This is a genomic window from Sinomonas mesophila (assembly GCF_001999765.1).
Lineage (GTDB): Bacteria > Actinomycetota > Actinomycetes > Actinomycetales > Micrococcaceae > Sinomonas > Sinomonas mesophila.
On the sequence record NZ_KV908332.1, the window covers coordinates 35,828 to 93,498 of the forward strand.

The 57,671-nt window shown below is 72.5% G+C and carries 47 protein-coding genes (1 of these 47 cut by a window edge); 31 read left to right on the forward strand and 16 right to left on the reverse strand.

Annotation, left to right across the window (positions count from 1 at the left end):
- From BV907_RS10785 to BV907_RS10820, 8 genes are all read right to left on the reverse strand, one after another.
- A partial coding sequence (locus BV907_RS10785; RefSeq protein WP_217697917.1) for an RDD family protein occupies positions 1-905 on the reverse strand: 905 nt, incomplete at its 3' end.
- Between the two features lie 35 nt (positions 906-940).
- Positions 941-3,508 carry a transglutaminase TgpA family protein gene (locus BV907_RS10790; protein WP_077489735.1) on the reverse strand — a complete coding sequence of 856 codons (2,568 nt, stop codon included), beginning with the start codon at positions 3,506-3,508 and terminating at the stop codon, positions 941-943.
- Complete coding sequence (locus BV907_RS10795; protein WP_077489736.1) at positions 3,505-4,836, reverse strand: DUF58 domain-containing protein; 1,332 nt, start codon at positions 4,834-4,836, stop codon at positions 3,505-3,507. The genes BV907_RS10790 and BV907_RS10795 overlap by 4 nt, the downstream gene beginning before the upstream one ends.
- Before the next feature lie 13 nt (positions 4,837-4,849).
- The gene (locus BV907_RS10800) at positions 4,850-5,821 is read right to left on the reverse strand and encodes an AAA family ATPase (RefSeq protein ID WP_077489737.1); all 972 of its coding nucleotides are present in this window, start codon (positions 5,819-5,821) and stop codon (positions 4,850-4,852) included.
- 166 nt (positions 5,822-5,987) lie between these two features.
- Positions 5,988-7,115: an adenylate/guanylate cyclase domain-containing protein gene (locus BV907_RS10805; protein ID WP_077489738.1), complete on the reverse strand. Its 1,128-nt coding sequence runs from the start codon at positions 7,113-7,115 to the stop codon at positions 5,988-5,990.
- Positions 7,115-7,753 carry a PH domain-containing protein gene (locus BV907_RS10810; RefSeq protein ID WP_077489739.1) on the reverse strand — a complete coding sequence of 213 codons (639 nt, stop codon included), beginning with the start codon at positions 7,751-7,753 and terminating at the stop codon, positions 7,115-7,117. Before BV907_RS10810 ends, BV907_RS10805 begins: the two co-directional genes overlap by 1 nt.
- Positions 7,746-8,645: a biotin--[acetyl-CoA-carboxylase] ligase gene (locus BV907_RS10815; RefSeq protein WP_077489740.1), complete on the reverse strand. Its 900-nt coding sequence runs from the start codon at positions 8,643-8,645 to the stop codon at positions 7,746-7,748. The genes BV907_RS10810 and BV907_RS10815 overlap by 8 nt, the downstream gene beginning before the upstream one ends.
- Before the next feature lie 107 nt (positions 8,646-8,752).
- On the reverse strand, positions 8,753-9,607 hold the full coding sequence (locus tag BV907_RS10820; protein ID WP_077489741.1) for an SDR family oxidoreductase: 855 nt from the start codon (positions 9,605-9,607) through the stop codon (positions 8,753-8,755).
- A 232-nt stretch (positions 9,608-9,839) separates the two neighbouring features.
- Between BV907_RS10820 and BV907_RS10825 the strand changes: the two genes are divergently transcribed.
- On the forward strand, positions 9,840-11,423 hold the full coding sequence (locus tag BV907_RS10825; protein ID WP_077489742.1) for an acyl-CoA carboxylase subunit beta: 1,584 nt from the start codon (positions 9,840-9,842) through the stop codon (positions 11,421-11,423).
- The gene (locus BV907_RS10830) at positions 11,420-11,674 is read left to right on the forward strand and encodes an acyl-CoA carboxylase epsilon subunit (RefSeq protein WP_077489743.1); all 255 of its coding nucleotides are present in this window, start codon (positions 11,420-11,422) and stop codon (positions 11,672-11,674) included. Before BV907_RS10825 ends, BV907_RS10830 begins: the two co-directional genes overlap by 4 nt.
- Positions 11,675-12,004: 330 nt before the next feature.
- Here the strand turns inward: BV907_RS10830 and BV907_RS18855 are convergent, their stop codons facing one another.
- The gene (locus BV907_RS18855; RefSeq protein ID WP_175637439.1) at positions 12,005-12,154 is read right to left on the reverse strand and encodes a hypothetical protein; all 150 of its coding nucleotides are present in this window, start codon (positions 12,152-12,154) and stop codon (positions 12,005-12,007) included.
- A 43-nt stretch (positions 12,155-12,197) separates the two neighbouring features.
- Here BV907_RS18855 and BV907_RS10835 point away from each other — a divergent pair, with 43 nt between their 5' ends.
- The 11 genes from BV907_RS10835 (at position 12,198) to BV907_RS10885 (ending at position 26,515) form a co-directional block, all read left to right on the forward strand.
- Complete coding sequence (locus tag BV907_RS10835) at positions 12,198-13,952, forward strand: DUF885 domain-containing protein (RefSeq protein WP_077489744.1); 1,755 nt, start codon at positions 12,198-12,200, stop codon at positions 13,950-13,952.
- Positions 13,953-14,116: 164 nt separating this feature from the next.
- The gene (locus tag BV907_RS10840) at positions 14,117-15,538 is read left to right on the forward strand and encodes a dicarboxylate/amino acid:cation symporter (RefSeq protein ID WP_077489745.1); all 1,422 of its coding nucleotides are present in this window, start codon (positions 14,117-14,119) and stop codon (positions 15,536-15,538) included.
- Between the two features lie 88 nt (positions 15,539-15,626).
- Positions 15,627-16,037 (forward strand): YbjQ family protein, encoded by a 411-nt coding sequence (locus BV907_RS10845; protein ID WP_077489746.1) that lies wholly within the window; start codon positions 15,627-15,629, stop codon positions 16,035-16,037.
- Between the two features lie 191 nt (positions 16,038-16,228).
- The gene (locus BV907_RS10850) at positions 16,229-16,714 is read left to right on the forward strand and encodes a nuclear transport factor 2 family protein (RefSeq protein WP_077489747.1); all 486 of its coding nucleotides are present in this window, start codon (positions 16,229-16,231) and stop codon (positions 16,712-16,714) included.
- A gap of 22 nt (positions 16,715-16,736) precedes the next feature.
- A complete protein-coding gene (locus tag BV907_RS10855; protein WP_077489748.1) occupies positions 16,737-17,288 on the forward strand; it encodes a TetR/AcrR family transcriptional regulator in 552 nt (183 codons plus the stop codon).
- A gap of 170 nt (positions 17,289-17,458) precedes the next feature.
- Positions 17,459-18,070, forward strand: a complete 612-nt coding sequence (locus BV907_RS10860; RefSeq protein WP_077489749.1) for a TetR/AcrR family transcriptional regulator — start codon at positions 17,459-17,461, stop codon at positions 18,068-18,070.
- A gap of 20 nt (positions 18,071-18,090) precedes the next feature.
- Entirely contained in the window at positions 18,091-20,709 is a 2,619-nt protein-coding gene (locus BV907_RS10865; RefSeq protein WP_077489750.1) for an MMPL family transporter, read from the forward strand.
- Between the two features lie 123 nt (positions 20,710-20,832).
- Positions 20,833-22,503: a helix-turn-helix transcriptional regulator gene (locus BV907_RS10870; protein ID WP_077489751.1), complete on the forward strand. Its 1,671-nt coding sequence runs from the start codon at positions 20,833-20,835 to the stop codon at positions 22,501-22,503.
- A gap of 198 nt (positions 22,504-22,701) precedes the next feature.
- Entirely contained in the window at positions 22,702-23,805 is a 1,104-nt protein-coding gene (locus tag BV907_RS10875; RefSeq protein WP_077489752.1) for a flavin-containing monooxygenase, read from the forward strand.
- Between the two features lie 112 nt (positions 23,806-23,917).
- Entirely contained in the window at positions 23,918-24,598 is a 681-nt protein-coding gene (locus tag BV907_RS10880) for a Maf family protein (protein ID WP_077489780.1), read from the forward strand.
- 117 nt (positions 24,599-24,715) lie between these two features.
- Positions 24,716-26,515: an acetyl/propionyl/methylcrotonyl-CoA carboxylase subunit alpha gene (locus BV907_RS10885; RefSeq protein ID WP_077489753.1), complete on the forward strand. Its 1,800-nt coding sequence runs from the start codon at positions 24,716-24,718 to the stop codon at positions 26,513-26,515.
- A gap of 140 nt (positions 26,516-26,655) precedes the next feature.
- On the opposite strand, the gene BV907_RS10890 is transcribed toward BV907_RS10885, so the two are convergent.
- Together BV907_RS10890 and BV907_RS10895 are read right to left on the reverse strand one after the other, a co-directional pair.
- On the reverse strand, positions 26,656-27,807 hold the full coding sequence (locus BV907_RS10890; RefSeq protein WP_139346724.1) for a choice-of-anchor L domain-containing protein: 1,152 nt from the start codon (positions 27,805-27,807) through the stop codon (positions 26,656-26,658).
- A 302-nt stretch (positions 27,808-28,109) separates the two neighbouring features.
- Positions 28,110-29,507 (reverse strand): MFS transporter, encoded by a 1,398-nt coding sequence (locus BV907_RS10895; protein WP_077489755.1) that lies wholly within the window; start codon positions 29,505-29,507, stop codon positions 28,110-28,112.
- A gap of 281 nt (positions 29,508-29,788) precedes the next feature.
- On the opposite strand from BV907_RS10895, the gene BV907_RS10900 reads away from it, so the two are divergent.
- Genes BV907_RS10900 through BV907_RS10910 form a run of 3 tightly spaced genes read left to right on the forward strand, consistent with a single transcriptional unit; the run spans position 29,789 to position 35,092 of the window.
- Positions 29,789-31,207: an MFS transporter gene (locus BV907_RS10900; protein WP_077489756.1), complete on the forward strand. Its 1,419-nt coding sequence runs from the start codon at positions 29,789-29,791 to the stop codon at positions 31,205-31,207.
- A gap of 4 nt (positions 31,208-31,211) precedes the next feature.
- Positions 31,212-33,485: a molybdopterin oxidoreductase family protein gene (locus BV907_RS10905; protein WP_077489757.1), complete on the forward strand. Its 2,274-nt coding sequence runs from the start codon at positions 31,212-31,214 to the stop codon at positions 33,483-33,485.
- The gene (locus BV907_RS10910) at positions 33,482-35,092 is read left to right on the forward strand and encodes an FAD-dependent oxidoreductase (RefSeq protein ID WP_077489758.1); all 1,611 of its coding nucleotides are present in this window, start codon (positions 33,482-33,484) and stop codon (positions 35,090-35,092) included. Before BV907_RS10905 ends, BV907_RS10910 begins: the two co-directional genes overlap by 4 nt.
- Before the next feature lie 88 nt (positions 35,093-35,180).
- Here the strand turns inward: BV907_RS10910 and BV907_RS10915 are convergent, their stop codons facing one another.
- Complete coding sequence (locus BV907_RS10915; RefSeq protein ID WP_245827918.1) at positions 35,181-35,681, reverse strand: hemerythrin domain-containing protein; 501 nt, start codon at positions 35,679-35,681, stop codon at positions 35,181-35,183.
- A gap of 162 nt (positions 35,682-35,843) precedes the next feature.
- Entirely contained in the window at positions 35,844-37,268 is a 1,425-nt protein-coding gene (locus tag BV907_RS10920; RefSeq protein ID WP_077489759.1) for an NAD(P)H-quinone dehydrogenase, read from the reverse strand.
- 82 nt (positions 37,269-37,350) lie between these two features.
- Here BV907_RS10920 and BV907_RS10925 point away from each other — a divergent pair, with 82 nt between their 5' ends.
- Together BV907_RS10925 and BV907_RS10930 are read left to right on the forward strand one after the other, a co-directional pair.
- Entirely contained in the window at positions 37,351-38,154 is an 804-nt protein-coding gene (locus BV907_RS10925; protein ID WP_425441628.1) for a purine-nucleoside phosphorylase, read from the forward strand.
- Positions 38,155-38,168: 14 nt separating this feature from the next.
- Complete coding sequence (locus tag BV907_RS10930; RefSeq protein ID WP_077489761.1) at positions 38,169-39,986, forward strand: phospho-sugar mutase; 1,818 nt, start codon at positions 38,169-38,171, stop codon at positions 39,984-39,986.
- A gap of 41 nt (positions 39,987-40,027) precedes the next feature.
- Here BV907_RS10930 and nirD read toward each other — a convergent pair whose 3' ends face one another.
- The gene (gene nirD / locus BV907_RS10935; protein WP_077489762.1) at positions 40,028-40,414 is read right to left on the reverse strand and encodes a nitrite reductase small subunit NirD; all 387 of its coding nucleotides are present in this window, start codon (positions 40,412-40,414) and stop codon (positions 40,028-40,030) included.
- A gap of 344 nt (positions 40,415-40,758) precedes the next feature.
- Here nirD and nirB point away from each other — a divergent pair, with 344 nt between their 5' ends.
- The 7 genes from nirB (at position 40,759) to BV907_RS10970 (ending at position 47,785) form a co-directional block, all read left to right on the forward strand.
- Positions 40,759-43,338, forward strand: coding sequence for a nitrite reductase large subunit NirB (gene nirB, locus BV907_RS10940; RefSeq protein ID WP_245827924.1), 2,580 nt, complete (start codon positions 40,759-40,761; stop codon positions 43,336-43,338).
- Between the two features lies 1 nt (position 43,339).
- Entirely contained in the window at positions 43,340-44,413 is a 1,074-nt protein-coding gene (cobA, locus tag BV907_RS10945) for a uroporphyrinogen-III C-methyltransferase (protein ID WP_077489763.1), read from the forward strand.
- Between the two features lie 23 nt (positions 44,414-44,436).
- On the forward strand, positions 44,437-45,573 hold the full coding sequence (locus BV907_RS10950; RefSeq protein WP_077489783.1) for a uroporphyrinogen-III synthase: 1,137 nt from the start codon (positions 44,437-44,439) through the stop codon (positions 45,571-45,573).
- A 90-nt stretch (positions 45,574-45,663) separates the two neighbouring features.
- On the forward strand, positions 45,664-46,362 hold the full coding sequence (deoC, locus tag BV907_RS10955) for a deoxyribose-phosphate aldolase (protein ID WP_077489764.1): 699 nt from the start codon (positions 45,664-45,666) through the stop codon (positions 46,360-46,362).
- Between the two features lie 22 nt (positions 46,363-46,384).
- Positions 46,385-46,615: a hypothetical protein gene (locus tag BV907_RS10960; protein ID WP_077489765.1), complete on the forward strand. Its 231-nt coding sequence runs from the start codon at positions 46,385-46,387 to the stop codon at positions 46,613-46,615.
- Between the two features lie 232 nt (positions 46,616-46,847).
- Entirely contained in the window at positions 46,848-47,054 is a 207-nt protein-coding gene (locus BV907_RS10965) for a hypothetical protein (protein ID WP_077489766.1), read from the forward strand.
- Complete coding sequence (locus BV907_RS10970; RefSeq protein ID WP_245827919.1) at positions 47,051-47,785, forward strand: endonuclease domain-containing protein; 735 nt, start codon at positions 47,051-47,053, stop codon at positions 47,783-47,785. Before BV907_RS10965 ends, BV907_RS10970 begins: the two co-directional genes overlap by 4 nt.
- A 78-nt stretch (positions 47,786-47,863) precedes the next feature.
- On the opposite strand, the gene mfd is transcribed toward BV907_RS10970, so the two are convergent.
- A complete protein-coding gene (mfd, locus tag BV907_RS10975; RefSeq protein ID WP_245827920.1) occupies positions 47,864-51,559 on the reverse strand; it encodes a transcription-repair coupling factor in 3,696 nt (1,231 codons plus the stop codon).
- 95 nt (positions 51,560-51,654) lie between these two features.
- Between mfd and BV907_RS10980 the strand changes: the two genes are divergently transcribed.
- From BV907_RS10980 to BV907_RS10990, 3 genes are all read left to right on the forward strand, one after another.
- Complete coding sequence (locus BV907_RS10980) at positions 51,655-52,107, forward strand: VanZ family protein (RefSeq protein WP_245827921.1); 453 nt, start codon at positions 51,655-51,657, stop codon at positions 52,105-52,107.
- Positions 52,108-52,192: 85 nt separating this feature from the next.
- Positions 52,193-52,696, forward strand: a complete 504-nt coding sequence (locus BV907_RS10985; RefSeq protein ID WP_077489769.1) for a DUF2505 domain-containing protein — start codon at positions 52,193-52,195, stop codon at positions 52,694-52,696.
- Complete coding sequence (locus BV907_RS10990) at positions 52,696-52,917, forward strand: SCO4848 family membrane protein (RefSeq protein WP_077489770.1); 222 nt, start codon at positions 52,696-52,698, stop codon at positions 52,915-52,917. The genes BV907_RS10985 and BV907_RS10990 overlap by 1 nt, the downstream gene beginning before the upstream one ends.
- On the opposite strand, the gene BV907_RS10995 is transcribed toward BV907_RS10990, so the two are convergent.
- Positions 52,910-54,190: an acyltransferase family protein gene (locus BV907_RS10995; protein WP_077489771.1), complete on the reverse strand. Its 1,281-nt coding sequence runs from the start codon at positions 54,188-54,190 to the stop codon at positions 52,910-52,912. The genes BV907_RS10990 and BV907_RS10995 overlap by 8 nt on opposite strands.
- Positions 54,191-54,331: 141 nt before the next feature.
- Here BV907_RS10995 and nhaA point away from each other — a divergent pair, with 141 nt between their 5' ends.
- From nhaA to BV907_RS11010, 3 genes are all read left to right on the forward strand, one after another.
- Positions 54,332-55,666: a Na+/H+ antiporter NhaA gene (gene nhaA / locus BV907_RS11000; RefSeq protein ID WP_077489772.1), complete on the forward strand. Its 1,335-nt coding sequence runs from the start codon at positions 54,332-54,334 to the stop codon at positions 55,664-55,666.
- Between the two features lie 208 nt (positions 55,667-55,874).
- Complete coding sequence (locus tag BV907_RS11005; RefSeq protein ID WP_077489773.1) at positions 55,875-56,534, forward strand: acyltransferase; 660 nt, start codon at positions 55,875-55,877, stop codon at positions 56,532-56,534.
- Between the two features lie 503 nt (positions 56,535-57,037).
- On the forward strand, positions 57,038-57,671 hold the 5' portion of the coding sequence (locus BV907_RS11010) for a glycosyltransferase family 2 protein (RefSeq protein ID WP_245827922.1). Its footprint extends 224 nt past the window's final position; only the first 634 of its 858 coding nucleotides appear in the window; the start codon lies at positions 57,038-57,040; the stop codon falls past the right edge of the window.

A 57,671-nucleotide genomic window follows, 5' to 3' on the forward strand; every position in this document is an offset into this window, starting at 1 on the left:
GGAAATGCGTCGGCCGCCGGCTGCCCGGAGTGGGCCAAGGCGGCGGACGACGGCGGCGGGCCGGGCTGGGCAGCGGGCCGGGGCTGGGCAGCGGGCCGGGGCTGGGCAGCGGGCCGGGGCTGGAGTGCCTGAGGCGCCGCGACGGGCGAGGCAACCTGGGTCACGGGCGGGAGGTCGACGCGTGGGGCGAACGACGCAGGCCCGTTGATGCCGCCGGTCGTGAGCGGGTCCCTGCCGGCCCGGACGTCGAAGACGAAGGTCTTCGCGGCCTTGTCGTGCCACCCCTGGCGCTTGGCGTTCGCGTCGAAGACGTTCGAGACGAGGGCCAGGACGATCCCGGCGAACGGGATGAGGCACACGAGTCCGAAGACGAGGTTCCGCACGAAGACCCGGCCCCACCCAGGGGCCAGGCCGTCGGGTCCGCTCGTGCGGATCCCGAGCATCGCCTGGCCGGGGGTCTTGCCCGTCTTCGCCTCCCAGGCCCAGCAGAAGATCCACAGCGCGAGGCCGAGGATGCTCCCGACGGTGAGCCACGTCGCGGCGGCGAGCAGCGCCCGCTGGTCGGCCGCGGTCGCGTAGCGGCTGCCGGAGAGCGAGGCGAGCGAGGCGACCGCGATGGCGTAGGGGATGCCCGCCAGGACCCAGGCGATCCCGAGATCGATGAGCTTCGCACCGGCGCGCCTGCCGGTCGCGGCGTTGGCCAGCTCGAGATTCACCATGGTCCCCACCATCCCCTGTCCTTCTCGTGCCGCCGGGGCGGCCCCGGCGGCTGCCGGGTTGTGCGCCGCCGGCTGCTGAACCCCCTGCTGCCCGGCCTGCTGCGGCCGGGCCGCCTGCAGGACGGCCTGCCGCCGCTGCGCGGGGGCACCGCAGACGGAGCAGTACAGCGCTCCCTGCCGGACCATACTGCCACAGGCCGCGCACACGCCCGACGGCGGCGTCACGAGGCCCCCTCGCCGGGCTCGGAGCCGCCGCGGCGGGCCCGCCGCCCGAGGTCCCGCCACGTCGTTCCCTGCCCGGGTGCGCCCTGCCCGATGCCTTGCCTGAAGGCGAGTGCCCTCCGCGCGTCGAGCACGAGCGAGCGGGGCGAGAACCGGGCCCGCTGCCGGGCCCAGAAGGTCAGGCCGCCGCGCATCTGCTCGAGCGAGCCGTCCACGTCCGCCCAGTACGCCCTCACCTCGTCGTCGCTCGGGCTGCCCGCGCCGAACACGGCCGCGTCCGCGCGCTGGGCGAGCGCCGTCGTCGTCCGCGCGCTCTCGGGGAAGGACTCCCCGAGCGCCGCGGCGTTCTCGCGGCGCGTGCCCCAGGCGTCGAGGGACGCGCCGAGGTCCGTCGCGTAGCTCGTGACCTCGCTCCAGCCCCCGCTCACCCGGTCGGCCGGGTGCGCGGCCTCCAGCCGACGACGGCGGCGGCGCAGCTTGAGCCACGCGATGAGCAGCAACGGCAGGGCCAGGACCGCGATCGGGATGAGGACCACCCCGATGACGGCGAGGATCGGGCCGAGGAGGAGCCAGAGGTCGTTCTTCTTCTGCTCCTCGTCCAGCACGTCCGGCCGCGAATCCGGCGGCAACTCGACCGGCGCCTGCGGCGGGGGCGGCGGCTGCAGGACCTGCGGGCGCGGCTTCGACTGCGCCTGGGGGTCCGGCGGGATGGGCACGTTGTTCTTTGGCGGCGTCGGGTCGAAGGCGACCCAGCCGTGGCCGGCGAACGCGACCTCGACCCACGCGTGAACGTCCTTGCCCTTGATCTCGACGGACGTCCCCGCCGGAACCGGCTGTTCCGGGTAGAAGCCCATGACGACGCGGGCCGGCATGCCCAAGTGCCGGGCCATGAGGGCCATCGTGACGGCGTACTGCTCGTCGTCGCCGACCATCTGCTTCGCCGTGAGCATCGAGCGCAGGCGCCCCGCGCCGTGGCCCGAGAGGCTCGGGACCTGGCCTTCGGCGACGAGGCCGTTGCTGAAGGCCCCGAACTTCTGGAAGTAGGACTCGAGCGTGCGCACGCGTTCGATCGGCACCTGGCTGTCGCCGAGGATGTCCCCGGCCTTGGCCTGGAGGACCTGCGGGACGGCGTCGGCCGAGGGCATGCCGACCTGCGCGAACTCGGCCTGGGCGAGCTGGCCGTCGTCCGGGCGTGCGGGCTCCTCGACCTGGACGGTGTAGGAGTCGCCCTCGGCGAGGCCCGCCGTCGTGATCGCGGTGTCCGTGAGCGAGTTGAAGTAGAGCCCCTCGCTCGCGGCGCCGTCGGAGTCCGAGAAGGCGATGCCCGTCGTCGTGCGCCCGCCGGGGACGAAGAAGCCGGTGTAGCCGCCCACGGTGACGCCGAGCGAGTAGTCCGTGCCGCCCGCGTCCGCGCCGTCACCGCGCGCGAGGGATGCGGCGTCGCCGACCTTGGCGAAGCTCCCGGAGCCGCCCTGGTCGATGTTGGCGACGGTGCCGTCGTACGAGTCGAGCGCCGCGAGCCGCACGCGGCCGCCCTCGGGCAGGCCCGTCACGGTGAAGAGCGTCGTGTCGCGCTGGTCCTTCACGAGGCTGCGGAAGCTCGAGAGCGGGCTGATGTAGTTGCGCGGGTCGAAGGGGGGCACGACGCGGTCGCGCAGCACGTCGCGCTGTGCACCCGCCGTGAGCGCGGGGCCCAGCACGAGGGCGAGGGTGGTCGCCGCGGCGAGCACGACGGCGCCGAGCCCCACGTGCCGCAGCCGGGCCGCCCGCGCGGACGCGGTGTCGGGGACTGTCGTCTCGCCCGAGACGATGTGCGCGGTCTCGGTGCGCGCCGCGTGGCGGCGGAAGGACGCCCACAGGACGGCGACGACGGCGAACGCGACGCCGCGCGGGAGCGCGAGGTAGGCCTCGTTCGTGCCGAAGGCGATCCCAAGCCCGAACAGGAGGCCGAGCGGGATGAGCGGCCAGTAGGGGCCGCGCAGCCGCCACGCCGTCAGGCCGGCCACGAGGCAGCACACGAACGTGCCGAGGTACGGCACGACGAGCATGCCAGCGCCCGTGCCCAGCGGCGCCGCAACCGTGAGGTTGTCCTTCCATGCCACGACGATGCCGAGCAGGAGGGTGCGCAGGGAACCGAGCGTGGGCACGACTCCGGCGAGCGACTCGTCCGGGGTGGCCACGAGGCCGCCCGCGAGGAGGTAGGCGAGGAACGCCGCGGCGGCCGTGACGAGGACGCCGGGCCGCAGCGTGCTCGAGGCATAGGCGACGCCGAGGCCCAGGACCGCGCCCGTGAGCCCGGCCACGAGGTAGTGAAGGTCGCCGCCATAGGCGACGTGGAACCCGGCCACCGAGAGGGCGGCGAGGGCGAGCACTGCGCCCGCGTCGAGCGCGTGCAGCCACGGGGTGCGGCCGGCCCAGAAGCCGGGCCGGGGCCGGCGCCTGCCCGGGCCGCCGGGGCCCACGGCGGCGCTCCGCGCAGAGCGGGTGGCAGTGCGGGTGCCGGCGCCGCGTCCCGCGGCAGGGGCCGTGGCGGATCGGCGGGGGCGGATCCGGGTCGTCTCGCTCATGCCGCCGCCTTCCGCAGGACCGGGCCGAGGTCGTCGAGCGCGCCGACGGTCAGGACGGCGAGGTCGGCGATCGAGGCCCGGGACGGGGCCGCGCCGGACTCGCAGCGCACGGCGAGGGTGCGGATGCCAGCCGGGATCGCGGCGGCGGCCGCGCGCAGCTGGGTGGGCGTGACGTTCGCCCCGACGACGAGGAACACGACGGAGGCGCTCGGGACGGCGTCGGCGGTCATGCGGGCGGCGTCGACCGCGCCCGGGCGCATGGACGCGCCCGTCAGGCGCGTCAGGTCGTCGAGGAAGTGCCGCGCGCCCTCGGTGCGCAGCGGCCCGCGCTGGGTCAGGGCGCTGAGCTCTCGCTGCTCGGCGAGGGCCTGGCGGCCGATCGAGCCGGCGACGGAGACGGCGAGCTCGAAGTCGTCCTCGCCCGTGTACTCGTCGAGGTTGGCCGAGAGGCACACGGCCAGGTGCGCCCGGCGGGTCTCCTCGAATTGGCGGACCATGAGGGTCCCGGTGCGCGCCGTCGTCTTCCAGTGGATGTGCCGGCGGTCGTCGCCGGGGATGTACTCGCGCAGCGCGTGGAACGAGACGTCCGAGGTCGCGAGCTCGTTCGTGGGCATGCCCTCGAGGTCGCGGATGAACCCGGCCGCGGACGTCCCCAGGGCCACGGTGCGGGGGTGGACGTAGAGGTCCTGCGGCTCCGTCCACGTGACCTGCCGGCGCAGGAGGCTGAGTGGGTCGGCGCGCACCGAGCGCACCGGGCCGACGACGATCACGGCACGCCGGTGCGTCGGGATCGTGAACAGGTCCTCGTGCGGGACGTTCGGGCGCATGCGCGGGAGGTGGAAGACGGCGGTCACGGCGCCCACCGGGAGCTCGAGACGGGCGGGGAGCACGGGCCGCGGCGCGGTGCTGACGACCTCGATGCTGCCCACCGCGCTGTCGCCGACGGCGACGCGGGTGCGGGAGAGATCGAGCGTCACGGCGTACGAGCTGCGCCCGAGCACGAAGGCGATGGACAGGACGAACAGGACGGCGGCCAAGAGGGCGGCCGCGCTCGACTCCTGCCAGCCCCACGCGGTGCCGGCGGCCGCGAGGAGCGCGCCGGCACCCGCGACCGTCCAGCCGAGCGGGCTCACGACGCCGAGGACGGGGGCGAGCCAGCGGCGGTACATCGCCGCACACCAGCCGAGCACCGGGTGCAGGTACTCCTCGGCGAGCCCGCCTGCCTCCCTCCAGAGGGAGGCAGGGTGCAGGCGGGGGCGGTCCGCGGCGCCTGCGCGCCAGCGCAGAGCACGGCGCAGGACACCGGGGCGCAGGGAGGGGATCCGCATCGGGACGCGGGCCTCAGACGCCGGCGCGGGACTGCGGCGCGGCCACCTCGCCCAAGACGCGGTCGAGGACGCGCTCGGCCGTGACGCCGGCGAACTCGGCCTCGGGGTCCATGACGAACCGGTGGGTCCAGACCACTCCGGCGAGCTCCTTGACGTCGTCCGGGAGCACGAAGTTCCGCCCGTCCGCCGCGGCCCACACCTTGGCGGCGCGGACCATCGCGATCGCGCCGCGCACGCTCACGCCGAGGCGCGTCTCGGGGGCGTTGCGGGTCTCCTCGCACAGGCGCGAGATGTACTCGAGGATGGCCGGGTCGACGTGGTTCTGCGCCGCGAGATCGGCCATCTCGGCGACCGCATGGGTCGTGATGATCGGGGCCAGGTCACGCGAGCGGTCCTTGACGGCGGCGCCGCCGAGAAGCTGGACGGTCGAGGCGTGGTCCGGGTAGCCGATGGACGTCTTGATGAGGAAGCGGTCCAGCTGCGCCTCGGGCAGGCGGTAGGTGCCGGCCTGCTCGATGGGGTTCTGCGTGGCCATGACCATGAAGGGCCGGCCGGCCTCGTAGGTCACGCCGTCGACGGTCACCCGGGACTCCTCCATGACCTCGAGGAGCGCTGACTGGGTCTTGGGCGAGGCGCGGTTGATCTCATCCGCGAGGACGATGTTGGCGAAGATCGGGCCCTTGTGGAACTCGAACCGCTGCGACTTCTGGTCGTAGATCGTCACGCCGGTGACGTCGGAGGGCAGGAGGTCCGGGGTGAACTGGATGCGCGAGTTGGTGCCCTGGACAGTGGCAGCGAGCGCCCGGGCGAGCGACGTCTTGCCGGTCCCCGGCGCGTCCTCGAGGAGCACGTGCCCCTCGGCGAGCATCGCCGTGAAGGCCAGGCGCACGACGTGCGACTTGCCGAGCACCGCCTGCCCCACATTCGCCACGAGCCGTTCGAACGTCTCCGCGAACCAGGCGGCCTGTTCGGTCGTGAGCGTCATTTCTCCCCCTACTTATTCGTCCATGAGCGCTGCGTCACAGCCTGCGGCGCCTCGTGGGTGCGCAGTCCGCGGACCAGCCTAGCCCTACGCCGCGGGGGCATGCGATGGGGAGGAGTACCCGTCCCGCCTGGCGGGCCAGGCCTCGGGCCAGGACTCAGTCCAGACCTCAGTCCAGGACGATGCCCGGGCCCGTGCCAGGGCGCAGCAGGACGGGGTGGATCTCGCCGAAGCCGCGGACCATCTCCGGCTCCTGCGGGTCGAGCACGAAGCGGTCGTCGCCGCGGAGGGCGTGCGCAGTGATGTCGTCCACGAGCACCTCCCCAGGGCCGGCGATCGCCGTCAGGCGCGCAGCGAGGTTCACCGTCGGCCCGTAGATGTCCCCGAGCCGGCTCAGGACGCGGCCCCACACCATCGCGACCCGGCACTCGGGCAGGATCTCGTCCTCGGCGAACTCCTTGGCCATCGCGAGGGAGATGAGGGCCCCGGCGGCGGGCGTCTCTGCGATGTAGAGGACCTCGTCGCCGATGGTCTTGACGAGGCGGCCGCCGCCGACGGAGATGATCTCTGCGCAGCGGTTCTCGAAGCGCTGGACGAGCTGGGCGAGGGTCTTCTCGTTCATGCGCCGCGAGAGGGACGTGTAGGAGACGAGGTCGGCGAAGCCCACGGCCCGCGCGAGCGGCAGGGGCGCGTCGTCCTCCGAGCCGGTCCGGCCCTCCTGGCTCGATTCGAGCCCGGCCTGCGCGCGGAGGGCGAGCCGCTGCACGCCGGCCGTGAGCTGGCGCCGCCACGAGTAGACGAGCATCTCCTCGAGCGGCTCGATGAGCTCGGGCAGCATGTCGACGAGGGCCAGACGGGCCTCGGCGTCGCTGAGCCCCCGGGTCGCCACGAGGTCCTCGACCAGGGCCTCGACCTGCCAGACCACCATGCGGTCGGTCATCTGGCCGATCGCGCGGGTCACCGAGATCGCAGCCTCCTCGGTCACGAAACCCTCCCGCACGAGCCGCGGCATGGCCTTGAGGTGCTCGAGGTCTGCCTTGGTGAAGGCAAGGTCGTCGTCCGTGAAGTTGGGCATGCCGAGCGCGCGCCACAGCTTGCGCGCCGAATAAAGGGAGAGGCCGACGCCGGCGGCGACCTCGCGCCGCTTGAGCGTGCGCTCTCCGCCGAGGAGGCGCAGCTCGAGCTCGCGGGAGGGGGTGCGCCGGGACTCGGCCAAGGGCGCCTGGGGGCCGGGCAGGCTCGGGGCGTGCCCGCCGTCGACGGCGTCAGAGACAGCCTCGCCCGTCGGCTCGTCCATCAGTCCTCCCTCTGTTCCCACGGCCGTTCCCACGGCGCCGCATCGCCCGGGGCGGCCCCGCCGCCCCACTCCGGGCCGGCGCTGGCGGCCCCGCCGCCCCACTCCGGGCCGGCGCCGGCGGCCCCGTGCGCGGGGAGCTCGTCGATGGCCTCCAGGATGAGCTGCCGGAAGCGGCGCACCTCGGGGACATCGGTGAGCGTCAGCTGCGCAGCCTGGCCCGAGGCCAAGGTTATCGTCCCGGACCTGAGCATTCCCTGAAGCACGCCTTGGCGCACATGGACGTCCCGGATCATGGACAGCGGCATCTCCCGGCCGCCGCCGCGGAGGCCCCGCTCGGTGCACACGACGCGGCGGCTCGTCAGGGCATAGACGAGCGAGCGGTGCGCGAGCAGCCTGCGCGCGCAGTAGGCGAGCGCCACCCACGCGGCGAGGGCCACCGGCACGAACGGCAGCCACGTCCGCGTCGAGGCCGGGACCCAGGGCAGGACCTGCTCGAGCCGGCCCCGGGACAGCCAGCCCGCGGCGAAGCCGGTGCCGCCGCAGAGCAGGACGAAGACGACAGCCGGCAGCACGAGCATGCGCGGCTGGCGGCGCGTGGTGACGATGAGCTGCTCCCCCGGGTCGAGGAGCCTACGCATAGCCGCCGTCGGCAGGGCGGAGGTGCACGACGTCGCCCGCCGCCACCGCGTGCCGCGAGCCGTCGTCCTCGAGGACGACGAGGGCGCCGTGCCTGTCGAGGCCCGTCGCGCGGCCCTCGAGCATCCGCCCGCCAGGGAGCTCGACGCGCACCCGCTTGCCGAGCGTGACGGTCGCGTCCTCGATCTGGCCCATGAGCCCCCGGTCGCCGACCAGCGGCGCGTTCGGGTCGCCGTCGGCGGCGCAGAACTGGCGGTACCGGCGGCCGAACGCGGCGAGGTAGGCCGCGAGCAGGTCCTCGCGCGCGACCTCGCGGCCGGCGGCGATGCGCACGCTCGTCGCGGTGGGAACGGGCAGCTCGTCCTCGGACTGGCCGACGTTGATCCCGGTCCCGAGCACGACGGCGGGCGGCTCGCCGTGGGCGCCGGGGGCCAACTGTGCGAGGATGCCGGAGATCTTGCGGCCGTCGACGACGACGTCGTTGGGCCACTTGACCGAGGCCTCGAGGCCGGCCGTCTCGGCGAGGGCCTCGCGCAGGGCGAGGGCCGCCAATGGCGAGAACCACGAGTAGCTCTGGGTGGGCAGGGGTCGGCCCGAGCGACTGTGCGGGCGCAGGAGCAGAGAGACGGCGATCGAGGTTCCGGCCGGGGACTCCCAGTGGCGGTGGAGGCGGCCCCGCCCCGCGGTCTGGTGGTCCGCGGCGAGCACCGCGAGGTCCGCCCACGCGTCGGGCTCGGCCTCGGCCAAGCGGGCGAGCTCGCTGTTGGTCGAGCCGACCTCCTCGAGGATCTCGAGGCGCGACAGCCCCGCCGCCTGCGCGAGCTCGGCGCCCAGGAGCGCCCTGTCGAGCGGTCCGCGGGCCTTTCCCTCCTGCTCCTGCCCCTGTGACTCCATGCGTGAATCCTACCGACGCGCCCGGGCGCGGGCACCGTTGCGGGGCCCGCGCCGCGCGGGTCCGGGCAGTCCACGCCCGGGGGCAGTCGCCCCCGGGGGCAGTGCGGTCAGAGGAAGATGTCCGGCACCAGCCCGTCCTCGGGCGCGCCAAGGCTGTAGGCGGAGAAGTCGGTGAGCCCCGCGGCGCGCAGGACCTCCTCGTCGGTGAAGAAGTTGCCCGTGACCTCCCGCGGGTCCTGCGTGAGCACCGCGTGCGCGGCATCGGCGACGATCCTCGGGCTGCGGCCCGCGCTGGCGAGCGCGTCGCCGTCGGGCATCGCGCGGATCGCCGCGGTGTCGATGAGGGTCGCGGGCCAGAGGGAGTTGACCCCGATCCCGTCGCCGCGCAGCTCGTGGGCGAGCCCGAGGGTCGTCAGGCTCATGCCGTACTTGGACATCGTGTAGGCCAGGTGCCGCCCGGCCCAGCGTGGGTCGAGGTTGAGCGGGGGCGAGAGGGTGAGGATGTGCGGGCCGCGGCCAGCCGCCGCGGAGGCGCGGAGCGCGGGCAGGGCGGTCTTGGAGAGCAGGAACGCTCCGCGCGCGTTGATGTCCTGCATGAGGTCGTAGCGCTTCATGTCGAGCGCGTCGGTGCGCGAGAGGTCGATCGCCGAGGCGTTGTTCACGACGGCGTCGATCCCGCCGAACCGCGCGACGGCGGCTGCGACGGCCCGGGCGACGTCCTCGTCGCTGCGCACGTCCCCGACGATGGGCAGGGCCTTCCCGCCGGCGGCCTCGATCTGCTCGGCGGCCGTGTAGACCGTGCCGGTGAGCTTCGCGTGCGGCTCGGCGGTCTTGGCCAGGAGGGCGACGTTGGCGCCGTCCTGGCCGGCGCGCAGTGCGATGGCCAGGCCGATCCCGCGGCTGCCGCCGCTCATGAGCAGCGTGCGGCCGGCGAGCCCCCGGCCCGGCGTGATCCGTGTCATGCTGACAGTGTACGGTACTTGTTACTCACGAGTAACAAAGGCGGGCCGACGACGGCGGTCGGCCGCCCGCCGTCGCCCGCCCGCCCTACCGCGGGGCACCGCGGGGCACCGCGGGGCACCGCGAGAAATTGTAGAGTTCCTACACATGGACGCCGCTGGCCGCTGGCTAGACTGGGCACATATCTCCGCCGGTTGTGCGGAACCTACATGCCACCCGAGAGCTGGAGAGAGCGTGACCCACGACCTGACGACCACCGCGGGCAAGATTGCGGACTTCCGCGACCGGAGGGCCGCGTCCCTCGCGCCGTCCGGCCAGGACGCGATCGAGAAGCAGCACGCGCGCGGGAAGAACACGGCCCGCGAGCGCATCGACCTGCTCCTCGACGAGGGCTCATTCGTCGAGTTCGACGCGCTCGCCGTGCACCGCTCCACCGCGTTCGGCATGGAGAAGAAGAAGCCGCTCGGCGACGGCGTCGTGTCCGGCTACGGCACCGTGGACGGCCGGCTCGTGGCCGTCTACAGCCAGGAGTTCTCGGTCTACGGCGGCTCGCTGAGCCAGGTCAACGGCGAGAAGATCGTCAAGGTCCAGGAGTTTGCGCTGCGCAACGGCTGCCCCGTCGTCGGCATCAACGACGGCGGCGGCGCGCGCATCCAGGAGGGCGTCGCGTCGCTGGCGATGTTCGCGGACATCTTCCGGAACAACGTCGCCGCTTCCGGCGTCGTGCCGCAGATCTCGCTCATCATGGGCCCGTGCGCGGGCGGGGCGGCCTACTCCCCCGCGCTCACCGACTACGTCGTCATGGTGGACAAGACGAGCCACATGTTCATCACCGGCCCGGATGTCATCAAGACCGTCACGGGCGAGGAGGTGGACATGGAGACCCTCGGCGGCGCCCGGCAGCACAACGCCACGACCGGCACCGCGACCTACCTCGCGGCCGACGAGAAGGACGCGATCGAGTTCGTCCGCGAGCTGCTCGACTTCCTGCCCTCGAACAACCTCGTCGAGGCCCCCGCGGGCGACCACGACCAGGAGCTCGAGGTCGACGACGCCGACCTCACCCTCGATTCCCTCGTCCCGGACGCGGCCTCGCAGGGCTACGACATGCGCGCCGTGATCGAGGGCATCGTCGACGACGGGCACTTCCTCGAGATGCAGGCCCTCTACGCGCCGAACGTCATCATCGGCTACGGGCGCATGGAGGGGCACACGGTCGGCATCGTTGCGAACCAGCCGATCCAGTTCGCCGGCACGCTGGACATCGCGGCGTCCGAGAAGGCCGCTCGGTTCGTGCGCCACTGCGACGCGTTCAACATCCCCATCGTCACGCTCGTCGACGTCCCCGGCTTCCTGCCAGGCAAGGACCAGGAGTTCCAGGGCATCATCCGCCGCGGTGCGAAGCTCCTCTACGCGTACGCCGAGGCGACCGTGCCCAAGCTCACCGTGATCTGCCGCAAGGCGTACGGCGGGGCGTACATCGTCATGGGCTCGAAGAAGCTCGGCGCGGACCTGAACCTCGCGTGGCCCACCGCGCAGATCGGCGTCATGGGCGCCCAGGGCGCGGTGAACATCCTGTACCGCCGGGAGCTCGCGGCCGTCGCCGCCGAGGGCGGGGACGTCGAGGCGAAGCGCGCCGAGCTCATCCGCCAGTACGAGGAGGAGCTCCTCAACCCGTACCAGGCCGCCCAGCTCGGCTACGTCGATGCAGTCATCGCGCCGTCCGAGACGCGCGTGCAGCTCCTGCGCGGCCTCCGCGCCCTGCGCGACAAGCACACGTCCCTGCCCGCCAAGAAGCACGGGAACATCCCGCTGTGAGCGCGGCAGGGCTTGCGGAGGGTGCGCACGACGGCGACGGCGTCGCCGGCGCCGAGGATCGGCCGGTGCTGTTCTCCGTCACGAAGGGCAACCCGACTCCCGAGGAGCTTGCGGCCCTGACCGCGGTCATCGCCGCGGCGGGATTCGCCGAGCCTGAAGAGGCCCCGGCCGCCCCCACGCGCCGCGAGCGCATCCGACAGGCGACCCTGCGCCCGCGCCACGTGACCAGCCAGCGCCGCGGCCGCCTCTGACCGGCGCCCCCACCGAGATGGGGGGCTGTGCCGCCGAGATGGGGGGCCGTGCCACCGAGATGGGGGCCGTCCCACCGAGATGGGGGCCCCACCGAGATGGGGGCCCCACCGAGATGGGGGCCCCACCGTGATGGGGGGCTGTGCCGCCGAGATTGGGGGGGCCGTGCCACCGAGACCGGATCCTCCGAGCCCTGAGATCGGGCCCCTGACCGAATCTCCCCATCTTCAACCTTCAACCCTGTCCTTCGCCGCCGATGAATGCCCGCCATTACTGGGATCGCGCGGTGTGGGGCGTGCATCCGCAGGGCCAAAGATGGGGAGATTCGGCGCTCAGCCGGTGTCGAAGCGCTCGCCGCCGCGCTCGCCGTCGTCCGGCGCCGGGATCATCTCCCGCAGCGTCAGCGCCACCGAAGATGGCTTCGCTGACCTCGTCGGCCGGCCGTAGGTGCGGTCCACCGCCCGCCCTCGGCGGATCTGCACGTGTTCTTTCACAGCCGGGACGGCCGCAGGATAGGCTCGTCCGGTGACGCAGAACACGACCGACGCCGCCTCCCCGAGCGGCCTCCGCACGCCCACCGCCGTCGATGCCGTCGCCGAAGCATTCGCGGCGAGGCTCCTCGAGCTCAACCCGTCGCTCGCCACGGAGCTCGGCTTCCCCGGGCACGAGACCGAGTACCAGGACTACTCCCCCGCCGGGCACGCGGCCCACGCGTCGGCGGTCCGGGACGCGCTCGCCCAGCTCGACGGCGTCGAGCCCGCCGACGCGACGGACGAGGTCACCCTCGACGCGATGCGGGAGCGCCTGGGCCTCGCGCTCGAACGGCACGAGAGCGGGTGGGACCTCGCCGAGCTGAACAACATCGCCTCCCCCGCCCAGAACATCCGGGCGACCTTCGACCTCATGCCCACCGACACCGCCGAGCACTGGGCCCACATCGCCGGTCGCGCCGCCAACGTCCCGGCCGCGCTCGAGGGCTACCTCGCCTCGCTCCGGGCGGCGGCCGCGGACGGGAAGGTCAGCGCCGCGCGCCAGGTGCGGATCGTCGTCGAGCAGACCCGCAAGTACGCCGAGGAGGGCACGGGCTTCTTCGCCCAGCTCGCGGCGAACGCGCGGCTCGCCGGCGGCGAGGTGGGCGGGCAGGGAGCGGACGACGGCGGCGCCCGCCTCCCGGACGACGTCGCCGCGGCCCTCGCGGACGGCTGCGCGGCGGCCGCCGCGGCGTACGGGCACTTCGCCGACGCCCTCGAGGCCGAGCTCCTGCCCCTCGCCCCCGAGAAGGACGCCGTGGGCCGGGAGCGCTACGCCCTCGCCTCGCGCGAGTTCCTCGGCGCGACGGTGGACCTCGAGGAGACCTACGCGTGGGGCGTCGAGGAGCTCGACCGGCTCATCGCGGCCCAGGAGGCCGTCGCCGAGCGTATCCGGCCCCGCGCGACGGTCGAGGAGGCCAAGGCCCTCCTCAACGCGGACCCGGCCCGCCGGCTCCAGGGCACGGACGCGCTCAGGGCCTGGATGCAGCGCCTCTCCGACGAGGCCGTCGCGGACCTCGCGGACTCGCACTTCGACATCCCGGAGCCGCTGCGCCGGCTCGAGTGCCTCATCGCCCCGACCCAGGAGGGCGGGATCTACTACACGGGCCCCTCCGACGACTTCTCGCGCCCCGGGCGCATGTGGTGGTCCGTCCCCGAGGGCGAGGACTCCTTCACGACCTGGGCCGAGACGACGACGGTGTACCACGAGGGGGTCCCCGGCCACCACCTCCAGATCGGGACCGCGGTCTACCGCCGCGACGCGCTCAACTCGTGGCGCCGGTACATCTGCTGGGTCTCGGGCCACGGCGAGGGCTGGGCCCTCTACGCCGAGCGGCTCATGGAGGAACTCGGCTACCTCTCCGACCCGGGAGACCTCATGGGCATGCTCGACATGCAGCGCATGCGCGCGGCCCGCGTCGTGTTCGACATCGGCGTGCACCTCGAGCTCGAGGTCCCGGCTCGCTGGGGCTCGGGGATCTGGACCCCGGAGAAGGGCTACTCGTTCCTGCGCGAGAACCTCCCGATCTCCGACGGCCAGCTGAGCTTCGAGTTCACGCGCTACCTCGGATGGCCGGGCCAGGCCCCGTCGTACAAGGTGGGGCAGCGCCTGTGGGAGCAGGTCCGCGAGGACCTCGCGGCCCGGGCCCGGGCCGAGGGCCGGGAGTTCGACCTCAAGGAGTTCCACAGCCGCGCCCTGGGCCTCGGCTCGGTGGGGCTCGACACCCTCCGCCGCGCCCTTTTGGTGTGACATCTGGGGTGACATTTGCCATAGCGAGGGCGGGAATACCGTAACAAAGGCTGCATGGCGGCGCGGATTTCCGCGGGTCGCACCGGAACCCTGCCGCCACACCCGCCGTCATACTTCTCAACACACGCTTTGTCTGCTACGCGGCGCTTCCCTACGGTATACCGGTGACCACCTCCACCAGCACCCAGCGGGCCGCGCGCCGGCTCCCGGCGTGGGCCACCTCCTTCGGCCCCCAGATCATCGCCGCGCTCGTCGTCGGCGTCGCCCTCGGCCTCCTGGCCAAGTACACGGGCCACACCGCGAAGGCACCGAACGCCCTCGGGGACACCCTCAAGACCATCGGCGGCAGCTACGTCTCGCTCCTGCAGACGGCCGTCGTGCCGCTCATCTTCACCGCCGTCGTGAGCTCCATCGCGAACCTGCGGCAGGTCTCCAACGCCGCCCGGCTCGCGTGGAACACGCTCCTGTGGTTCGCCATCACGGCCGGCGTCTCGGTCGTCATCGGCATCGGGCTCGGCGTCGTCTTCCAGCCGGGGGCGAACACCGGCATCACGCAGGAGGCCCAGTACTCCGGCAAGACCGGCGACTGGTGGGCCTTCCTGACGGGCCTGTTCCCGAAGAACTTCCTCGGCCTCGGCGCGACGACGACGGTCGCCGAGACCTCCGCGACGACGTCCGTGAGCTTCAACGTCCTGCAGATCCTCGTCATCGCGATCGCGGTCGGCGTCGCGGCCCTCAAGGTCGGCAAGAAGGCCGAGCCGTTCCTGGAACTCAACGCCTCCGCCCTCGCCGTGATCCAGAAGGTCCTGTGGTGGATCATCCGTGTCGCCCCGATCGGCACGGTCGGCCTCATCGGCAACGCCGTCGCGGTGTATGGCTGGGACACGATCGGCGCGCTCGGCAAGTTCACGGGCGCGATCTACGTGGGGCTCGCGCTCGTGGCGTTCGTGGTCTACCCGGTCCTCGTGAAGTCGCACGGCCTCTCGGTCAAGCAGTACTTCTCGGGCGCCTGGCCGGCAATCCAGCTCGCGTTCGTCTCGCGCTCCTCGATCGGCACGCTCCCGCTGACCCAGCGCGTCATCGAGCGCAACCTCGGCGTCCCGTCGGGCTACGCGTCCTTCGCCGTGCCGCTCGGCGCGACGACCAAGATGGACGGCTGCGCCGCGATCTACCCCGCGATCGCCGCGATCTTCGTCGCCCAGTTCTTCGGGATCAACCTGGACCTGAGCCAGTACCTCCTGATCGTCCTCGTCTCGGTCCTCGGCTCGGCGGCCACGGCCGGCACGACGGGCGCCGTCGTCATGCTCACGCTCACGCTCTCCACCCTCGGCCTGCCGCTGGCCGGCGTCGGGCTGCTGCTCGCGATCGACCCGATCCTGGACATGGGCCGCACGGCGGTCAACGTGGCCGGCCAGGCCCTCGTCCCCACGATCGTCGCGAAGCGCCAGGGCATCCTCGACGAGGCGCTCTACAACGCCCCGCGCCATGGCGACCCGTTCAACGACGAGGCCGCCGGGGACGGGACGGAGGGCAAGAACCAGGCCGAGGGCTCGCACGACGGCGAGCTGGCCGCCTCGCGCCCCTGACACGCCGCGCGCCTCGCCGCAGGCTCGCCGCCACCCCTCTCGTTGTGACGTGCAGGCGGGGGCGCGACGCATGGGTAGGCTCGGCTCCATGCTGATCGTCACGACGAACGACATCCCCGGGCACCGCATCGATGCCGTCTTCGGCGAGGTCATGGGCCTGACCGTGCGCGCGCGGGACATCGGGGCGCAGCTCATGGCCAACTTCCGCTCGATCGGGGGCGGCGAGCTGCCCGAGATGACCAAGGCGCTCTACGAGAGCCGCCAGCAGGTCATGCACCGCATGGTCACCGAGGCCCAGCAGCGCGGGGCGAACGCGATCGTGGCCATGCGGTTCGACACGTCCGAGCTCGGCCCGAACTGGACCGAGGTGTGCTGCTATGGCACCGCGGTGTGGGTCATCCCCCTGGCCCGGGGCGAGGCGGGGGCGACTGGGCAGTCGGCGTACCTCGTGGACCACGCGGCGCAGCAGTCCGGCAGTGGGCCTCTTCCGGGCACCTGACCCACCCGACGCGAGGGAGATGGCCCCCAGGAGGACTCGGGGAAACGGCGGCTTCCATGGACCCGTTGGCCGTGAAGCCCTGCGTCGGGAGCAGTGGTCGGCTGATTAGTGATTGATTGATTACTAACTCTCCTTCCTGTACTCTCCTGACTAGTGATTGATCGATCACTAATAACCCCAAGGAGACCCGCATGGCCACCGACATTCACCTCGACAGCACCCCATCCGCCCCCTGGACCCAGGCCCAGCACGCCCTCGCCGAGCACCTGCGACTGACCGCCGCAGGCCAGACCGAGGAATGGGCGAAGCTCTTCGCCCCCGACGGTGTCATGGAGTTCCCCTTCGCACCGGCAGGAATGGCCCGAACGGTGCAGGGCCATGAGGCGCTCGTCGCCCACATGGCGAACTTCCCCAAAACCTTCGACGTCGAGTTCGTCGACGTGGTCTTCCACGAGACAGTCGACCCGCTGCTGGCCATCGCGGAGTTCCGGTCAGAGGGAACTGCCGTTCCAACTGGCAAGCCGTACCGCCAAGAGGTCGTCTCCATCGTCCACACCGACAACGAAGGGCTCATCACCCACTTCCTCGACTACTGGAACCCCCTCATCGCCATCGAGTCGCTCACGCCCTCTGAGGACGCCGCCAGCGCAGAGCGCGGCGTGACCTTCGGAGGCTGACCGCCGTGATTGGATACTGATCATGCCTGCCGCCGGCACCCGGGCGAGGAGCGACGAGCGACGCCAGGCCGTCGTGACGGCCGCCATTGAGTGCTTCGCCCAGAAAGGGTTCTACGGGACGACGACTCACGAGATTGCGGAGCGGGTAGGAATCTCCCAGCCCTACCTGTACCGCCTCTACCGGAACAAAGAAACGCTGTTCGCGTTGGCGGTCGATCACGTCTCCGAGGTGATGACGCAGGCGCTGATGGATCACGCGCCGGATCCTGCAGCGCCGGAACTGACTCCAGAGCAGGCGCTGCAGGCAGCCCGCGACGCCTACTCCGCCCTGGTCGCCGACCGCACGATCCTCAGATTCCTCATGCATGCGAACTGCGCGGCGGGAGAGCCTCTCGTCGGCGCGGCGGTCCGTCGGTGCTATGCCAAGCAGGTCGACACCGTCCAATCCCTCTTCCGCGCTGACGAGGAGGCGGTGCGTCGCTGGTTGGGCGCAGGCATGGTCGACAACGTGGCACTCATGCTGGGCCTCGGCGACATCGACGAACCCTGGGCACGTGTGCTCAGCGGACGTTGAGTTCAGGCTCCCAGTCGCCGACGCTCTCGGGGGATATGACCCCTCAACCAAGGGATCTGACCCCTCAACGTTCAGGGGTCATGTCCCTGAACTTGAGGGATCATGTCCACGAGCATATGGAGCCGCTTTCCTTCTTGCACTGAGTGCAAACTTGCACTTAGTGTAGTGACGTGACCCCTGAAACCCTCTCCCGGCGCGAGCAGAACAAGGCCGCCACGCGCGAGTCCATCGTGGCCGCGGCCCTCGGGCTGGCCCGCGAGCGCGGCCTCGGCGCCTTCACCGTCGAGGACATCGCCGAGTCCGCCGGCGTCTCCCGGCGCACCTTCTTCAACTACTTCACGAGCCCCGAGGAGGCCATCGCGGCCCCGACCTTCGGGTTCCTCGACCGCGCCCTCGAGCGGCTCGGCGACCGCCCGGACGAGCCCCTCCTCGACTCCGCCCTCACCGTGATCTACGGGCTCGCGGACAACGACCTCATCGCCCCCATGGCCGAGTCCTTCCTCGTGGCCCACGGCCACGAGCCCGTGGCGCGCTTCCAGCTCCAGGCCTTCGAGGAGTGCCGGGAGAAGATCGTCGCCGCCATCCGCGGCCGCGGCGGGGCCGATAGCCTCGACGGCCTCTACGTCCACGCCCTCGCCGCATGCGTCATCTCGTGCGGGAAGTCCGCTCTCGAGGTCTGGATGGCCGAGCGCGGCGGCGACCTCGCGCCGTCGTCCCTCGCCCGGCTCCGCGAGCTGCTCACCGCCTCGATCACCCACCTCAAGTCCGGCTTCGCCGTCTGACCCGCCCAAGGAAGGCTTCCATGGCCACCCTCCTGTACCGCCTCGGCCGGTCCTCCTACGACCGCTGCTGGCTCGTGCTGGCCCTCTGGCTCGTGCTCGTCGCCGTCGTCGGCGGATCCGCCGCGGCGTTCCACGGCACGATGACCAACAACTTCCAGATTCCCGGCACTGAGACGCAGCGCATGGCGGACAAGCTCAGGGCCGACCTCCCCTCGGCCTCGGGAGGGAACGCGTCGATCGTCTTCGAGTCCCGCGGCGCCGCCTTCTCCGAGTCCCAGAGGCGCCAGCTGAGCGAGGCCCTCGCCGAGATCGGCCGGCTCGACGGCGTCCGCGGCGTCACCGACCCCTTCGCGACGCAGGCCCAGCTCGACGGCGCGGCGGCCCAGATCGCCGCGGGGCGGAAGGAGATCGAGGCGAATGAGGCCAGGCTCGCTGCCGGGGAGCCCGAGCTGGCCGCGGGCAAGGCCCAGCTCGACGCGGGCCGCGCCCAGCTCGACGCCGGGCAGGCGCAGCTCGACGCGCAGAAGCAGGCGCTCGCCGCCCAGGGCCTCCCCAAGGCGGCCATCGCCCAGGCCACCGCCTCGGCCCAGGCGCAGCTCGACGCGGGCCGCACCCAGCTCGACGCCAGCCAGGCCCAGTACGATGCCGGCCGGAAGCAGGCCGACGAGGGCGCCGCGAAGATCGCCGGGGCCAAGGCCCAGCTCGCCCTCGCCGAGCGGCAGTCCCAGGCGGCGGAGGACCTCCGCTTCGTCTCGAGCGACGGCAAGGCCGCCATCGCGGCCCTGACGTTCACCCAGTCCACCGACGGCCTCCCCGTCTCCCTGCGCGAGGACATCCAGCGGATCGCCGCGGGCGTGCCCGGCGTCGAGACGCACGGGAGCAAGGAGCTGACCCAGGACATCTCCTCGATCTTCGGCGCCGCGGAGGCCATCGGCGTCGGCGTCGCCGCGGTCGTCCTCATCGTCATGCTCGGCGCGCTCGTCGCCGCGGGCCTGCCGCTCGTCATGGCCCTCGTCGGGGTAGCCGTCGGCGTGGGCGGCACCTTCGCCCTCACCGGCGTCGTCGAGATGAGCTCCGTGACCCCCATGCTCGGACTCATGCTCGGCCTCGCCGTCGGCATCGATTACTCACTCTTCATCGTCAACCGCCACCGCAACCAGCTCCTGGGCGGCATGGGCCCGCGCGAATCGGTCGCCCTCGCGGTGGGGACGTCGGGCAACGCCGTCGTCTTCGCGGGCCTCACCGTGATCATCGCGCTCGCCGCGCTCGTCGTCCCCGGGCTGCCGTTCCTCGCCGTCATGGGCCTCTCGGCGGCCGCGACCGTCGCGGTGGCCGTGCTCGTCGCGGTCACGCTCCTGCCCGCCGCTCTCGGCTTCGCGGGGCGGCGGATCATCTCGAGGCGCCGGTGGGCGGAGGCCGTCAGGCAGAACACAGCGGAGAATGCCCGCGCCGGCCACGAGGAGGAGGCGGCCCGCGAGGACCTCGCGGCCTCGCACCGCGGCTGGGGCGCGTGGGTCACGCGGCACCCGTGGCTCTCGGTCGTCGCGTCGGTCGTCCTGCTCGGCGCCCTCGCGCTGCCGGCCGCCCAGCTCCGCCTCGCGCTGCCCGACGGCGGGTCCGAGCCGGTCGAGTCGACCGCCTACAAGGCGTACGAGGCCACGGGGACGTACTTCGGCCAGGGCATGACCGGACCGATCATCGTCGTCGGCGAGCTTCCCGCAGGGCTCGACGAGAACGCCGCGAAAATGGCCCAGTTCGACGTCGCCGACCGGCTCCGCGCCGTCCCGGGCGTCGTGGCCGCGGTCCCCGGCACCCTCAGCGAGGACCGCCGCACGTCCGTCTTCCAGGTCATCCCGATGGACGGGCCCGCGAGCGCGAGCACGGTACAGGTCGTGCACGACCTGCGCGAGAAGGGCGCCGACATCCAGGCCGAGACGGGCGTGGCGATCGGGCTCACGGGCCAGACGGCGGCGAACGTGGACATCTCCGCCAAGCTCGCCGACGCGCTCCCGCCGTACCTCGCGATCGTCGTCGGACTCTCGCTCCTGCTGCTCATGCTCGTCTTCCGCTCGCTGCTCGTCCCGCTCCTGGCCACGGGAGGGTTCCTCCTCTCGCTCGGGGCGGCGTTCGGCGCGATCGTCGCCGTCTACCAGTGGGGCTGGCTCGGGCCGGTCTTCGACGTCACGCACCCCGGCGCCGTGCTGAGCTTCCTGCCGATCCTGCTCATCGGCATCCTGTTCGGACTCGCGATGGACTACCAGGTATTCATCACGTCGGGCATGCGCGAGTCCTTCGCCCACGGCCAGGAGGCGCACCTCGCCGTCCGGACCGGCTTCCACCACGCCGCCCGGGTGATCACGGCGGCTGCGATCATCATGGTGAGCGTCTTCGCGGGCTTCATCTTCAGCCACCTGACGATGGTCCGGCCGCTCGGCTTCGGCCTCGCGCTCGGCGTGCTCCTCGACGCGTTCGTGGTGCGCATGACCCTCGTGCCCGCAGTCATGCGCCTGCTCGGCAGGGCCGCGTGGTGGCTCCCGGCCTGGCTCGACCGGATCCTGCCGGATCTGGACATCGAGGGCGCCAGGCTCGAGCGCACGACGCCGACCCCCGCCCGGGCGGCCGAGCCCGCCGTCCGCTGATCCCGGCTCCGGCCCGTCCCCGCCGTCGACTGGCCTAGGAACGCCGCCACCGGCGGGGCTATCCTGACGCACACAGAGCCCGCCGCGACCCGCGCGGCAGGCGAGCAGCCCCGGGAACCGACCGTGCCGACGTCGAACGCGATCGACCGCGGGCGCTCGGCGTACGCCGAGCGCCGCTGGGCCGACGCCTTCGAGGAGCTCACCCGCGCAGAGCGGGAGCAGGGGCTCGCCGCCGACGACCTCCAGCGGCTGGGGACTGCCGCGCTCCTCGTCGGGCGCTTCGAGGAAGGCATCGGCCACCTCGGGCGGGCCCACGAGGACTACGTCGTGCTCGGGGACCTGCGGGCCGCCGCCCGCTGCGCCGCCTGGCTGGGCATGCAGCTCATGTCGGCGGGCGAGCGCGCGGCAAGCTCGGGGTGGTTCGGGCGGGCCCAGAGCGTCCTCGACGAACTCGGCGAGCCCACCGCCGAAGAGGCCTTCCTCCTCATCCCCCAGGCCCTCCGCGCCCTGTTCCACGGCGACCCGGCCACCGCCCTCGCGCAGTTCACGCAGTGCGCAGAGAAGGCAGCCGCCTTCGGGGACCGGGAGCTGCAGACCCTCGCCGTGCTCGGCCGCGGCCAGGCCACGGTCAGGCTCGGCGCGGTCGAGGAGGGCATGAGGCTGCTCGACGAAGCGCTCGTGTCGATGATGTCGGGGACGGTGGGCACCATGGCCTCGGGCATCGTCTACTGCTCGGTCATCGAGAGCTGCCATGCCGCGTTCGACCTCGCGCGGGCGCAGGAGTGGACCGCCGCCCTGGACCGGTGGCGCGCGGGCCAGGGCGGGCTCGTGAGGTTCAGCGGGCAGTGCCAGATGCACCGGGCCGAGCTCTTCTGCCTGCACGGCGCATGGGAGGGGGCCCTCGAAGCCGCCCGGACGGCGCAGGGGCTCTACGAGGCCGGGGACCGCAACGCCGGCTGGGGCGCCTTCTACCAGGAGGGCGAGGTCCGGCGGCTGCGCGGCGAGTTCGAGGCCGCCGAGGCCGCCTACCTGCGAGCCCGCCGCTCGGGCTTCGAGCCGGAGCCCGGTCTCGCGCTGCTGCGCCTCGCGCAAGGCCAGCCGGAGGCCGCGTTCGCCCTCCTGAAGCGGGCCGCGGAGCATGACGACGCCGTCACTCGCCGCGCGCTGCTGCCCGCCCTCGTCGAGGCGGGCCTCGCGGCCGGCGACGCCGGCGCTGCCCGCAAGGCGGCGGACGAGCTCGCGGCCGCGGCCCGCGAGCGCCCCATGCCCTGGGTGCAGGCCCTGGCCGCCTACGCCGCGGCCTCCGTGCGGCTCGCCGAGGGCCAGCCGGAGACGGCGCTCGAGGAGGCGACGGACGCGTGGCGCCTCTGGTGCGAGGTCGACTCACCCTACGAGGCCGCCCGCTCCCTCGTCCTCAAGGGCCGCGCGCTGCTCGCGCTCGGCGAGGACGAGGCCGCCCGGCTCGAGCTCTCCATGGCCGGGGCGATGTTCGAGGAGCTCGGCGCGGCCCCGGCGCTCGAGGCGCTCGGCCGCCTCACGCCGTCGTCCGCCGCGTCCGGGCCGCTGGCGGCGCCGGAGGAGGCACGGGGTCCGCTGAGCCCCCGCGAGCGTGAGGTGCTCGCGCTCGTCGCGAGCGGCCGGCCCAACCGGGCCATCGCCGCGGAGCTGTTCCTGAGCGAGAAGACTGTGGCGCGGCACGTGAGCAACATCCTGCTCAAGCTGGGGCTCGGGTCGCGGACGGCCGCCGCCGCGTACGCCTTCGAGCACGGCCTCGCGGGACACCCTCTGTCCTGAGGGTTCCTGGACTGCGCAGAAATACCCACGCCTGGGCGCGCCCCGCTTTGCCTAGTTCTCCCGACGCGGCGGTCCCCCCTCCGTCCGTAGCGTGGAGGCATGGAACTCCCGATCCTCGAAAGGCGCCGTCTCGACGGCGCTCTTCGCCGCCAGCGGGCTTCCTGTCCCCTTCCCCGCACGCCTCGAAAGGACCTCGCCATGAACAGCACCGAGACCGTCGTCGACACGGTCGTCATCGGAGGCGGCCAGTCCGGCCTCGCCCTGGGCTACTACCTCTCCCGGCAGCGCCGCGACTTCGTGATCCTGGACGCCAAGCCCCGGGCCGGGGACGGATGGCGGGACCGGTGGGACTCGCTGCGCCTCTTCACGCCCAGCTACGTCAACTGCCTCCCGGGCCGGGACTTCCCGGGCGATCGGCTCGGCTTCCCGACGAAGGACGAGGTGGCGGACTTCCTCGAGGCCTACGCAAGGGACTTCGCCCTGCCCCTGCAGAATGGCATTCGCGTGGAGCGCGTCCATCGCGACGGACAAGACCTCGTCGTGATGGCCGGGACGAGGCGCTGGCGGGCCGCTAACGTCGTCGTCGCCACGGGCGGCGAGCAGACCCCGCGGACCCCGGGCTTCGCCGGCGAGCTCGACCCGTCCATCGTCCAGATGCACTCGTCCGACTACCGCTCGCCAGCCCAGCTGGCGGACGGGCCCGTGCTCCTCGTGGGCCGCGGCAACTCCGGGGCCGAGATCGCCAAGGAGCTGTGCGCGACCCACGAGACGACCGTGGCCGGGCGGGCCACTCCCGAGCTCCCGTTCCGGCATGGGCGCACGGCGGCACGGTTCGCCTTTCCGCTCATCGCCTTCGCCGGCAGGCACGTCCTCACCCTCTCCAACCCGCTCGGGCGTCGCGTCATCCCCAAGATCAAGGACGGCGGCGCGCCCCTCATCCGGACCAAGTCCGCGGAGCTCGCGGCCGCCGGGGTCGCGTTCGCGCCGCGGATCGTGGGCGTGGACCACGGCCGGCCGGTCGACGCCGAGGGCACCGTCCACGAGCCCGCCAACGTCATCTGGTGCACGGGCTTCCGCACGGACTTCGGCTGGATCGACCTGCCCTCGGTGCACGACGGCGCCCTGCCGGAGCAGTACCGCGGCGTCGTGGCCGCCGAGCCCGGGCTCTACTTCCTCGGCCAGCCGTTCCAGCGCGGGCCGGCGTCGGGCACCTTCGGCACCACATCCCTCGACGCCCGCTACCTCGCCCGACGGATCGCCGAGCGCTCCGGCGCGCGCTCCAGGGCGCTGGCGTCGGCCTGAACCCGGCCTGAACGGCGCCCGGCCGACGCGCAGGCCGCAGGCAGCGCCGAACGGAGGGCCCGGGCTGGTCAGTACAGCTAGGCTGGGCGGCGTGACCCACCACGCCGCCCCGATGTCGCCGCCCGAGCTCATCCTCGCCTCCAAGTCCCCCGCCCGGACCAAGCTGCTCGAGGAGGCCGGCGTCCCGCACCGCATCCTCGTCTCGGACATCGACGAGGACGCGGTCGCCGCCGCGCACCCCGAGGCGTCGCCGGGCGAGACCGCGCTCCTGCTCGCCCGCGCGAAGGCCGAGGCCGTCGCCGCGCTTCCGGGCTCCGCGGGCGCGCTCGTGCTCGGCTGCGACTCGGTCTTCGAGTTCGGCGGCCTCGCCCTGGGCAAGCCCTACACCCCGGAGGTCGCACGGGAGCGCCTCGCCGAGATGAGCGGCCGGGCCGGGATCCTGCACACGGGGCATTGGCTCGTGGACCGGCGCGGGGCCGGCTCTCCCGGGCAGCCCGCGGACAACGGGCAGTCCGCGGACGACGGCGTCGCCCCCGGCGCGGGCCGGCTCGCCTCGGCGGGGGTCGAGTTCACGCCCATGTCCTCCGAGGAGATCGCGGCGTACGTGGCCACGGGCGAGCCGCTGCACTGCGCTGGGTCCTTCACGATCGACGGCCTCGGCGGGGCGTTCCTCGCCCGCGTCGACGGCGACCCGCACGCCGTCGTCGGCCTGTCCGTCTCGGCCCTGCGCGCCCTCCTCGCCGACGCCGGGGTGCGGCTCACGGACTGGTGGGCCGCCGCCGTCGTCCGCTGAGCCCCAATTTGTAGGCACCCTACAAAGGATCGGCCCCCCACGCACCGAATCCGCCACCAACATGGGCGAATCCACCAAGAGGGCGCTAGGCTTCCCGCTGTACAGAACGGAGTAGCCTTGTCCACCATTGCTGCAAGCAGGCCCATCTCGAAGGTGCTCATCGCCAACCGAGGCGAGATCGCCGTCCGCATCATCCGCGCCGCCCGCGACGAGGGAATCGCCTCTGTCGCGGTCTACGCGGACCCGGACCGCGACGCACTGCACGTCCGGCTGGCCGACGAGGCCTTCGCCCTCGGCGGCACGACCGCCGCGGAGTCCTACCTCGTCATGGACAAGATCCTCGACGCCGCGCGCGCCGCGGGTGCCGACGCCGTGCACCCTGGCTACGGCTTCCTCGCCGAGAACGCCCACTTCGCGCAGGCGGTCATCGACGCGGGCCTGATCTGGATCGGACCCTCCCCCGAGGCCATCGCGGCGCTCGGCGACAAGGTCCGGGCCCGGCACATCGCCGAGAGGGTCGGCGCCCCGCTCGTCCCCGGCACGGCGGACCCGGTCGGCTCCGCCGACGAGGTCCTGGACTTCGCCCGGGAGTTCGGCCTGCCGGTCGCGATCAAGGCCGCCTACGGCGGCGGCGGGCGCGGCATCAAGGTCGCCCGCACCCTCGAGGAGATCCCCGAGCTGTACGAGTCCGCGGTGCGCGAGGCGACCGCCGCCTTCGGCCGCGGCGAGTGCTTCATCGAGCGCTTCCTCGACGCGCCCCGGCACGTCGAGACCCAGTGCCTCGCGGACGCGTTCGGCCACGTCGTCGTCGTCTCGACCCGCGACTGCTCCCTCCAGCGCCGCAACCAGAAGCTCGTCGAGGAGGCGCCCGCGCCGTTCCTGGCCGACGAGCAGAACAAGCGCCTCTACGAGTCGTCCAAGGCGATTCTCAAGGAAGCTGGGTACCTGGGTGCTGGCACCTGTGAGTTCCTCGTCGGCCAGGACGGCACGATCAGCTTCCTCGAGGTCAACACGCGCCTCCAGGTGGAGCACTGCGTCTCCGAGGAGGTCACGGGGATCGACCTCGTGCGCGAGCAGTTCCGGCTCGCCCGCGGCGAGGCCCTCGGCTACGAGGACCCGGAGATCCGCGGCCATTCGTTCGAGTTCCGCATCAATGGCGAGGACCCGGGCCGCGGCTTCATGCCGGCCCCCGGCACGGTCGACACCCTTCGTTACCCGACCGGCCCCGGCATCCGCGTGGACTCCGGCGTCGAGGCCGGCGAGGTCATCTCGGGCAACTTCGACTCGATGCTCGCCAAGCTCATCGTGACCGGCTCGACCCGCGCGCAGGCCCTCGAGCGGGCCCGCCGCGCCCTGGGCGAGCTCGAGATCACCGGCATGCCCACGGTCGTGCCGTTCCACGCCAAGGTCGTGCGCGACCCGGCCTTCGCCCCCGCCGAGGGTCCCTTCTCAGTGCACACGCGCTGGATCGAGACGGGGTTCGTCAACGACCTCGCCCCGTACGCGGCCGCTGCCGGTGCCGCTGCCGCTGCTGATGCGGACGACGCCGGCGAGCGCCAGAGCGTCGTCGTCGAGGTCGGCGGGCGCCGGCTCGAGGTGACGATCCCCGCGGGGCTCGCCCTCGGCGCCGGCAAGCCGGCCAAGGCGAAGAAGAAGGTGCGCGGCGCGCGCGGCGCCGCCGGCGCCGGGACCGCCGCCGGCGGGGACGCGCTCACGGCGCCGATGCAGGGCACGATCGTGAAGGTGGCCGTGTCCGACGGCGACACGGTCGCCGAGGGCGATCTCGTGGTCGTGCTCGAGGCCATGAAGATGGAGCAGCCGCTCACGGCGCACAAGTCCGGCACGATCCGCGGCCTCGCGGCCGAGGCGGGCCAGACGGTCTCCGCTGGCGCGCTCATCGCGACGATCGACGGCTGACCCCGCATCGCAGGGACCTGACCCCGCGTCGACAGAGAGGTGACCCCGCATCGCAGGGACGTGACCCCGCGTTGGAATCCCAACGCGGGGTCACCTCTCAAGGACGCGGGGTCACCTCTCAGCGTCCCGGGGTTGCGTGGCTACTCCTGGTGGACGGTGACGTTGCCCCAGAGGTCCAGCGAGGCGTTCTCCCAGACGATGGCGCCGCCGGCGTCGCGGATGACGATCTGGACGGTGTCCGCCGAGCCCTTCTTCGCCGAGTTGCCCTGGCGGTTGTCGGCCACGGTCGCCGTGAACGTGTAGCCGTCTGCCCCGTCGAGCCGGCCTTGGCCCGTCCACGTCGCCGTGGAGCCCGTCACCGAGAACGAGTCGACGCTGTGGCCGTGGAACCTTGCGCCGTTCCGATGGTCGTTGACCTGCAGGTTGCCGCGCAGGCCCTGCTCGTCGCGGATCACCTGCGTCCCGAGGGTCACGTCGCCGTCTGACTGGGCGACCTTGCCGCCGCCCGTGACCTTGGCCGGGCCGGCCGGCGGCGTGGTGCTGAAGGATCCGGCCTTGAGGAACACGCCGCTGTCCAGGACCTCATCGGAGCCGTCCGCGATGGCGAGCTTGATGTGGTTCGGGACGCCGGTGTTGACCGGCGCCATGAAGGTCAGGACGGTCGTGAGGCCGTCGTACTCGACGTTGAGCGTCCCCGGGTTGTCGACGTAGAGCGAGGCATTGCTCCCGGGGTTGATGTTGTTGATCGTGATCGGCTCCAGCACCCCGCCGTTGTCGACCGTCGCGTAGTTGACGCCGTTGACGAAGAACGCGAACGAGTCGTTGAAGTCCGACCCGACGAATTCGAGGTATTCTTCCGAGCCGAAGACGTACTCGAAGTACACGGTGTCCGCATTCGGCGTGAAGTCGAACTCGAGGACACTCGCGTCCCGCGTCGGCACGCTCGAGAGCGCCGTGAGGTCGGCGTCGCCCGCAAGGCCGTTGGCCGTCGTGGTGTTAGGCAGACTGTTCGGGCCCATGGCCCCGGCGGCAGAGCCGCTCGTGAGGATGACGCCGGTGTCGAAGCCGACGCTCGCCGCCCCGCCCGAGAACGTGCCGGACGCCACCGGTGCGCCCGTATAGGTCACGTTCGAGGCGGTGACCCCGGCTCCGAGGAGCGTCGAGGCCAGGTCGTTCGGGGTCAGGGTCGTGAGGTCCACCGTGGACGTCACGGCCTGGGCGGGCAGGGCGGACAGGCTGAGTGCGGCGACGGCGCTGAGCACGGCGGCAGCACGCCAGGAATTCTGGTGCATGAACGAATGCATGGAAGTGGTCTCTCTGGTGCGAAGTGACACTGCTCTTTCTCGGTCGACGCCGCGGTCCCCACCGGGCGTCGTCGGGCCGGCGTAGTGAGCCGGCGGCGCGTGACTGGACATCGCGGGGGCGTGGAAACCGCGCTCTCCCCTGTCCCCCCGGCCACCTCTGGGGGTGGCCACGAGCAATATATCCATCATCTTGACAAACAACAAGGGGCGGCGCGCAGGTGGTTTTGACAGCAAAAGGCCCCGCACCGGACGTTCCGGTGCGGGGCCTTCTGGGCCGCTGGGCGGACTGGTCAGGCGACGTTCTCCTCGAACGCCCGGTCCTTGGTCTCCTTGGTGAGCCAGAGGGCCACGAACGTCAGCAGTGCGGCGACAGCGAGGTAGACGCCGACCAGCATCGTGCTGCCCTTGCCCGCCTGCCAGAGGGCGATGGCGACGAACGAGGCCGGGGCCGCGCCGATCACCGAGGACAGGTTGTAGGAGACGGCAGAGCCCGTGTAGCGGACATTCGCGGGGAACAGCTCCGGCAGGATCGCGGCCATCGGGCCGAACGTCAGGCCCATGAGGGTGAAGCCGAGGATGAGGCCGACCAGGGCGGCGCCCTTGCCCGGGCCGAACATGAGGCCCCACGTGAGGCCGAAGACGACGATCCCCGCCGTGACCCACAGGAGGAACTTCCGGCGCCCGTACTTCTCGGCGAGCGGGCCGGAGACGACCGTGAAGATGCCGAAGAACACGACGCCGAGGATGAGCATCCAGAGGAATTCGCTGCGCTCGATCCCGAGGCCGGGGACGAAGGCCGCCTCGTTGAACGGCTTGCCGGCCTTCTCGGCCGCGGCGCGGGCCGCCTCGACCTTGCCCGTCGCGGTGCCGTAGGTGAGCGTGAAGCTCGTCGTCAGGTAGAAGAGCACATAGGTCGCGAGCATGATGAACGTGCCCGCGATGACCGCGCGCCAGTGGTGCTTGAACGTCGCCGCGAGCGGGACCTTGGCGACCTTCTCCTCCTGCACGACCTTCTGGAAGGAGACGCTCTCGACGAGCTTGAGGCGCACGTAGAGGCCGATCGCGACCATGATGATGCTCGCGAGGAACGGGATGCGCCAGCCGTACGCCATGAACTGCTCGTCGGTCATGACGGCGTCGAGGAGCACGAACAGGACGTTGGCGAGGATGAAGCCGATGGGCGCGCCGAGCTGCGGGAAGGTGCCCCACACCGCGCGGCGGTTCGCGGGGGCGTTCTCGGTGGCCAGGAGCGCCGCGCCCGACCACTCGCCGCCGAGGGCCAAGCCCTGGGCGAAGCGCAGGAGGACGAGCAGGAGCGGGGCGAGCACGACCCAGCCCGCCGTCGTCGCCGGCGGCAGGAGGCCGATGAGGAAGGTCGCGAGACCCATGGTCAACAGGGACGCGACGAGCGTGCCCTTGCGCCCGAGCCGGTCGCCGAAGTGCCCGAAGAGGACAGAGCCGACGGGCCGGGCCACGAAGGCGACGCCGAAGATCGCGAACGAACTGAGGATCGCGTTGATGTCGCTCGCGTGGGGGAAGAAGAGCTTGGGGAACACGAGCACCGACGCGGTCGCGTATGCGTAGAAGTCGAAGAACTCGATGGTCGTCCCGATGAGGCTCGAGAAGATGACCCGTCCTCGCGTATTCGCCGAGTGGATGGTCTCTGTCACCGCGGATGAGGTGGACATTCACGTTCACTTTCGCATGCTGGACCGGAGATGACAGCGGCCCGGGAAATGAGTACGGGACATCCTACGCCAGAGTAGTTCGCTCATCGGACATCATGACCAGAATGCGAGACGACGGGCGCGCGTCCCCGCGCACCTCTCACGAAGCTCTCACCCGGTGCGCCGTGCCGGGAGAGGGAGATGTCACAGCCTGTTAACACCGCGCGCGTTCGTGTGAAACGCGGCCTTCCTAGCGTTGATGGCAAGCCCGATGCCCCCCTTCCCCCGCTAGGAGGACCCCCATGAGCACAGAACCGCGCACCGAACCCGCCGCCCCGGAGGCCGCCGCCCCGGCATCGCCGGGCCTTCGCCTCGACGTCCGCAAGGGCCGCTGGATCGAGCACTGGAACCCCGAGGACACCGTCCAGTGGGAGCGTGAAGGCCGCGCGATCGCCGGCCGCAACCTCCGCTGGTCCATCTTCGCCGAGTTCCTCGGGTTCGTCGTGTGGCAGCTGTGGTCGATCGTCGTCGTCCAGCTTCCCGGGGCCGGCTTCCAGTTCAGCACGTCGGAGACCTTCTGGCTCATCTCGATGCCGAGCCTCGTCGGCGCGACCCTGAGGATCCCGTACACGTTCATGGTCCCGAAGCTCGGCGGCCGGAACTGGACGGTCGTCTCCGCGCTCCTGCTCCTCATCCCGTCGATCGGCCTCGCCGTGTGTGTGTCCGACCCGACGACGCCGTTCGTGACCATGCTCGTGTTCGCCGGTCTGGCCGGCTTCGGCGGCGGCAACTTCGCGAGCTCCATGGCCAACATCACCTTCTTCTACCCCGCACGGGAGAAGGGCTGGGCCCTCGGCCTCAACGCGGCCGGCGGCAACCTCGGCGCCGCCGTCTCGCAGCTGGTCGTCCCGATCGCCGTGTCCCTCACCGCCCTGGTCGCATCGGGCGCCAAGCTCTCCATGGCCGGCCTCTTCTGGGTCCCGCTCATCCTCCTGGCCGCCTTCGGCGCCTGGAAGTACATGGACAACCTCTCGAACGCCAAGGGCGACCTCGCCGGCTCGATCGCCGCGCTCAAGGAGCCGCACCTGTGGATCATGTCGTTCCTCTACATCGGCACCTTCGGCTCGTTCATCGGCTTCTCGGGCGTCTTCCCGAAGCTCATCAAGGACTACTTCCCCGAGTTCTCCTCGTTCGCCGTCGGCGCCGCCGCCATCTCCCTCGCGTTCCTCGGCCCCCTCGTCGGCTCCCTGACCCGCCCCTACGGCGGCAAGCTCGCCGACCGCTTCGGCGGCGCCCGCATGACGGTCCTGTCGTTCGCCGCCATGGCTGTCATCACACTCCTGGTCATCGCCACCCTGCCGCTGGCCAACTTCTGGCTCTTCCTCGTGCTCTTCCTCGCGCTCTTCACCGCGAGCGGGTTCGGCAACGGCGCGACGTACCGCATGATCCCGGTCATCTTCGCCCGCGCCAGCCGCGCCGCCCAGCGTGGCGCCGAGGCTTCGGAAACCACCCGGCTCTCCTCCTCGGCGCTTGGCCTCATCTCGGCCATCGGCGCCTACGGCGGGTTCATGATCCCGCAGCTCCTCGGCGCATCGAGCACGGCGACGGGCTCCTACATCCCGGCGTTCTTCGCCTTCGTCGGCGCCTACGTCCTGATGCTGGCCGTGACCGCCTTCTGCTACCTCCGCAAGGGCAGCCTCGTCGCCGGAGCCAAGGCCTGAATCTATGAGCACTGCCACCCACTGCCCCTACTGCGCCCTGCAGTGCGCGATGTCGCTCGCCCCCGCCTCCGCGGGGGCGGGCGGCGCCGCCGTCCCGGGCGGCGCCCTGCCGGCCCCGGTCGGCACGACCCCGGCCCCCCTCGACGTCGACGGACGGGACTTCCCGACCAACCGCGGCGGCCTGTGCCGCAAGGGCTGGACCTCGGCCGAGCTGCTGCGCCACCCCGACCGGGTCACCGAGCCGCTGCTGCGCGGTGAGGACGGCCACTTCCGGCCGGTCTCGTGGGAGCAGGCCCTCGAGCGCGTCGCGCACGAGGTCCGCGCGGCCCAGGCCTCCCACGGGGCCGACGCGGTGGGCGTGTTCGGCGGTGGCGGCCTCACGAACGAGAAGGCCTACCTGCTGGGCAAGTTCGCCCGGCTGGCCCTGCGCACCTCGCGCATCGACTACAACGGCCGGTTCTGCATGTCCTCGGCGGCGGCCGCCGGCAACCGCGCGTTCGGCATCGACCGCGGGCTCCCGTTCCCGGTCGAGGACCTGGACACGGCGGACACGATCCTCCTGCTCGGCTCGAACGTCGCCGAGACCATGCCCCCGTTCGTCGCGCACCTCGCCGGCGCCCGCGAGGCGGGGGGCCTCGTCGTCGTCGATCCCCGCCGCTCGACGACGGCTGCGCTCACGGCCGACGGCGCCGGCATCCACCTGGCGCCCGCGCCGCACACCGACCTCATCCTCCTGCTCGGCCTGGCGCACGTCGTCATCAACGACGGGCTCCTCGACCATGACTACGTCGCCGAGCGCACCGAGGGCCTCGAGTCCCTGATCCGCTCGGTCGCCCCGTGGTGGCCTGAGCGCGTCCAGGCGGCGACGGGCGTCCCGGCCGTGCTCGTGCGCGAGACGGCGGCGCGGCTGGCCCGCTCCGCCCGCACGGGCTCGTGCTACATCCTCACGGGCCGCGGCATCGAGCAGCACGCGGACGGCACGGACACCGTGACCGCCGCGATCAACCTCGCCCTCCTGCTCGGCCTGCCGGGCTCCGAGCGCGGCGGCTACGGCACGCTCACGGGCCAGGGCAACGGCCAGGGCGGCCGCGAACACGGCCAGAAGTCGGACCAGCTCCCTGGCTACCGCAAGATCACCGACCCCGCGGCCCGCGACCACGTCGCGCGCGTGTGGGGCGTCCCCGCCGAGTCCATCCCCGGCCCGGGGCTGCCCGCCGTCGAGCTTCTCGCGTCTCTGGGCAAGGACGGCGGCGTGCGGTGCCTCTTCGTGCACGGCGCCAACGTCGTGGTCTCCGCCCCGGACGTGTCTGCCGTGCGGGAGGGGCTGCGGGCCCTCGACTTCCTCGTCGTCTGCGACTTCTTCATGTCCGAGACGGCGCGCGAGGCGGACCTCGTCCTGCCCGTCCTGCAGTGGGCCGAGGAGGAGGGGACGATGACGAACCTCGAGGGCCGGGTCCTGCGCCGCCGCCGCGCCATCGAGCCGCCCGCCGGTTCCCGCAGCGAGCTGTGGATCATGAACCGGCTCGCGGAGCTCCTCGAGGCGCCCTCGGACTTCCCCGACGACCCGCGCGCCGTCTTCGAGGAGCTGCGGGCGGCCTCCGCCGGCGGCCTCGCGGACTACTCGGGCGTGACCTACGAGCGGCTCGACGCCGGCGAGGCCCTGCACTGGCCGTGCCCCGAGGGCTCCGACGGGACACCTCGGCTCTTCGCCGACCGCTTCGCGCACCCTGACGGCCGGGCCCGGCTCGTGGCCGTCCGCGCGTCCTCGCCCCTGCCGGGGGCGGGCCCGGAGGCCGGGGCCTTCCAGCTCGCGACCGGCCGCCTCCTCGAGCACTACCAGTCCGGCGCCCAGACCCGCCGGGTCGAGGCCCTCTCCGCGGCCCAGCCCGAGGTGCGACTGTCCCTGCACCCGGCCCCCGCCGCGCGGCTGGGCATCACGGACGGCGCGTGGGTGCGCGTCCGCCGCCAGCCCGCCACGGCGGCCGCCGGGGGGGCGAGGCAGGGCACCCAGCCCGAGCCGGTCGTCCTGGCCCGCGCCGAACTGACCGCGGACATCCGCCCCGACACCGTGTTCCTGCCGTTCCACTTCCCGGGCCTCGCGGCGGCCAACCAGGTCACCGAGCAGCGCACGGACCCGATCTCGGGCATGCCCGAGTTCAAGACCCCCCGCGTGTTCGTCGAGCCGGCCGTCGTCGACCCCGGCATCGACGAACCGACCCTCGACCGGCTCCTGCCCCCCGGCACCCTTGTCCCCGCCCCTCGAGAGGAGCGTCCATGACCGCCACGACCCCGCAGCCCGCCGCGGCGAGCTCGGCCGCAAGGGCTGAATCGCCGAGGCGAGTCGTCGTCGTCGGCTTCGGCCCCGTCGCCGCACGGTTCGTCGACGAGCTCCGCCCGGCCGCCGCGGCCGGCGCCGTCGAGCTCACAGTCGTGGGCGAAGAGGAGCACGCCGCGTACAACCGCGTGCTCGTCGCGGACCTCGGCGTCGGCCGCACGAGCCTCGCGGCCATGAGCCTCGCCGACGCCGACGAGCTCGCGGCCGACGGGGTGCGGGTCATCACCGGCAGGCGCGTCGCGCGGATCGACCGCTCGCGCCGCAGGGTCCTCCTCTCCGACGCCACGGCCCTGCCCTACGACCGCGTCGTGCTCGCGACCGGCGCCCGCGCCGTCGTGCCGAACCTCACGGGCCTCAACCCGGACCCGTTCCACCCCGTGCTCCCCGAGGGCGTCACGGCCATGCGGGACGTCTCCGACGCCGCGCGGCTCGCCGAGGCGGTCAGGGGCCGGCGGCACGTCGTCGTCCTGGGCGGCGGCGTGCTCGGCCTCGAGGCGGCCCTCGCTGCGAGCGAAGAGGGCGCGACCGTGACGGTCGTGCACCACGGCGACCGCCCGCTCGGCCGCTCGATCGACCGGATCGGCGGCGGCTCGCTCTCCGCGGCCCTGCGCCGGCAGGGCGTGCGCGTCGCGGGCAATGCCCGCTCGACGGGCATCGAGACGGGGCCCGACGGCGCCTTCCGGGCCCTGCTGCTCGAGGACGGCTCCGCGATCGACGGCGACCTCCTCCTGCTCGCGTGCGGCGCCCGGCCTCGGCGCGAGCTCGCGGAGGGCGGCGGGCTCGCGGTGGACGCCGGGATCATCGTCGACCACTCGCTGCGCGCCCTGCATACGGAGCACGTGTTCGCGATCGGCGACTGCGCGCAGGTCCGCTGCGCCGACCCGGTCTGCGCCGAGTGCACGGCCGACGGCCGCGGCGGCGCCCCGAGCGGCCTCATCGCCCCCGGCTGGCGCCAGGCCGACTGGCTCGCGGCGCAGTTCCGGCACGACCTCCTCGGCGAGCCCCGTCCGGCGCCCCTGGCCCCCGAGAAGCCCGGCGTGATCCTGCTCAAGGCCCGCGGGGTGAACCTGGCCCTCGCCGGGAACGTGGCCGTCGAGCCGTGGGACATGGACCCGCTCGAGGACTCGTGCTCGCCGGCACCGCTCCGGGTCGCCGTCTGGACGGACCCCGAGCACGGCGCCTACGTCAAGATGGCCACCCGCGGCGGGGTGCTCGAGGGCTTCGTGGCGCTCGGGATGCCGCGCGCCGCGGCCGAGCTGACCCTCCTGTTCGAGTCGGGGGGCGAGCTCCCGGCGGACCGTTCGGTGATCCTCCGGCTCGACGGGCCGGAGGCGGCGTTGGGGGGAGTCTCCGGCGCCTCGGCCGGTCCCGACGCCATCCTGTGCCGCTGTGCGGGGGTAACCCACGGCCAGGTCGCGGACTCCGTCGCGGGCGGCTGCTCGACCGTCCAGGAGGTCTCCAAGGCCACGCGTGCCGGGACGGGCTGCGGCGGGTGCCGGGACGAGGTGCGCGAGCTCATCGAGCGCCACTTCGCGTCCGTCGCCGCATGAGCGGCTCCCCCGGGGCGGCAGACAACCCCGCATCGCAACACGCTGGTATCCGCGAGGAATGGCAGCGTGTTGCGATGCGGGGTTGTGGCTAGGGGCCGACGAGCGTCTCGAGCCCCCGGCTCGCCTCGGCGAGCGAGAGCTCCTGGCTCCCCGCGATGAGCGGATACAGCAGGGCGTCCTCCTTCGCCCGGTGCAGCGCGAAGGCGCGCGCGATGGCGGCGGCAAGCGCCGCGGCCCTCAGCCCCTCCGCGGCGCGCAGCTCCTCGACGTGGCCCGCCATCGCCTCGTGGTCCAGCAGCAGGCCCTCCACGAGGAGGCGGCCCTCGCCGGTGGCGCGGGCGCCGGCGTAGAGCGAGCCCTCCTCGGCCTGGAAGTGCGGGATCAGCTCGTCCTCGCACCACGACACGAGGGCGTCCTTCTCCTCGTGCGCGAGGGGCGGGTCCCCCGCCTCGACCGCGGCGAGGATGGCCTCGGCCAGCGCCGAGGCCCGCTCGAGCATGCGCCCGTGGTGCCTCGCGATGTCGGCGAGCGCCCCGTCGTCGGCCCCTGACCCGGTGCCGGTTGCGTCCATTCCCTCGGTGAGTGCCATGGCGCCATCTTCCGCGCCCCGCACGCCCCGCTCAAGGGTCCGCGCGCCGCAGCCTCGCGCCGTCGTCGGCCCGCTCCGGGCCGGGCAAGTGTTCCCGAAAGCCGAGAAGGGCGCCGAGATCCGTACCCGGAAGGGGGGGCCGTCGTCCGGCGGAGGACCGCCCTACCGGTGCACGTGCAGGCGGCGGGCCGCCTCCGCGAGCGAGCCCGACAGGGACGGGTACACGGCGTAGGTGTTCGCGACGTCGTCGACGTGCAGCTTCTGCTCGACGGCCAGGGCGAGGCCGAAGATGAGCTCCGAGGCGTTGGAGCCCATGACGACGGCGCCGATCACCGTGCCGGACCCCTTGCGCGAGATGATCTTGACGAAGCCGTCCGTCGTGTTGCGCATCTTGGCCCGGGCGTTGCTCTTGAGCCGCAGGGTCACGACGTCGCCGGCGATCCGACCGCTCGCCACGTCGTCCTCCGAGACGCCGACCGAGGCGATCTCGGGGGACGTGAAGATGTTCGAGGCGACGTGCCCGAGGTTCAGGGGCGTGAGCTGGTCGCCGAGGATGTGCGCGACGGCGATGCGCCCCTGCATTGCGGCCACCGACGCGAGCGCGAGGACGCCCGTGCAGTCGCCGGCCGCGTAGACGTTCGGCACCGTGGTGCGGGAGACGCCGTCGACCTTGATGTGCCCGCCCTCGCCGAGGGCCACGCCGACCTCCTCAAGGCCGATCCCCGCGGTGTTGGGGATCGAGCCGACGCACACGAGGCAGTGCGAGCCGGTCACCTTCGTGCCGTCGCTGAGCGTGACGGCCACGCCGTCCCCGGTGCGCTCGACGGCCTCTGCGCGGGAGCGCGAGAGCACGCGCACGCCGCGGCGCTCGAAGACCTTCTCGAGCAGCTCGGCGCCGTCGGGGTCGTTGCCGGGCAGGACCCGGTCGCGCGAGGAGATGAGCGTCACATTCGAGCCGAGGCCGTTGTACGCGGACGCGAACTCCGCGCCGGTCACGCCGGAGCCGACGACGATGAGCTCCTCGGGCAGCTCCTCGAGGCTGTAGATCTGGGCCCAGTTGAGGATGCGCTCCCCATCCGGCCGGGCGGTCGGCAGCTCGCGCGGATGGGCGCCGACGGCCAGGATGACGGCGTCGGCCTCGATCCGCTCGGTCCCGCCGGCGGTCTCGACCTCGAGCGTCCGGGAGTCCGCGAGGCGGCCGGAGCCCATGACGATCCGCACGCCCTGGGACTCGAGGCCCGCGCGGATGTCCGCGGACTGCTGGCGCGCGAGGCCGAGGAGGCGGTCGTTGACCACGCCGAGGTCGGCGCGCAGCTTGTCCCGCGTGAGCAGCTCACCGCTCGTGTCGCCGAAGCGCAGGCCGAGCGCCGAGGAGGCCTCCTCGACGCGGGTCATGAGGTCCGACGTCGCGATGAGGGTCTTGGACGGGACGACGTCGGTGAGCACTGCGGAGCCCCCCAGCCCCGCCCGCTCGACGAGCGTCACCTGGGCCCCGAGTGACGAGGCGACCGACGCCGCCTCGTAGCCGCCGGGTCCTCCGCCGAGGATTGCGATGTGGGGGGCCGCGAAGTCAGGGTTCATCGTCACGGAAGTCCATTCTGCCTGTCCACCGCCGGTGCGTGCCACGTGAGACGCGCATTGGTAGGTTCTTCCTGTGACGACTTCCGCTGTGACGACTTCCGAGCCCTTCGAGCTGGCCAAGGCCGCAGCGGACCACATCGCCAGCGCCACGGGGGTCGCCCGGCACGACATCGCCCTCGTCCTCGGCTCGGGCTGGGCGGGGGCCGCTGACCTCATCGGCGAGACGACCGCGACGCTGCCCGCCGACGAGGTCCCGGGCTTCTCCATCCCCGCCGTCGAGGGGCACGTGGGGACGATCCGCTCGATCCGCGCGGCCGACGGCAAGAACGCCCTCGTGCTCGGGGCCCGCACGCACTACTACGAGGGGCGGGGCGTGCGCGCCGTGGTCCACGGGGTGCGGACGGCGGCCGCCGCCGGCTGCCGCGTCCTCGTCCTGACGAACGGCTGCGGGGGCCTCAACCCGGACTGGGCGCCCGGCACCCCCGTGCTCATCCGCGACCACATCAACCTCACGGCCACGTCCCCGCTCGAGGGCCCAACGTTCGTGGACCTCACGGACCTCTACTCGGCCCGGCTGCGCGGCGTGGCGCGCTCGGTCGACCCTGGCCTCGGCGAGGGCGTCTACGCCCAGTTCGTTGGCCCGCACTACGAGACCCCGGCCGAGGTGCAGTACGCGAAGCGGATCGGCGCCGACCTCGTGGGCATGTCGACCGCGCTCGAGGCCATCGCGGCGCGGCACGCCGGGCTCGAGGTCTTCGGCATCTCGCTCGTGACGAACCTCGCGGCCGGAATCAGCCCCGAGCCGCTGAGCCATGAGGAGGTCCTCGAGGCCGGCCGGGCCGCCGGCCCGAGGATCTCCCGCCTGCTTGCCGACGTCATCGCCGCGATCTGAAGGACTCCCCACCCATGAGCGCAACCCCCACCGGCGTCGACGGCCTCGACGAGCTGCGGGCCAGGGCCGAGGCATGGGCCGCCGCCGACCCCGACCCCGAGACGGCGGCGCGCCTGCGCGAGACCCTCGCCCAGGCGTCCGAGGGCCAGCCGGCTGCCGTGCAGGAGCTCACGGACGCGTTCGGCGGGACCCTCCAGTTCGGCACCGCGGGCCTGCGGGCCGCCCTCGGCCCGGGGCCGAACCGCATGAACCGGGTGGTCGTGCGCCGCGCCGCGGCGGGCCTCGCCGCCTTCCTCCGCGAACGCGTGGCGGCTGCCGGGTCCGGCCCCGGCAGGGCGGCCCCGGGCGGGTCCACGGACGACGCCGACGGCGCGGCTGCGCGCAGCGGCCGGCCCCGCGCCGTCGTCGGCTACGACGCGCGGACCAACTCCGACGTCTTCGCGCGCGAGACGGCCGCGGTCTTCACGGCTGCGGGCATCGAGACCCTGCTCATGCCCGCGCCCCTGCCCACCCCGGTGCTCGCGTACGCGCTGCGCGAGCTCGGCTGCGACGGCGGGGTCATGGTCACGGCGAGCCATAACCCGCCGCAGGACAACGGCTACAAGGTGTACCTCGGCGGCCGCGCGGCCGACGACGCCGGGCGCGGGGCGCAGATCGTCGCCCCCATCGACGCGGAGATCGCCGCCCTCATCGACGCCGCCGCCCCCGTCGGGGACATCCCGCTCGCCGAGGACGGCTGGACGGTGCTCGGGGCGGGCATCGCCGCGGACTACCGGGACGCCGTCGTGGGCCTCGCGCGGCCCGAGGCGTTTCCCGCCCGCGACCTGAGGATCGTGCACACGCCGCTCCACGGTGTGGGCGGCGGGACGGCGCTCGAGGTGCTGCACGGCGCGGGGTTCACCGACGTCACGCCGGTGGCTGCCCAGGCCGAGCCGGACCCCACCTTCCCGACCGTGGCGTTCCCGAACCCCGAGGAGGCCGGCGCACTCGACCTCGCGCTCGAGACGGCGCGCGCGGTGGGCGCCGACCTCGTCATCGCGAACGACCCGGACGCTGACCGCTGCGCCGCGGCCATCCCGGACCCGGAGACGGGCGAGTGGCGCATGCTGACCGGCGACGAGCTCGGGGCCCTGCTCGGGGCGCACATCGTGCGCCGCGCGGAGGTGGACCCGACGGAGCATGCTTTGCGGGCCGGGGTATTCGCGAACTCGATCGTGTCCTCGCGCCTGCTCTCGCGCATTGCCGAGGCCGCGGGTCTGGAGCACCGCGAGACGCTCACGGGGTTCAAGTGGATCGCGCGCGTGCCCGGGCTCGTCTACGGGTACGAGGAGGCGCTCGGATACTGCGTCGCGCCGGAGCTCGTCAAGGACAAGGACGGCATCTCCGCGGCGCTTCTCGTCGCGGAGCTCGCGGCGGCGGCGAAGGCCGAGGGCGGCAGCCTCGCACGCAGGCTCGACGAGCTCGCGCTCCGGCACGGCCTGCACCTGACGGACCAGCTGAGCGTGCGCGTTGCGGACCTCGGCCTGCTCGGGGCGATGATGACGCGGCTGCGCCAAGACCCGCCGGAGTCCTTCGCGGACTCGCCGGTGGAGAGCGCTGTGGACCTCGCGGCGGGGTCAGATGGGCTGCCTCCGACGGACGGGCTCCTGTGGACCACGCGCGACTCGACGCGCGTGATCGTCCGCCCGAGCGGGACGGAGCCGAAGCTCAAGTGCTACCTCGAGGTGGTCCGGGCGGTGGACAGCGTCCTCGAGCTCCCCGAGGTGCGGGCTGAGGCACGGCAGGCCATGGACGCGGCCCTCGAGGACGTACGCGAGGCGCTGGGGCTCTAGAGGCGCTGGGGCTGTAGAGGCGCTGGGGCTCTAGCCGTAGCTCAGGCCGCGACCTGGACGATGCCGTTGACCACGCGGACCTCGAACGCGGCCAGGGCGTCGCCGGGGCCGTCGAGGCGCTCGCCGGTGCGGAGGTCGTAGACCTGCTTGTGCAGCGGCGAGGCGATGGTCGGGCGGTCGCCGCGGGAGCCGACGATGCCGCGGGCCATGACATGGGCCTCGGTGGCGGGGTCGCGCTGCTCGACGGCGAAGACCTCGTCCGTCGCGAGGCGGAACAGGGCGATCTGGCGGCCCTCGACGAGCGCGGCCTCGCCCCAGTTCGGCTCGAGGTCGTCCAGGCTGCAGACGCTGTGCCAGGAACGGAGGCCGTCCGTCGCGGAGCGCTCGAGCTCGGCGGGGTCAACGGGTGCAGGTGCTGTGATCGTCATGGTTCAACGCTACGGAGGGGGTCGTTTCGCCGGGGTTGACCTTGTGTCACGGCCACGTAAAACCGCCCTCACCGAGCGCGAAACATGCCCGTGACAGGGAAGTTAATCGGCCGTTACACCCGGGCAACTGATGCGAAATCGCCGATTCCTAGGCTGGATTCAACGCTTCGACCTTTCGCCGGCATGCCCGGCGGCCAGTCCTACGGAAGGCACCGCCCGTGAGCAACCCCCGCCAGAGCACCCCGGCCACCGACTCCGCCACTCCCACTGCTGATTCGGCACCTGCGGTGCGGCGCGTCGTCGTCGTCGGCGGCGGCCCGGCCGCCCACCGCTTCGTCGAGGCGATGGCCGCGCGCGGCCTCGAGGGCTCCGGCGGCTTCGAGGTCACCGTGCTGACCGAGGAAGCCCACCTCCCCTACGACCGCGTGGCCCTCTCCAAGGCCCTCCTTTCGGACGTGGACCTCACCCTCGGCGAGGCGGAGATGTGGGACACGCCCGGCGTCACCCTCAAGACCGGCGCGAAGGCGGTCCGCCTGGACTCCGGGGCCCGTGTGGTCCACACCGAGGACGGCGGCGAGCACCCCTACGACGAGCTCGTCCTCGCGACCGGCTCCAGCGCGGCCCGCCTCCCCATTGCGGGCGCCGACAAGAGCTACGTGTACCGCACCCTCGAGGATGTCTGGTTCCTCCGTGCCGAGATCGCGCGCCTCGCCGAGGACCTGGGCCGCACGCCCGCCGTCGCGGTGATCGGCGGCGGCCTCCTCGGCATCGAGGCCGCGGCCGGCGCTCAGTCGCTGGGCGCCGAGGCCGCCATCATCGACGGCTCGCCGTGGCCCATGAACCGGCAGCTCGACGAGGGAGCCGGCCAGGCGCTCACCCGGCTCATCGGGGCCAAGGGCTTCACGATGCACGGCGGCGTGTTCCCCTCCGAGATCGTGGCGGACGAGACGGGAGCCGTCACCGGCGTCCTCATGGCGGACGAGCGCGTCATCCCCGCCGACCTCGTGGTCGTGGCCATCGGCGTGCGCCCCCGCGACGAGCTCGTGCGCGCCGCTGTCGATGAGGCCGGCGCGGCCGGTGAGAACGGCTCGGCGACCTTCGAGGTCGGCCCGCGCGGCGGCGTCGTCATCGACGAGACGTGCGCGACCGGCGTCGACGGCGTGTGGGCGATCGGCGAGGTCGCGAGCTTCGGCGGGATGTGCCTGGGCCTCGTCGCCCCGGCGAACACGATGGCCGAGATCGTCGCGGACCGCCTCCACGGCGGCGAGGCGACGTTCCCCGGCTTCGACACCGCCACCAAGCTCAAGCTCTCCGGGGTGGACGTCGCAAGCTTCGGCGACGCGTTCGCCCAGGAGCCGGGCGCGCTCGAGATCGTCTACGCGGACCCGGCCCGCGGCGTCTACCAGAAGGTCGTCACGACCGACGACGCCCGCACGCTCCTCGGCGGCATCTTCGTCGGCGACGCCACCCCGTACCTGAGCCTCCGCCCGCTCCTCGGCCGCGAGCTCCCCGCCGAGCCCGGCGCCTTCCTGTCCGCGGCCGGCGGAGGGGACGCCCCCGAGACCGAGCTGCCCGACGACGCGATCCTGTGCTCGTGCAACAACGTCGCCGCCGGCACTCTCCGCGATGCGGTCAACGCGTGCGGCACGTGCGAGGGCAAGGATCCGGTGCAGGACGTCGCGGGCCTCAAGGCCTGCACCCGCGCCGGCACCCAGTGCGGCTCGTGCGTGCCGATGATCAAGAAGCTCCTCGAGGCCGAGCTGACCAAGTCCGGCGTGACCGTCTCGAAGGCGCTCTGCGAGCACATCTCGCTCTCCCGCCAGGAGCTCTTCGACGCGATCCGCGTCCTCGAGCTGACCTCGTTCGAGGACATCATGTCCCGCTACGGAACGGGCTCGGGCTGTGACATCTGCAAGCCGACCATCGCCTCGATCCTCGCCTCGCAGCACTCGGCCTACGTCCTCGACGCCGGCCGCGGCACGCTCCAGGACACCAACGACCGCGCGCTGGCGAACATGCAGAAGGACGGCACGTACTCCGTCGTCCCGCGCATCCCCGGCGGCGAGATCACCCCGGAGAAGCTCGGCGTCATCGCCGCCGTCGCCCAGAAGTACAACCTGTACACGAAGATCACGGGCGGCCAGCGCATCGACATGTTCGGCGCGCGCCTCGAGCAGCTCCCGGAGATCTGGAAGGAGCTCATCGACGCGGGCATGGAGTCCGGGCAGGCCTACGGCAAGAGCCTGCGCACCGTGAAGAGCTGCGTCGGCTCGACCTGGTGCCGCTACGGCCAGCAGGACTCGGTCGGCATGGCCATCCAGCTCGAGCTGCGCTACCGCGGCCTCCGCAGCCCGCACAAGCTCAAGCTCGGCGTCTCCGGCTGCGCCCGCGAGTGCGCGGAGGCCCGCGGCAAGGACGTCGGCGTCATCGCGACGGCGGACGGCTGGAACCTCTACGTCGGCGGCAACGGCGGCGCGACCCCGGCGCACGCCCAGCTCCTCGCGAAGGACCTCGACGACGAGACGCTGATCAAGTACATCGACCGCTACTTCATGTACTACATCCGCACGGCCGACCGCCTCCAGCGCACCGCGCGCTGGCAGGAGGAGCTCGACGGCGGGCTCGAGCACGTGCGCCAGGTCGTCGTCGAGGACTCGCTCGGCATCGCCGAGGACCTCGAGGCCGCCATGGCCAAGCACGTGGACAACTACGAGGACGAGTGGGCGGCGACCCTCGCCGACCCCGAGCGCCTGCGCCGCTTCCGCTCGTTCGTCAACGCCCCCGACGCCCTCGACGACTCGATCGTCCATGTCGCCGAGCGCGACCAGATCCGCCCGGCCACCGAGCGCGAGAAGGTCTCCCTCGGCGCGAGCATCCCCGTCCGCCCGAGCGCCGCGCCCTCTGCGCTTTCCGAGGGGGTCTGACATGCAGGTGAGCCTGAATCTCGAGGGGCTCCCCGTCGTCGTCCTCGGTGCCGCCGACGACGCGCGCCAGGCCCTCGCGCGCTATCGCCGTGCCGGCGCAGCGCTCGCACACTTCGAGTCCCCCGCGGCCTACCGAGCCGCTGTGGCCCTGCCGTCCCGCCCGGCGCTCGTCGCCGTCGTGGGCCTGCAGGGCGGCCGGGCGCACGACGCCGAGTGGGCGCCCGTGCTCGAGCGCTACCGTGTGCTCGGGGTGCCGCGGGTCGACGAGCCCGCGGCCGGGCCGCGCGGCCACGTGACCCTCGTGGGCGGCGGCCCCGGCTCGCGCGGGCTGCTCACGGTCGACGCCGTCGAGGCCCTCCGCGATGCCGACGTCGTCCTCTTCGACCGGCTCGCCCCGTGGCGCGAGCTCGCCGAGCTCACGACCGCCCAGCTCGTCGACGTCGGCAAGCTCCCGGGCCACCACAAGGTGCCGCAGGTGGAGATCAACCGCCTCATCGTCGAGCATGCCCGGGCCGGCGCTAACGTCGTGCGGCTCAAGGGAGGCGACCCGTTCGTGTTCGGCCGCGGCGGCGAGGAGGCCGCGGCCTGCGCCGAGGCCGGCATCCCCGTCCGGGTCGTGTCCGGCATCTCGAGCTCCATCGCCGTCCCCGCGGCGGCCGGCATCCCCGTCACGCACCGCAACGTGAGCCACGCCTTCACGGTCGTTTCCGGCCACGCCCCCCTGACCGACGACGAGCACCGGCACCTCGCCGGGCTCGGCACCGCGGGCGGCACGATCGTCGTCCTCATGGGCATCGCGAACCTCCCGCACCTCGCCGCCGGCCTGCGCCGGTCGGGCATGCCCGCCACGATGCCGCTCGCCGTCGTCGAGCGCGGCCACCAGGCGGGCCAGAAGACCACGCTGACCGAGCTCGGGCGCGCCGAGGCGGACACGGCGCGGTGCGCGAACCCGGCCGTGATCGTCATCGGCGAGGTCGTGCGGCTCGCGGGCATCGGCTCGCGCGCCGCCGCCGAGGACGAGCTGCGCGGGCTCGCGGCGTCGTTCATGATGGAAGCCGAAGGAACGCCCACGTGAGCCAGACGAACGGAGCAGCACTCATGGCGCGAGCCCCCGAAGCGGGCCCGGAGATCGCGACGGCGCTCAAGGGCTTCCGCGTCGGCGTGACGTCCCACCGCCGCGCCGAGGACCTCATCGAGGCCCTCGAGCGGCGCGGCGCCGAGGTGATCCACGCGCCCGTGCTCACGATCGCGCCCGTCGACCAGGACCTCGGGGTGCTCGAGGACACGCGGCGCACCATCGAGTCCCGCCCCGACGTGTGCATCGTCACGACCGCCTACGGCATGCGCCGCTGGCTCGAGGTCGCGGACGCGGCCGGGCTCGGCGAGAGCCTCACGTCGGCGCTCAGCGCGGCGTCCCTCTACGTGCGCGGGCCCAAGGCCCGCGGCGCGGTGCGCGCGGCCGGGCTGGCCGACGTCGGGATCTCCAACGACGAGACGACGGCGACGCTCGTGGACCTCGTCCTGCGCGACGCGGGCGGGCGCCTCGACGGCAAGCGCGTGGTCATGCAGCTGCACGGCTACACGGACCGGGTCCAGCTCGACCGGCTGCGCGAGGCCGGCGCCGAGCTCATCACCGTCACGCCGTACCGCTGGGTGCGGCCGGACGGCGGCGACCGGCTCGAGGCGCTCATCGCCGCGATCTGCGCCGGGGACCTCGACGTCGTGACCTTCACGAGCGCCCCGGCGGTGGACGCCCTCTTCAGCACGGCCCACGAGCTGGGGGTCTACCCGCAGCTCATCCAGGCGATGCGGCAGCGGGTCGCGACGGCCGCCGTCGGGCCCGTCACGGCCGCGCCGCTCGAGGCCGCCGGGCTGCGCCCGTGGGTCCCCGAGCGCTTCCGCATGGGCGCCCTCATCAAGCTCGTCACGGACAACCTCGCGCGGCGCCAGGTGCGCCGGCTCACGACGACGGCCGGCGACGTCGAGCTGCGCGGGCGCACGCTCAGCGTGGACGGCGCGGAGCTCGCGCTCCCGCCCGCGGCGATGCTCCTGTTCCGGGCGCTGTTCGACGCCGGCGGCGCCGTCGTGTCGCGCGACACGCTCACCCGCCTGCTGTCCCAGAGCGGCTCGAACCACGCGCTCGACATGGCCGTGAACCGGCTGCGCAACGCGCTCCCGCGGGCGGACATGGTGCAGACGGTGGTCAAGCGGGGGTACAGGCTGCGCGTCGTGTAGGCCGGCCCCCCGCCGTCGTGCGCCAGCAGTCGTGTGCCAGTATGGGATGACCCAGGGGTGACCCGGGACGACCCGACCGAAAGGACCGCCGTGTCTGCCGCTTCTGCTGAGCTGACTCCACAGGACCTCGCAGGCTACATCGACCACACCCTGCTCAAGCCCGAGGCGAGCGAGGCCGACATCCTGCGGCTGTGCAGCGAGGCGGTCCAGCACCGGTTCAAGGCCGTGTGCGTCAACCCGGTGTGGGTCAAGACGGCGGTCAAGGCCCTGCGGGGCTCGGGGGTGCTCACGTGCGCGGTCGCCGGGTTCCCGCTCGGCGCCACGCCGACGGACGTCAAGGTCTTCGAGGCCCGCGGGGCGACGCTCGACGGCGCCGACGAGGTCGACATGGTCATCAACATCGCCGCCGCACGGGCGAACGACCGCGGTGCCCTCGTCGAGGACATCCAGGCCGTGGCGGAGGCCGTGCACGGGAGCTCGTCCATCCTCAAGGTCATCATCGAGACCTCGCTCCTGACCGACGAGCAGAAGGTCCTCGCGTGCGAGTCCGCCGTCGAGGCCGGCGCGGACTTCGTCAAGACGTCCACGGGGTTCAACGGCGGCGGGGCGACGGCCGAGGACGTCGCGCTCATGCGGGCCGCGGTGGGGCCGGTCATCGGGGTCAAGGCCTCGGGGGGCGTGCGCACGGCGGACGACGCGCGGGCTATGATTGCTGCTGGCGCCACGCGGATCGGCGCGAGCTCCGGCGTCGCGATCGTCACCGGGGGCTCGGGCGCCGCTGGCTACTAGACACTTCGCACCAGGGAGAGACATGTCCGACGATCAGAACAAGCGCCCTCTCGAGAATGACAACAACCTGGCCGCGAGCGCCGTGGTGTTCGTCATCCTCATGGCCATCTTCCTGCTCGGGCTCTACCTCGTGCAGTTCCTGACCTTCACCTCCTGGTGGCCGATGGCAGCCCTCATCGGCCTCTTCGTCCTCGCCTACTTCATCCCGATGGCGATCATGGGCGCCTCCGACGCGGGCGAAGACCACCGCTAACCCCCGTTTCCCGGGTACATATCTCGACGCCCTTCCCCACTTCCGGGTCCGCATCTGGACACGGATTCCGCGTTTCGGGAGCAGGACCCACCCGGGGCTCGGGCGGATGCCACACAGCAGACGCCCGCGGCGGCCTCGCCCAGAGACCCGCCGCGGGCGTTATCTGTACCCGAGATCTGGTGCCTGTGGATAGTCCGGCGAGTGCCGCCGTCGTCCGTGGCTCAATGAAGGGGTGACGAACGACCCCCGCCCCACGGATCACCTCCCGACCGCCTCGTTCACCGTCCTCGACGGGCTCGCCGCCGGCCTGTCGGCGCGCGAGCTGCGCAGCCCCGGGCTCATCATCCCGAGCCGCGGGATCCGTGTGCCCGCCGAGGCCCGGGAGACGCTCCTGGGGCGCGCCGCCCCCACACCCAGCTGCACCCGTCGACGTCCGTGAGTCACCTCAGCGCCGCGCTGCTCCACGGCATCCCGCTGCCGGCCCACGCGCAGGACACGTCGAAGATCGACCTCGCCCGGTCGGGTGGGCAGGAGCGGCTCGGCCAACCGCGGCGGTTCGAGGTGCGCGGGCACAGGTTCCGGCTCGCGCCCGAGGATGTCATGATGCTCGACGCGACCCGGGTCACGACCCCTGCCCGGACCTGGCTCGACCTCTGCGCCGTCCGGAGCCTGACCCTCGACGACCTCATCGTCGCGGGAGACTATCTCGTCTCCGAGCACGAGCGCCTCTTCCACCCGCGCACGGCCATCGTGAAACTCGCGGACCTGAAGGCCTATGTCACCGGGAAGCGGCGCGTCCCGGGGCTGGGGCGGGCGCGGGTCGTCCTCGAGCTGGTCGCCGTCGGCGTGGATTCGCCGCAGGAGTCGCGGATCCGCCTCATGCTCGAGCGCGCGGGGCTGCCGGCCTTCACACCGAACTGCGTGGTCGTGGACCCGTGGGGCGGGGTGCTGTACGTCGACCTCGGCAACGCGCGCTACCGGGTCGCCATCGAGTACGACGGCGGGCATCACCTCGATCCGGAACAGCAGGCGCGGGACCGGAACCGTAACCGCAGGACCCAGGCCGCTGGTTGGGCGCAAGTCGTCCTCACGGCGGAAGACCTCGCGAGGGGCGAGGCGCACATCGTCGCCAAGGTCGTCGAGGCCCTCACGGCGCACGGCTGGCGCTGAGCTGCGGGCCGCACGCCGAACCTCGGCAGGATGCGTACCCGAAATGTCGAGAACGCGTCGAGATGTGCACCCGAAAGGTCAGGGGGTGAAGATGGCCTCCAGGACCTGGCCCGCCCAGGCGAGGATCTCGCCGTCGACGAGGTCGCGGCCGCCGATCGGCGCGGACTTGGGCTTCGGGACGAGCACCGCGTTGAGCGCCGGCTTGAACTGCGCCCCCTTGTACATCCTGGTGAGCCGCATGACCTTCGACTCGGGCAGGTCCGCGGGCGCGAACTTCACCATGTTGCCCTGGAGGGCGACGTCGGTCAGGCCGGCGGCGCGGGCCCGGACACGGAAGCGCGCCACGGCGGCGAGATACTGCACGGGCGCCGGCGGGGCGCCATAGCGGTCCTCGAGCTCCTCCATGACCTCATCAATCCCGGCGTCGTCGGTCGCTGCGGCCAGCTTGCGGTAGGCCTCGAGCCGGAGCCGCTCCCCCGGGACGTAGTCGTGCGGCAGGTGCGCGTTGACAGGCAGCTCGATCTTCATCTCGGCCGCCTTCTCCTCGCCCTCGCCGCGGAAGTCCGCGACGGCCTCGCCGACGAGCCGGATGTAGAGGTCGAACCCGACCCCGGCGATGTGCCCGGACTGCTCGCCGCCGAGCAGGTTGCCGGCGCCTCGGATCTCGAGGTCCTTCATGGCCAGCTGCATGCCCGCGCCGAGCTCGCTGTGCGACGCGACGGCCTTGAGCCGCTCGAGCGCGACCTCGCCGAGCGGCTTCTCGGACGGGTAGAGGAAGTACGCGTAGGCGCGCTCGCGCCCCCGGCCCACGCGGCCGCGCAGCTGGTGCAGCTGCGAGAGCCCGTACTTGTCCGCGCCGTCGACGATGAGGGTGTTCGCGTTCGAGATGTCCAGGCCAGTCTCGATGATGGTCGTGCACACGAGGACGTCGAAGCGCTTCTCCCAGAAGTCCACGATGATCTGCTCGAGCCGGCTCTCCGACATCTGCCCGTGCGCGACCTCGACACGCGCCTCGGGCACGAGCTCGCGGATCTGGGCCGCGATGCGCTCGATCGAGGAGACCCGGTTGTGCACGAAGAACACCTGCCCCTCGCGCATGAGCTCGCGCCGCACCGCCGCCGAGACCTGCTTGTTCGTGAACGGTCCCACGTAGGTCAGGACGGGGTGCCGCTCCTCGGGCGGGGTCGCGAGCGTGGACGTCTCGCGGATGCCGGTCAGGGACATCTCGAGCGTGCGCGGGATCGGCGTCGCGGACATCGCGAGGACGTCCACGTTCGTGCGCATCTTCTTGAGCGCCTCCTTGTGCTCGACGCCGAAGCGCTGCTCCTCGTCGATGATCACGAGCCCGAGGTCCTTGAACTCGACCTCCTTGGACAGGATCCGGTGCGTGCCGATGACGACGTCGACCGCGCCGCTCTTCACGCCGTCGAGCGTGTCCTTGGCCTCCTTCGCGCCCTGGAAGCGCGAGAGGGCGCGAACGCGCACGGGGAAGCCGGAGAAGCGCTCGGAGAAGGTCTCGTAGTGCTGCTGTGCGAGCAGGGTCGTGGGCACGAGGATGGCGGCCTGCTTGCCGTCCTGGACCGCCTTGAACGCGGCCCGGACGGCGATCTCGGTCTTGCCGTAGCCCACGTCGCCGGAGACGAGCCGGTCCATGGGCACCTCGCGCTCCATGTCCGCCTTGACCTCGTTGATGGTCGTGAGCTGGTCCGGGGTCTCGATGTACGGGAAGGCCTCCTCGAGCTCGCGCTGCCAGGGAGTGTCCGGCCCGAAGGCGTGCCCGCGGGAGGCCATGCGGGCCGAGTACAGCCGGATGAGCTCGCCGGCGATCTCCTTGACCGCCCTCTTCGCCTTCGACTTCGTCGCGGCCCAGTCGGCGCCGCCCATCTTGGACAGGGCCGGCGTGTCGCCGCCGACGTACCGGGTGACCTGGTCGAGCTGGTCGGTGGGGACGAAGAGCCGGTCCCCCGGGGCCCCTCGCTTGCTCGGGGCGTACTCGAGCACGAGGTACTCGCGCGCGGCGCCGTCGCTTGATCCTGCGATCTTCCTCTGCACGAGCTCCACGAACTTCCCGATCCCATGCTGCTCGTGGACGACGAAGTCGCCCGCATGCAGCGAGAGGGGGTCGACGGCGTTGCGCCGCCGGGAGGGCATCTTGCGCATGTCGCGGGTCCCCGACGCGCTGGCCCGCCCGAGCAGGTCGGCCTCGGTCAGGAGGCCCAGGCGCAGCCCGTCGAGCACGAAGCCCTTGCCGGCCGGCGCCGTCGTGATCTCGATGATCCCCGGCTCCGGCTCGCGCTCGAGGCTCTCCACGCGGCTGCACGGGATGCCCGCGTCGTGGAAGAGCTCGGCGAGGCGCTGGGCGGGGCCGGGGCCGTCGGTCGCGACGACGAGGCGCCACTCGTCCCGGACGCGGCCGCCGATGAACTGCATCATCTCGGCCACGTCGCCCTGGTAGCCGCGCGGCTCGCGCGCGGCGATCGTGACGGCGTCGACGTCGAGCACCGTCTCCTCGTCGACGCCGAGGGAGGTCACCGACCACCACGAGACGTCGCGGGCCTGCGCCTCGTGCCGCGTGTCCGCGAGGGTCGAGAAGCTCGCGTCCTCGAGCCGGCCGATGTGCTCCAGGTCTTCCCCGGTCCCCGCGGCACCGCTCCCCGGCCCGGCGGCGAGGCTCACGTCCAGCGGCGCGGCGCCGCCGTCGGACGCCGTGGCCCAGGCCGCGGCGAGGAACTCCTCGTTCGTCGCGGCGAGGTCGTGGGCGCGCGTGCGGACCTTCTCCGGCTCCATGAGGAGCACGAGGGAGCCTTCCGGCAGCTCGCCGATGAACGGCACCATGCGGTCCACGAGCAGCGGGGCGAGGGACTCCATGCCCTCGACGGCGATCCCGCCGGCGATCTTCTCGAGCAGCTCGTCCGCCGCGGGCAGCCGCCCCCGGAGCTTTGCCGCGCGGCTCATGACGGCGGGCGTGATGAGCAGCTCGCGGCACGGCGGGGCGTAGAGGGACGTGGGGTGGTGCACGTTCGGGCCCGTGAGCGAGCGCTGGTCGGCGACGGCGAACCAGCGCATCTGCTCGACCTCGTCGCCGAAGAACTCGACGCGGGCGGGGTGGTCCTCCGTGGGCGGGAAGACGTCGATGATGCCGCCGCGGACGGCGAACTCGCCACGGTGGGTCACCATGTCCACCCGCGCGTAGGCCGCGTCGGCGAGCGAGCGGACGACGTCGTCGAACGAGCGGTCCTGGCCGACGGCGAGCGAGACCGGGGCGAGGTCGCCCAGGCCCGCGACGAGCGGCTGGAGGACGGCGCGGATGGGGGCGACGACGACCCTGAGCCTGCCCGAAGCCGCGCCCGCGCCGTCGCCGGCCCGGTCCGTGTCCGGCTGCGCGCCGGGGTGGGCGAGGCGGCGCAGGACGGCGAGCCGGCGCCCCACCGTGTCCGAGCGCGGGGAGAGCCGCTCGTGCGGCAGCGTCTCCCAGCTCGGGAACAGGGCGACGGAGCCGGGGTCGAGGTAGGCGCCGAGGGCGGAGACGAGGTCCTCGGCCTCGCGCCCCGTCGCGGTCACGGCGAGCACGACGGCGCCGGCCTCGGGGAGGTTCTCGAGCACGTCCGCGAGGATCACCGGGCGCAGGCCCGCGGGCGCGGCGATCTGGAGGTCCTGGCTGCGGCGGGCGGCGGGCTTGGAGGCGTACTCGCGCAGCCGCGCAATGCTCGCGTCCTCCCCCACGGCCTGGCGCAGGCCCTCGAGGCTGGCGGGGCGAAGCACGTCGACGGTCACGATGACTCCTCACGAACAGCACGAAAGCCCGGACTCTGGGACAGGGGCCGGGTGCTGTCCCAGAATAGCGCCGGCAGGCCCCTAGCATGGAGCCGATGGACAAGCGCTCCGCCCTGTGGCCTCCTGCCCTCGTGTACCTGGCGGGCGTCGCCGTCGTCGTGCTGTGGCCGGATCCCGTGGACAGGCCCGCATCCGGGGATCTGGCGAATGCGATCGCGTGGCTCCACGCCGGGGGCCTGCCGCGCTGGATCGGCTACGTGCAGATCGAATGGCTCGCCAACGTGGCCTTCTTCGTCCCGTTCGGGGCGTTCGCGGTGCTCCTGGGGTTCCCTGCGTGGGCGGGCGTGCTCGCCGGCGCGGGCTTCTCCGCGGCGGCCGAGGCTGCGCAGCTGGCGCTCCTGCCCGAACGCACGGCCTCGCTCTGGGACATCGCCGCCAACGCCCTCGGAACGATGCTTGGGGCGGCCGCCGTGGCCGCCGTCGCCCGCCTCCGGTCGCGGCGTCATGGACTCCCCGGGCCGGCGCGGGGTACCGCGCGGGAGCCCTAGGATGGGTCTCGGCTCGGGCGCCCCCCAGCGCGCCGCGCCGGTGCGGACATCCCGCCAAAACCCCAGTTCCTGACGGAAGGATCCCATGGCCCTCGAAGCCAGCACCACCCTGAACCACCCCGCCGACCGCGTCGCGGCCGTCTTCACGGACGAGGCGTTCCAGCGGCACGTGAGCGAGCTCGTCGGCGGCCGCCTCGAGTCGTTCTCGGTCGATGGCGACGTGGCCGGCGCGTTCACCGCGACGGTGGTCCGCCAGGTGCCGACGCAGCGCCTCCCCGAGATCGCCCGCAAGGTCGTCGGCGAGTACCTCAACGTGACCCAGACCGAGGCCTGGACCGCCCCCGAGGCGGATGGCTCCCGCCAGGCTGACATCACGGTGAAGGTCGCCGGCGCTCCGGTGGACGTCGCCGCCATCCAGCGGCTCGCCGCCGACGGCGCGTCGACCCGCATCGAGCTCTCCGGCACCGTGAGCTCGTCCGTGCCGCTGCTCGGCGGCAAGATCGCCTCCGCGGCCGAGCCCCTCGTGGGCAAGGCGCTCAACATCCAGGCCGAGCAGGCCGACGCGTGGCTGTCCGGGCAGATCGGCTGATGCAGCTCCCCGTCGCCCTGTCCTGGCTGCTCATCGTGGCCGGCGTGTGGAACCTCGTCGTGTGGCCTCAGTTCCTGCGCCGCGTCATGAAGGATCCGCGCGCCCGGGACGAGCAGGGCCGGGCGACCCGGTTCCTGACCGTGCACCTGTTCCTCGTCGCGATCTCGATGACGCTCGGCGTCGCGGTCGCGATCGTGGGGATCAGGACACTCGTCAGCTGAACCTGCGCCCCAGCCACCGCGCGACGCGGTGGCTGGGGCGCTCCACGATCCGCTGGAACACCGCAGCTACCGCCAGGGACGCCGCGAGGCCGAGCGGCATCGAGACCCACAGCGCCGCGAGGCCGCCGCCGGCCGCGGGCGGCCCCACGAGGTGGTAGGCCGCGACGACGATCGGCTCGTGGGTCAGGTAGAGGCTGAATGAGATGGTGCCGAGCCAGGACGCAGCCCTGCCCGAGAGGACGCGCACCGCCGGCCCCCAGTGGAGGGCGACGACGACGAGCGCCACCGCGCCGGCCGACCAGGACCAATGCGCGGCGGGGCTGTCCGTGCCGAGGGGCCACGGCAGCCACAGGCCGGTGAGGCCGACCGCCAGGAGGCCCGGCCAGATCCAGCGGGACCGCGCCTGGCCGCGGGCCCCGGCCCCGAGGCGGGCCGCCCACGCGGCGAGCGGCTCGCGGTGGGCGGCCAGGAGCACGCCGAGCAGGAACAGCGGCAGGTCGCGCAGCACGCCGTCGTGCGAGAAGCCGCCGCCCACGATGACAGCGCCCATCGCTGCCCACACGGCCCAGCGCGGGGCGCGCAGCCGCGCCGGCAGGGCGAGCCCGAGCACGAGGTAGAGCGGCAGGAGCAGGGAGAACCACATCTCCCAGCGCAGCGACCACAGCGGCGGGACCACGAGTCCGTCGGTGAACAGCAGGGTCACGTCCCCGGCGATGCCCTCCCACGTCACGGGCGCGCCCATCGCGTCGACCCAGCCGCTGCCGGTCTTCGGCCGCGGCACGAGCGCCCACACGGCCGCGGCGAGGGCGACGGCGCCCCACACTGGGAGGTACAGCCGCGCGAGCCGCTTCGGGTAGTACGAGCGCCAGAGGCGAGGGTCGCGCCAGCGCGGAGCGCCGCCGGCCGCGGCCGGCCGCGTGAAGGGCAGGGCGAGGACGAAGCCCGAAAGCACGAAGAAGACGTAGACCGCCCCGGTGCCCTCCCACGCGACGTGCAGCGGGGTCTCGACCAGCCACCACTCCCACGTCCCCGGCATGGACCTGCCAGAGTGGTAGGCGAGCTCGCCGAGGCGGGGGACGGTCAGGAGGGTGTGGCACACGAGGACGACGAGCGCCGCGAGGCCGCGGAGCCCGTCGAGGGAGGCGAGTCTCGGGGCCGTGCTGCTCCCGCTCGGGGGAGCCTGCTGGATGGGCGCGGTCCGGGTGAGCATCGCCGTCGCGGTGCCGCCGGCCACCTCTGGTTCCTGGCGTGGGTCGAGAGGGAGTTTCTGCATCGGTCGTCAAGTTTACCATTTCGTGACTTTCGGTTCGGAGGCCGGCGGACGACGGCGTGTCCCGGCGGGGTAGAGTGGACCACGGTGTGCCGGGAAGTCTGGTCGGCGAGTCCCTGACGTCCCCTGCCCAGGAGCCACGCCATGGCCGACACGCCGCCCCCTCCCACTTCCCCGCAGCCCTCCGCCCGCCGTGTCTTCGCCCGCGGGAGCTACCTCGAGTACCGCCGCATCGCCGAGATCCTCCGTTTGGAGACCGTGGGCGGCGCGCTCCTCCTCATCGCGACCGCCGCGGCGCTCGTCTGGGCCAACTCCCCCGGCGGCGAGGGCTACTTCGCCCTGCGCGACACCAGGATCGGCTACGCACCCTGGCACCTCGAGCTGAGCATCGGCGCATGGGCGGCCGACGGGCTGCTCGCCCTGTTCTTCTTCGTGGCCGGGCTCGAGCTCAAGCGCGAGTTCGTCGCCGGGGACCTGCGCCGGCCCGCGACGGCCCTCGTGCCGATCGTCGCGGCCTGCGGCGGCGTCGCCGTGCCGGCCCTCATCTACACCATCATCAACGTCGCCGCGGGCTCGGACGGCCTGCGCGGCTGGGCAATCCCCACGGCGACGGACATCGCGTTCGCCCTCGCGGTGCTCGCCGTCATCAGCTCCCATCTGCCCGCCGCACTGCGGACCTTCCTGCTCACGCTCGCCGTCGTGGACGACCTCATCGCGATCGGCATCATCGCGTTCTTCTACTCCTCGGGCCTCGAGCCGGGCTTCCTCGCCCTGGCCCTCGTCCCGCTCGGGCTCTTCGCGCTGCTCGTCCAGAAGCGCCTCCACGCGTGGTACCTGCTCGCGCCGCTCGGCGTGGCCACGTGGGCGCTCGTGCATGCCTCGGGCGTCCACGCGACGGTCGCCGGCGTGCTCCTCGGCTTTATGGTCCCGGTCCTGCGGAGGCGCAGGGATGGCGGGCCGGAGTCCGGCCCCGGGCTCGCTGAGACCTTCGAGCATGCACTCCGCCCGCTCTCGGCCGGCGTCGCCGTCCCCGTGTTCGCCTTCTTCTCCGCCGGGGTCGCCCTCGGCGGATTCGAGGGCCTCGCCTCCGCCGTCGCCGACCCGGTCGCGATGGGCATCGCCGTGGCCCTCGTCGCCGGCAAGACGGTCGGCGTGTTCGGCTCGACGTGGCTCGTGACCAAGACCCGGCACGCGGGCCTCGACTCCGACCTCTCCTGGATCGACGTGCTCGGCCTCTCGCTCCTGGCCGGGGTCGGGTTCACCGTCTCGCTGCTCATCGCCGAGCTGAGCTTCGGGCCCGGCAGCGCCCACGACGAGCATGCCAAGGTCGCCATCCTCGCCGGGTCCCTCACGGCGGCGCTCCTCGCGACCGTCGTGCTCCGGGCCCGCAACCGGCATTACCGGCGCGTCGAGGCCGCTGAGCGGATCGATGCCGACGGCGACGGGGTTCCCGACGTGTTCCAGCCGCCTCGGGACTAGTACGCGCCCGGGCCGCGCGGCAGTTCCCCGACTACTTGCCCTGTCCTGCCAGCGGTACTCGGCCCTCGCCGTCGACCGCGTCCTAACCACTGGACTTCGTCCCCGGGTGGACTCGTTTCCCGCGGACCCGCTTGTCCGTGCCCACGGCCAGGCTGGAGCGTGGTGGCATGAGCGCCGGAGGTGCCGGCGCCCTGCTTCAGGAGCGTCCATGCCGCAGCCGGTCAACACGCCCACCGGGACCCTCGGGTCCACCGAGGTCCACAGCACTGGCCTCAGCGAGACCTTCATCGCCGAGACGGCCGACGTCGCCGATCCCCACCTGGTGGGCCCCGGGACGCGCGTCTGGCACCTCGCCCAGTTACGCGAGGGGGCCGTGCTCGGATCCGAGTGCATCGTGGGGCGGAGCGCCTACATCGGCCCCGGCGTGCGGGTCGGCACGCGTTGCAAGATCCAGAACCACGCGCTCGTCTACGAGCCAGCCGAGCTCGGCGACGGCGTTTTCATCGGCCCAGCCGCCGTCCTGAGCAACGACACCTACCCCCGAGCGACCACGATCGACGGCCGGCTCAAGACTGCGGCCGACTGGACCGCCGTCGGCGTCCAGGTCGCCGACGGCGCCTCGATCGGCGCGCGCGCCGTATGCGTCGCCCCCGTGCGGATCGGCCGGTGGGCCTGCGTCGGCGCGGGAGCCGTCGTCGTGCGCGACGTCCCCGACTACGCGCTGGTCGCCGGCGTCCCCGCGCGGCAGATCGGCTGGGTCGGCGAGGCCGGTCACCGCCTCGTGCCGGACGGGGACGGCTGGCGCTGCCCCGTGACCGGCTCCGCCTACGCCGAGGAGGACGGCGTCCTGCGGAGGGCCGAACAGTGACCGACGTGGCGCAGAAGATCCCGCCCCCGGCGCGTTGACGATGGCGCCGGGGGCGACGGCGTGGCTGCGGACGGGTCCCACCCCGTCGGTCGTGCTCGGCGGGCTCAGGTAGGCAATCGTGCATCGGTGGCCGCACGTACAGAGATCTGCCAAGTCCAGAGATCTGCGTCGGGCACGTTCCGGAATCGGCCACGTCGAAGGGCCAGCACCATGGCGCGGCATATCTTTCACGTGGCCCCGCCGTTCCTCCAAGTATCTCCATGGTGGATCGGCGAGTACTGGCCCGGGGAACCTGGCAGTACTGGCCCGGGGAGCGTACGGAGACAACGCGTATTAGGTACTCGTGACACTCCGCTCCACCGGATCTTACGCTCAACTGCAGGGGCAGGGTTAGAGACAAACGTGTTTGGTTTCGGACACACAACATGTTTAGTCTCCGACACTGCTCTTTATTGTTCGCAGCTATGGCGGGTTGTCGGGGAGGCCCGCAATGACATGAAGTGGTGAAGCTTGTGTCTATTGCCAACCAAATTCCATTCTCCCTCCCTCAGCAGGAAGTTCCGTCCCTGGCGTCAGTGAGCGTTGTTATTCCTACGTTGAACGAGGCTATGAATCTCCCTTGGGTTCTGCGCCGCATGCCATCGTATGTTGACGAAGTCATCATCGTGGACGGACGTTCCACCGACCTTACCGTCGATGTCGCGCGGTCCCTTCGCCTCGACGTCGTGATTGTCGCCGAACCCAAGAAGGGGAAAGGCGTAGCAGTCAGGGCGGGATTCGCCGCAGCAACGGGCGACATCATCGTCATGCTGGATGCGGATGGAAGCATGGACCCACGTGAAATCGGATGGTTCGTCGCTCCGCTCCAGCATGACTATGACTTCGTCAAGGGCTCGCGATACGTCACGGGTGGCGGCTCCGAAGACCTGACCTGGCTGCGCAACGTCGGCAACCGGACGCTCACGCAACTCGCCAACACCGTGCTTCACAGCAACTATTCCGATCTCTGCTACGGCTACATTGCGTTCCGCAGGGAATGCCTCGAAGTCCTTGAACTGAAATCGGATGGATTTGAAATTGAGACCGAATTGATTGTCCGCGCGGCCAGGGCCGGCTTGCGCATTGCGGAGGTCCCCA

Excerpts from the sequence above, each read along its gene's own strand:
- BV907_RS10905 (WP_077489757.1), top strand. The coding sequence starts at position 31,212 with ATGAGCACTGCCACCCACTGCCCCTACTGCGCCCTGCAGTGCGCGATG.
- BV907_RS10995 (WP_077489771.1), bottom strand. The coding sequence starts at position 54,190 with ATGCAGAAACTCCCTCTCGACCCACGCCAGGAACCAGAGGTGGCCGGC.
- BV907_RS10910 (WP_077489758.1), top strand. The coding sequence starts at position 33,482 with ATGACCGCCACGACCCCGCAGCCCGCCGCGGCGAGCTCGGCCGCAAGG.
- BV907_RS10880 (WP_077489780.1), top strand. The coding sequence starts at position 23,918 with ATGTCGCCGCCCGAGCTCATCCTCGCCTCCAAGTCCCCCGCCCGGACC.
- BV907_RS10795 (WP_077489736.1), bottom strand. The coding sequence starts at position 4,836 with ATGCGGATCCCCTCCCTGCGCCCCGGTGTCCTGCGCCGTGCTCTGCGC.
- nirD (WP_077489762.1), bottom strand. The coding sequence starts at position 40,414 with ATGACGATCACAGCACCTGCACCCGTTGACCCCGCCGAGCTCGAGCGC.
- BV907_RS10810 (WP_077489739.1), bottom strand. The coding sequence starts at position 7,753 with ATGCGTAGGCTCCTCGACCCGGGGGAGCAGCTCATCGTCACCACGCGC.
- BV907_RS10815 (WP_077489740.1), bottom strand. The coding sequence starts at position 8,645 with ATGGAGTCACAGGGGCAGGAGCAGGAGGGAAAGGCCCGCGGACCGCTC.
- BV907_RS10980 (WP_245827921.1), top strand. The coding sequence starts at position 51,655 with ATGGACAAGCGCTCCGCCCTGTGGCCTCCTGCCCTCGTGTACCTGGCG.
- BV907_RS10790 (WP_077489735.1), bottom strand. The coding sequence starts at position 3,508 with ATGAGCGAGACGACCCGGATCCGCCCCCGCCGATCCGCCACGGCCCCT.
- BV907_RS10990 (WP_077489770.1), top strand. The coding sequence starts at position 52,696 with ATGCAGCTCCCCGTCGCCCTGTCCTGGCTGCTCATCGTGGCCGGCGTG.
- BV907_RS10850 (WP_077489747.1), top strand. The coding sequence starts at position 16,229 with ATGGCCACCGACATTCACCTCGACAGCACCCCATCCGCCCCCTGGACC.
- BV907_RS10845 (WP_077489746.1), top strand. The coding sequence starts at position 15,627 with ATGCTGATCGTCACGACGAACGACATCCCCGGGCACCGCATCGATGCC.
- nhaA (WP_077489772.1), top strand. The coding sequence starts at position 54,332 with ATGGCCGACACGCCGCCCCCTCCCACTTCCCCGCAGCCCTCCGCCCGC.
- BV907_RS10930 (WP_077489761.1), top strand. The coding sequence starts at position 38,169 with ATGAGCGCAACCCCCACCGGCGTCGACGGCCTCGACGAGCTGCGGGCC.
- BV907_RS10800 (WP_077489737.1), bottom strand. The coding sequence starts at position 5,821 with ATGACGCTCACGACCGAACAGGCCGCCTGGTTCGCGGAGACGTTCGAA.
- cobA (WP_077489763.1), top strand. The coding sequence starts at position 43,340 with ATGCAGGTGAGCCTGAATCTCGAGGGGCTCCCCGTCGTCGTCCTCGGT.
- BV907_RS10985 (WP_077489769.1), top strand. The coding sequence starts at position 52,193 with ATGGCCCTCGAAGCCAGCACCACCCTGAACCACCCCGCCGACCGCGTC.
- BV907_RS10950 (WP_077489783.1), top strand. The coding sequence starts at position 44,437 with ATGGCGCGAGCCCCCGAAGCGGGCCCGGAGATCGCGACGGCGCTCAAG.
- BV907_RS11005 (WP_077489773.1), top strand. The coding sequence starts at position 55,875 with ATGCCGCAGCCGGTCAACACGCCCACCGGGACCCTCGGGTCCACCGAG.
- BV907_RS10805 (WP_077489738.1), bottom strand. The coding sequence starts at position 7,115 with ATGGACGAGCCGACGGGCGAGGCTGTCTCTGACGCCGTCGACGGCGGG.
- BV907_RS10855 (WP_077489748.1), top strand. The coding sequence starts at position 16,737 with ATGCCTGCCGCCGGCACCCGGGCGAGGAGCGACGAGCGACGCCAGGCC.
- BV907_RS10895 (WP_077489755.1), bottom strand. The coding sequence starts at position 29,507 with ATGTCCACCTCATCCGCGGTGACAGAGACCATCCACTCGGCGAATACG.
- nirB (WP_245827924.1), top strand. The coding sequence starts at position 40,759 with ATGGCCGCGCGCGGCCTCGAGGGCTCCGGCGGCTTCGAGGTCACCGTG.
- BV907_RS10875 (WP_077489752.1), top strand. The coding sequence starts at position 22,702 with ATGAACAGCACCGAGACCGTCGTCGACACGGTCGTCATCGGAGGCGGC.
- BV907_RS10900 (WP_077489756.1), top strand. The coding sequence starts at position 29,789 with ATGAGCACAGAACCGCGCACCGAACCCGCCGCCCCGGAGGCCGCCGCC.
- BV907_RS10890 (WP_139346724.1), bottom strand. The coding sequence starts at position 27,807 with ATGCACCAGAATTCCTGGCGTGCTGCCGCCGTGCTCAGCGCCGTCGCC.
- BV907_RS10865 (WP_077489750.1), top strand. The coding sequence starts at position 18,091 with ATGGCCACCCTCCTGTACCGCCTCGGCCGGTCCTCCTACGACCGCTGC.
- BV907_RS10820 (WP_077489741.1), bottom strand. The coding sequence starts at position 9,607 with ATGACACGGATCACGCCGGGCCGGGGGCTCGCCGGCCGCACGCTGCTC.
- BV907_RS10960 (WP_077489765.1), top strand. The coding sequence starts at position 46,385 with ATGTCCGACGATCAGAACAAGCGCCCTCTCGAGAATGACAACAACCTG.
- BV907_RS10915 (WP_245827918.1), bottom strand. The coding sequence starts at position 35,681 with ATGGCACTCACCGAGGGAATGGACGCAACCGGCACCGGGTCAGGGGCC.